Annotated in this window: 38 protein-coding genes (1 of these 38 running past the window's edge); 16 read left to right on the forward strand and 22 right to left on the reverse strand. The window is 54.0% G+C overall.

Features of this window, described 5'->3' with window-relative positions; all coding sequences use genetic code 11:
• A protein-coding gene (locus tag IXC47_RS15725; protein WP_195876245.1) for a dihydrolipoyl dehydrogenase crosses the window boundary here: on the forward strand, window positions 1–177 show its end. It extends 1266 nt beyond the left edge of the window; only the last 177 of its 1443 coding nucleotides appear in the window; the start codon falls outside the window, past its left edge; its stop codon occupies window positions 175–177.
• A gap of 140 nt (window positions 178–317) precedes the next feature.
• Here IXC47_RS15725 and IXC47_RS15730 read toward each other — a convergent pair whose 3' ends face one another.
• Window positions 318–1256, reverse strand: coding sequence for a sensor histidine kinase (locus tag IXC47_RS15730; protein ID WP_195876246.1), 939 nt, complete (start codon window positions 1254–1256; stop codon window positions 318–320).
• Window positions 1257–1431: 175 nt separating this feature from the next.
• On the reverse strand, window positions 1432–1923 hold the full coding sequence (locus IXC47_RS15735; protein WP_195876247.1) for a YkgB family protein: 492 nt from the start codon (window positions 1921–1923) through the stop codon (window positions 1432–1434).
• A gap of 204 nt (window positions 1924–2127) precedes the next feature.
• On the opposite strand from IXC47_RS15735, the gene IXC47_RS15740 reads away from it, so the two are divergent.
• From IXC47_RS15740 to IXC47_RS15755, 4 genes are all read left to right on the forward strand, one after another.
• Window positions 2128–2709, forward strand: coding sequence for a MarR family winged helix-turn-helix transcriptional regulator (locus IXC47_RS15740; protein WP_195876248.1), 582 nt, complete (start codon window positions 2128–2130; stop codon window positions 2707–2709).
• Window positions 2710–2877: 168 nt separating this feature from the next.
• A complete protein-coding gene (locus IXC47_RS15745; protein ID WP_195876249.1) occupies window positions 2878–4041 on the forward strand; it encodes a sensor domain-containing diguanylate cyclase in 1164 nt (387 codons plus the stop codon).
• 115 nt (window positions 4042–4156) lie between these two features.
• On the forward strand, window positions 4157–4414 hold the full coding sequence (locus IXC47_RS15750; RefSeq protein WP_195876250.1) for a hypothetical protein: 258 nt from the start codon (window positions 4157–4159) through the stop codon (window positions 4412–4414).
• Window positions 4415–4416: 2 nt separating this feature from the next.
• The gene (locus IXC47_RS15755; protein WP_195876251.1) at window positions 4417–6210 is read left to right on the forward strand and encodes a sensor domain-containing phosphodiesterase; all 1794 of its coding nucleotides are present in this window, start codon (window positions 4417–4419) and stop codon (window positions 6208–6210) included.
• Window positions 6211–6685: 475 nt separating this feature from the next.
• On the opposite strand, the gene IXC47_RS15760 is transcribed toward IXC47_RS15755, so the two are convergent.
• Window positions 6686–7516 carry a hypothetical protein gene (locus IXC47_RS15760; RefSeq protein WP_195876252.1) on the reverse strand — a complete coding sequence of 277 codons (831 nt, stop codon included), beginning with the start codon at window positions 7514–7516 and terminating at the stop codon, window positions 6686–6688.
• 549 nt (window positions 7517–8065) lie between these two features.
• Window positions 8066–8557, reverse strand: a complete 492-nt coding sequence (locus tag IXC47_RS15765) for a hypothetical protein (RefSeq protein WP_195876253.1) — start codon at window positions 8555–8557, stop codon at window positions 8066–8068.
• Between the two features lie 92 nt (window positions 8558–8649).
• On the opposite strand from IXC47_RS15765, the gene IXC47_RS15770 reads away from it, so the two are divergent.
• A complete protein-coding gene (locus tag IXC47_RS15770) occupies window positions 8650–8967 on the forward strand; it encodes an SOS response-associated peptidase family protein (protein ID WP_195876254.1) in 318 nt (105 codons plus the stop codon).
• Window positions 8968–9242: 275 nt separating this feature from the next.
• Here IXC47_RS15770 and IXC47_RS15775 read toward each other — a convergent pair whose 3' ends face one another.
• Complete coding sequence (locus IXC47_RS15775) at window positions 9243–9479, reverse strand: hypothetical protein (RefSeq protein WP_195876255.1); 237 nt, start codon at window positions 9477–9479, stop codon at window positions 9243–9245.
• A gap of 259 nt (window positions 9480–9738) precedes the next feature.
• Between IXC47_RS15775 and istA the strand changes: the two genes are divergently transcribed.
• From istA to IXC47_RS15790, 3 genes are read left to right on the forward strand one after another with little or no spacing between them, the layout of a single operon-like run.
• A complete protein-coding gene (istA, locus tag IXC47_RS15780; protein ID WP_195876256.1) occupies window positions 9739–11247 on the forward strand; it encodes an IS21 family transposase in 1509 nt (502 codons plus the stop codon).
• A complete protein-coding gene (istB, locus tag IXC47_RS15785; protein ID WP_195876257.1) occupies window positions 11228–12007 on the forward strand; it encodes an IS21-like element helper ATPase IstB in 780 nt (259 codons plus the stop codon). Before istA ends, istB begins: the two co-directional genes overlap by 20 nt.
• Window positions 12004–12219, forward strand: coding sequence for a hypothetical protein (locus IXC47_RS15790; RefSeq protein WP_195876258.1), 216 nt, complete (start codon window positions 12004–12006; stop codon window positions 12217–12219). Before istB ends, IXC47_RS15790 begins: the two co-directional genes overlap by 4 nt.
• 96 nt (window positions 12220–12315) lie before the next feature.
• Here the strand turns inward: IXC47_RS15790 and IXC47_RS15795 are convergent, their stop codons facing one another.
• Window positions 12316–12438 (reverse strand): metal-sensing transcriptional repressor, encoded by a 123-nt coding sequence (locus IXC47_RS15795; RefSeq protein ID WP_326838418.1) that lies wholly within the window; start codon window positions 12436–12438, stop codon window positions 12316–12318.
• Between the two features lie 182 nt (window positions 12439–12620).
• On the opposite strand from IXC47_RS15795, the gene IXC47_RS15800 reads away from it, so the two are divergent.
• The gene (locus tag IXC47_RS15800) at window positions 12621–15725 is read left to right on the forward strand and encodes a Tn3 family transposase (protein ID WP_195876259.1); all 3105 of its coding nucleotides are present in this window, start codon (window positions 12621–12623) and stop codon (window positions 15723–15725) included.
• A gap of 60 nt (window positions 15726–15785) precedes the next feature.
• Complete coding sequence (locus IXC47_RS15805; RefSeq protein WP_195876260.1) at window positions 15786–16886, forward strand: multidrug effflux MFS transporter; 1101 nt, start codon at window positions 15786–15788, stop codon at window positions 16884–16886.
• 166 nt (window positions 16887–17052) lie between these two features.
• Here the strand turns inward: IXC47_RS15805 and IXC47_RS15810 are convergent, their stop codons facing one another.
• The gene (locus tag IXC47_RS15810) at window positions 17053–17373 is read right to left on the reverse strand and encodes a type 2 periplasmic-binding domain-containing protein (protein WP_230089604.1); all 321 of its coding nucleotides are present in this window, start codon (window positions 17371–17373) and stop codon (window positions 17053–17055) included.
• 440 nt (window positions 17374–17813) lie between these two features.
• Here IXC47_RS15810 and IXC47_RS15815 point away from each other — a divergent pair, with 440 nt between their 5' ends.
• Both IXC47_RS15815 and tnpC read left to right on the forward strand, forming a co-directional pair.
• A complete protein-coding gene (locus IXC47_RS15815) occupies window positions 17814–20840 on the forward strand; it encodes a Tn3 family transposase (protein WP_195876262.1) in 3027 nt (1008 codons plus the stop codon).
• On the forward strand, window positions 20837–21187 hold the full coding sequence (gene tnpC / locus IXC47_RS15820) for a Tn3 family transposase post-transcriptional regulator TnpC (protein ID WP_195876263.1): 351 nt from the start codon (window positions 20837–20839) through the stop codon (window positions 21185–21187). Before IXC47_RS15815 ends, tnpC begins: the two co-directional genes overlap by 4 nt.
• 246 nt (window positions 21188–21433) lie before the next feature.
• Here tnpC and IXC47_RS15825 read toward each other — a convergent pair whose 3' ends face one another.
• From IXC47_RS15825 to IXC47_RS15875, 11 genes are all read right to left on the reverse strand, one after another.
• The gene (locus IXC47_RS15825) at window positions 21434–22486 is read right to left on the reverse strand and encodes a DMT family transporter (protein WP_195876264.1); all 1053 of its coding nucleotides are present in this window, start codon (window positions 22484–22486) and stop codon (window positions 21434–21436) included.
• A 145-nt stretch (window positions 22487–22631) separates the two neighbouring features.
• Window positions 22632–25862: a CusA/CzcA family heavy metal efflux RND transporter gene (locus IXC47_RS15830; RefSeq protein ID WP_195876265.1), complete on the reverse strand. Its 3231-nt coding sequence runs from the start codon at window positions 25860–25862 to the stop codon at window positions 22632–22634.
• On the reverse strand, window positions 25862–27052 hold the full coding sequence (locus IXC47_RS15835; protein ID WP_195876266.1) for an efflux RND transporter periplasmic adaptor subunit: 1191 nt from the start codon (window positions 27050–27052) through the stop codon (window positions 25862–25864). Before IXC47_RS15835 ends, IXC47_RS15830 begins: the two co-directional genes overlap by 1 nt.
• On the reverse strand, window positions 27049–28338 hold the full coding sequence (locus IXC47_RS15840; protein ID WP_230089605.1) for a TolC family protein: 1290 nt from the start codon (window positions 28336–28338) through the stop codon (window positions 27049–27051). The genes IXC47_RS15835 and IXC47_RS15840 overlap by 4 nt, the downstream gene beginning before the upstream one ends.
• A 91-nt stretch (window positions 28339–28429) precedes the next feature.
• Window positions 28430–28822, reverse strand: a complete 393-nt coding sequence (locus IXC47_RS15845) for a hypothetical protein (RefSeq protein WP_195876267.1) — start codon at window positions 28820–28822, stop codon at window positions 28430–28432.
• Window positions 28823–28824: 2 nt separating this feature from the next.
• Complete coding sequence (locus IXC47_RS15850) at window positions 28825–29862, reverse strand: glycosyltransferase family 2 protein (RefSeq protein ID WP_195876268.1); 1038 nt, start codon at window positions 29860–29862, stop codon at window positions 28825–28827.
• A gap of 192 nt (window positions 29863–30054) precedes the next feature.
• A complete protein-coding gene (locus IXC47_RS15855) occupies window positions 30055–30411 on the reverse strand; it encodes a hypothetical protein (protein WP_230089606.1) in 357 nt (118 codons plus the stop codon).
• Window positions 30412–30476: 65 nt separating this feature from the next.
• Entirely contained in the window at window positions 30477–31397 is a 921-nt protein-coding gene (gene copD, locus IXC47_RS15860; RefSeq protein WP_195876270.1) for a copper homeostasis membrane protein CopD, read from the reverse strand.
• A 7-nt stretch (window positions 31398–31404) separates the two neighbouring features.
• Window positions 31405–31782 (reverse strand): copper homeostasis periplasmic binding protein CopC, encoded by a 378-nt coding sequence (gene copC, locus IXC47_RS15865; protein WP_195876271.1) that lies wholly within the window; start codon window positions 31780–31782, stop codon window positions 31405–31407.
• Window positions 31783–31820: 38 nt separating this feature from the next.
• On the reverse strand, window positions 31821–32801 hold the full coding sequence (locus IXC47_RS15870; RefSeq protein ID WP_195876287.1) for a copper resistance protein B: 981 nt from the start codon (window positions 32799–32801) through the stop codon (window positions 31821–31823).
• 29 nt (window positions 32802–32830) lie between these two features.
• Complete coding sequence (locus IXC47_RS15875) at window positions 32831–34711, reverse strand: copper resistance system multicopper oxidase (RefSeq protein WP_195876272.1); 1881 nt, start codon at window positions 34709–34711, stop codon at window positions 32831–32833.
• A 188-nt stretch (window positions 34712–34899) separates the two neighbouring features.
• On the opposite strand from IXC47_RS15875, the gene IXC47_RS15880 reads away from it, so the two are divergent.
• From IXC47_RS15880 to IXC47_RS15890, 3 genes are all read left to right on the forward strand, one after another.
• Complete coding sequence (locus IXC47_RS15880) at window positions 34900–35592, forward strand: heavy metal response regulator transcription factor (RefSeq protein ID WP_195876273.1); 693 nt, start codon at window positions 34900–34902, stop codon at window positions 35590–35592.
• Window positions 35592–36968, forward strand: coding sequence for a heavy metal sensor histidine kinase (locus tag IXC47_RS15885; protein WP_195876274.1), 1377 nt, complete (start codon window positions 35592–35594; stop codon window positions 36966–36968). Before IXC47_RS15880 ends, IXC47_RS15885 begins: the two co-directional genes overlap by 1 nt.
• A gap of 167 nt (window positions 36969–37135) precedes the next feature.
• Window positions 37136–37612, forward strand: coding sequence for a 3'-5' exonuclease family protein (locus IXC47_RS15890; RefSeq protein WP_195876275.1), 477 nt, complete (start codon window positions 37136–37138; stop codon window positions 37610–37612).
• Between the two features lie 94 nt (window positions 37613–37706).
• Here the strand turns inward: IXC47_RS15890 and IXC47_RS15895 are convergent, their stop codons facing one another.
• Genes IXC47_RS15895 through IXC47_RS15910 form a run of 4 tightly spaced genes read right to left on the reverse strand, consistent with a single transcriptional unit; the run spans window position 37707 to window position 44057 of the window.
• A complete protein-coding gene (locus IXC47_RS15895; RefSeq protein WP_195876276.1) occupies window positions 37707–38093 on the reverse strand; it encodes a copper-binding protein in 387 nt (128 codons plus the stop codon).
• Window positions 38094–38110: 17 nt separating this feature from the next.
• A complete protein-coding gene (locus IXC47_RS15900; protein WP_195876277.1) occupies window positions 38111–41263 on the reverse strand; it encodes an efflux RND transporter permease subunit in 3153 nt (1050 codons plus the stop codon).
• On the reverse strand, window positions 41260–42753 hold the full coding sequence (locus IXC47_RS15905) for an efflux RND transporter periplasmic adaptor subunit (protein ID WP_195876278.1): 1494 nt from the start codon (window positions 42751–42753) through the stop codon (window positions 41260–41262). The genes IXC47_RS15900 and IXC47_RS15905 overlap by 4 nt, the downstream gene beginning before the upstream one ends.
• On the reverse strand, window positions 42750–44057 hold the full coding sequence (locus IXC47_RS15910; protein ID WP_195876279.1) for a TolC family protein: 1308 nt from the start codon (window positions 44055–44057) through the stop codon (window positions 42750–42752). The genes IXC47_RS15905 and IXC47_RS15910 overlap by 4 nt, the downstream gene beginning before the upstream one ends.
• Window positions 44058–44374: the final 317 nt, after the last annotated feature.

Raw genomic sequence — 44374 nt, forward strand, 5'->3', positions numbered from 1 at the left:
CATTTGCTGGCTTGGGCGGTACAGGCCCGTATGACGGTGGATGCCATGCTCGACATGCCCTTCTATCATCCGGTGGTTGAAGAAGGCGTGCGCACCGCATTGCGCGACTTGGCGCACCGCCTCGCCAACGAGTCGATACACGATGATCCTTGCGTAGATTGCACACCAGCGCCCTGATCTGCGTTGTGAAGTCAAAGATGGAAAAGTCGTCCCGTTATGACCGGAGGGCAGTTACTCGCCAGGGCAGCACCGTACAGCAAGTGGGTGCTGCATTTGCTTCCTGAGGCCCGCAAGTCTATCGGCATGCGGGACCCGTATCAGACAGGCGCCAGTGGTCCGGTGCCGCCTATGTCCGAGGGCATAACCATGGTAAACCGGGTACCTACCGCAGGAACACTGCTAACGCGGATCCTCCCTTGCAAGGCGACAGAAACGAGGTTGTACGCAGCATGCAAGCCGAGTCCGCTGCTGCCCTGGCCAAGCGTCGTGGTAAAGAAGGGGTCGAAGATTTGCTCCAGATGCTCGGGGCGAATCCCACAGCCATCGTCTTCGACGGTGAGTTCGATGACATGGGGCTTCGTTCTGGCGGCGATGATGATCGTGCCCTCTTGGCGATCTCGAAAACCATGGCGCAGCGCGTTATCAATCAACTCGGATACCACGTCGTTTAAAGCGCCAGCATGTCCGTTGAGTGTCATTGACTGGGGCACCCGGTTCTGGAACCGGTAGTTGAATTTTCTTGTCCTCTTGGAGGATATGGCGGCTTCAATGACGTCGCGCAAATCGAACCTGCACGCGCGAAAGCTGGAACGATCAGCGCTGATTTGCTTGAAATCAGTTACCAACTTGGCCGCCGCACCTAGATTTCGCATCAAGATTTCCGCGCCGGTGCGTAGCGCTTCAATAAAGCTTGTCATCTCACTTCGGGAAATTCCCCGCAGCGACCTATCCCGCAGTTCATCGAGCTGATGCAGTACGGTACTGGCCGCCAGCAGGCAATTGCCGACCGGTGTGTTGAGCTCGTGCGATACACCCGCTACCAGGCAACCCAGCGCTATGTTTTTCTTCATGATCACTAGCTCGGATTGCATCTGCCGAAGAGCCGCCAGGGATTGATTCAGTTGAGCGTTACTGCGGCGAAGTTGCACCGCATCGGCGAGGTAGCGCTCGTTGTCCGTGCGAAGCCGCATGTAGCTTTGCTCAAGACGCGTGTTTTCTTCGACTAGCTCTGACCGGCTCAACTTATTTGTTTGCATGGCATACCTCGACTAGATGACGTTTTCCGCAAGTCCACGCCGTGGCGGCACAACGCCGCCATTGAGCGCACTGCGCTGCCGATGTCCATCGGCACAAGGCGGGGGGGCCCCGTTCGGCAAACACCCCCTGACCGAGCCGGACGGCAACAGCAGTCGCCCGGCAACGGCCCCGGGATCAGTGCCGTGCGGCTTTCCAGCTTGTCAGTGCGGTTCGCAACAGCACGCTGGAGGCGGCAAGCAACACGAGATCCTTCAGCAGGAATTGACCTATCGGCGCGGAAATCGCCGGGAATCCGCCCGCAGTCGGCTCCGCCACTCCGGGAGTGCTAATGAAGAACGTCAGCGTCAGAGCGTAGGTAGCACACGACATTGCAGCTCCCAGCACCAGGGCCACGCGGTTGAAGGCGCCGGTGGCCAACGCGGCAGCAGTGGCCAGTTCAATCGCGCCGATGACGCCGCTGGCCCCGCGCACACCAAACAGACTGTGCAGCCAAGCCATGATTGGACTATTGGCGATAAATGGCGCGATGCCTTCCGCTTCGTAGTTGGTGAACTTCATCGAACCGAACCATAAAAAGACAACAAACAGGGACCACTGCAGCAAGGCAGTGTTGCTAAGGGCAAACTCTTTGTGCGGCGTCATGGCAAGCGTATCGTTGGTTTTCATGGGTAGCTCCTGAGGTAAGAAGTGGTAGGCCCGCCTTCGGCGAAGGCGGCGATATCGAAAATCCAAAACGCTTCTGCCGTTTCGGGGCCGTTCTTGTCCAAATGCTCGGGTTTGATAAAATGTAACGCGTTTAACATAAAAATCCCAAATATATTTATGCGGCATGCATATAATAGAGCTTTTCCGATCTAGGAGCAAGAACAAATGAATGACAATCACACGCGCCTGGCCAACCTGCTGGGCGCCCTGGCTACCGGCATCTCGGACCGCATTCGGGTGGCCGCGGCTGAACAGACCAACTTGGGTGGTGAGGCGGCAGCCGCCTTGGTCGTCATCGGCCACAAGGCCGGCCTGTCGATCGATCAACTAGGGCGGGTACTGAAACTCAGCCACCCCGGCACGGTACGGGTTGTGGACCGGCTGGTCTCTGCGGGCCTCGCAGAACGCAAGTCTGCCTTGATCGATCGCCGGGCGTTGGCTCTGCACCTGACGCCGGCGGGCGAAACCGAGCGTGCAGCGGTGCTCGAGGGCCGCCGTGCCGCCATTTGCGCCGTGCTTGGCCACATAGCCCCTTCGGACTATCCGGTCCTGGAACAGCTCGTTGAGAAAATGCTCGCCAGCCTGCCCTGCGACGCCACGTCAGCATTGAGCGTCTGCCGCTTCTGCGATCAGCACGCGTGTTCCGCTTGTCCGATGGATCAATTTGACGCGAGTGGTCCGCAAGCCAAATCAGGTAGCCTGGCTCGACCCGCAAGCGCTATTTCTAAGGAGCAAAATCCGACCTGAATTCTGTTACATTATGAGCCAACGGTACGCTTTTGCACTTCCACGAGGTTCGGGCATCCCTGCCCCGGGCTTTCTTGATGAAAGTTACAGCCTTGTGTGCCATCATTGGCGACGCGTTTTTCCTGCGGGACGGCAATAGTCGCCCATAAAAAGTTAAGGAGCAGTGCTTTGTCCAGTGACACCCACGCAATTCGCGACTCAGCAGATCTGCGCAACGCCTCGTGTGAAAATATTAACGGAAATACAAATTTACATTCAACCGAATGCGACGATTTACTTGAGGGGCACAGCCGGGGAGAAATCCCGGAAGCTTGCACTTCCATTCCCCGACCCCACAACGAATCTGCTCGGTTAGCTGCTCTTCGCAGGTATTTAATACTGGATTCGCCGGAAGATGACGCTTTCAAATTTCTCGCAGAGGTGGCGGCAGACGTGTGCGATGCGCCGTTTGCATTGGTCACTTTGGTGGACGAGGACAGGGTATGGGTTAAATCCGCCGTAGGAATAATACCTTGCGAGAGCCCTCGCAACCAGAACTGCTGTTCATGGGTGATTCTCAAGGAGGGTCTGGTTGATATCCCAGATACAACGCAAGATGGGCGAACCGCCTCGCTGGAAATTGTGACCGGAGAGTTGGGCATTCAAATGTACGTGGGGGCAAACCTGGTAACCCATGACGGCTATTCAATCGGCACCCTTTGTGTTCTGGATCGGCGTCCCCGGCAGCTTACAGATCGTCAAAAATACCTGCTGCTTGGCTTGGCGAAGCAGGCAATGGCGTTGATCGAGCTTCGGTCCCACGAGCGATTGCTTACCGACTCGATGGAACGGCTCGAACATATCGCCTCGACGGACGTACTCACCGGACTGCTTAACCGGCGGGCGCTGTTTGAAAGACTTGATATCGAAATCGAGCGTTCCCGGCGGTACGCGAGTCCCTTGTCACTGGTGCTTATTGATCTCGACCACTTCAAAGCGGTTAACGACAATCACGGACACCAAGCTGGCGATGCTGTCTTGCGCGCAATCGGGAACCTTATCGGCACTACCAAGCGCGCGCTCGATATAGCCGCCCGCTATGGCGGCGAGGAGCTGTGCATTCTTTTGCCGCAGACTTCGATCGAGGGCGCGTTCTCGTTTGCTGAGACGCTGCGCCGAAACATACATGATCTTAGAATCGAGCACTCGGGACAAACGCTGGCCGTCACTGCTAGCCTGGGTGTTGCAAGTACTGGCATCGCGACTCCGGACGGCAAGCAATTGCTTGCATTGGCCGACAAGGCCATGTATGCGGCAAAACGGGATGGTCGCAACAAGGTCGTCGTTGCATGACTCCACGCAGGAGAGTTGGTTCTTGACGACAATCTGCGTTCTTTTCTCGTGGTTGTAAAGTTTGGTATAATCGGCAATCATATAGTTTCCATTTGGAAACTGCATTGAATGAATCTTGAACCCGTTTATAGATCAGCAAAGAATCCTCACCAGCCAAACACGTGGCGATCACCGCTTACGCGACCTAAAGGGCCACCGCATGGAAACCAGCAAAAACGACGTCAGCATCGCCATTCGTTTGACCATCTGCAGCGTGCGCAACCGCGCCTTGGTGACCCGCACGACCGATAAGTTGGGCGCCTTGGTGCGACGCAGCTCGACGGCGGCGAACCAAGCGGGCGATCGTGTGCTGTCGGCACGTGCGGAAGCCTGATCATGCCGGAAATTCTGCTGAATAATTCGGAGTCGGAACGCGTCGTGGCGGCCCAGCAACTCGGGGTCTTGAACGCCAACGCCAGCGAGTACTTCGATTCCATCGCGCGGCTGGCCGCCGACATGTTCGGCGTGGCCGCTTCTTATGTCTCGCTGATCGACAGCGACCGCCAGTGGTTCAAGGCGGCGGCGGGCTTCTGCCCGCCGGGCAGCATGCCGCGCGACGAGACCTTCTGCACCTACACCATCCAGCAGGCCAGCGTGATGATAATCGAGGACACGCTGCTGGATCCGCGCTTCGCCGACAATCCGATGGTCACCGGACCGGCCGCCATCCGCTTCTATGCCGGCGCGCCGCTGCTGACCCCCGAAGGCTACGCCATCGGCGCGCTGTGCTTGATCGACACCGCGCCAAGCACCTTGAACGCCGCCCAAGAGGCCAAGCTGGTCAAGCTGGCCTCGCTGGTGATGGCGCACATCATGCTGGGGCGCGCCGTCGGCCACGTCGACGCCGTGAGCGGCATGCCGAACCGGTACCAGCTGATCGGGGATCTCACCGAGCTGGCCAAAAACCACGCCGGCGAGGACCGCGTGCTGGCCGACATCGACATGCCGAATGCCACCAAGGCGTTCGAGATCATCCGCGTGCTCGGCACGACGGTCTATGACGGCATGGTGCGTGAAGCGGGCGAGCGGCTGACCCTGCTGTTCGCAGGCAGAGCGCAGGTGTATCACCTGACCGACGCGCGCTTCGCCATCCTCTCCAACGACAGCGACGGCAAGGCCTTCATCCAGTACCTGTACAGCGTAGAGCCGGAGCTGCAAGCGCCGCTGCACAACCTGAATGTGCCGCTGAACCTGTCGACCTTCTGCGGCATCGTCGAGTTCGACTTGTGCCCCGGCTCCGCCAAAGATGCGCCGCGCAAAGCCGCATCCGCCGTCAACCAGGCGCTGATCAGCCAACAGCGCTGGAACGTCTACAGCAATGCCGACGACGAACACCAGAAGCGCGCCTTCCGTTTGCTGAACGATGTGGCGGAGGGCATCGCTGGCGGCCACTTCCATTTGCTGTACCAGCCCAAGCACGATCTGGTCAACGGCGCCTGCCTGTCGGCCGAAGCGCTGCTGCGCTGGAACCACGCGGAGCTGGGCCCGATTTCGCCAGCGGAGTTCATCCCACTTGTCGAAAAGACCGCGCTGATCGGCCCCTTGAGCCATTGGGTGATGCGCACCGCGATCAAGCAGATCGCCGAGTGGCACTCGGCCGGCCACCAAGTGAAGGTCGCCATCAACCTGTCGGCCTTCAATTTCGAGGAGCCGGACATCGTCGAGCGCCTGGACGCCTTGTGCAAGGAGTTCGGCGTCGATCCGCGCTACGTGGAAATCGAATGCACCGAGGGGATCTGGATGGAAGGCCCTGGCATCCTTAAGGCGCTGCACGGCATCCGAGATCTCGGCATGAGCCTCGCGCTGGACGACTTCGGAACCGGTTACAGCAACTTCGCCTACTTACAGAAGGTACCGGCCGCCGTGGTCAAAGTCGACCAGTCGCTGATCCGCAATGTGCACAGCAACCCGCGCGACCAGCGCATCGTGCGCTCGCTGATCGCACTGGCCAAGGAGCTTGACTACCAAGTGGTGGCGGAAGGCGTGGAGACCGAGCATGCGCTGGCGTTGATCCGCGAGTGGGGATGTCACATCGCGCAGGGCTATCACTTCGCCAAACCTTTGGCGGCACCGGACTTCCTGCTCCACGCGCTGCGCTATCGGGACGCGCAGATGAACAACGCAGCGTAGAATAGTAATGGTTTTATTCCGTTCCGCCCGTGTGGAATTTGACTTCAGGCGGCATGCCGCAGAGTAACGCCGAAATCCAGTGGCACGGCGGCGCGCAGCGGATTTGGCCGGCAGTTCTTTTAGTTTGGCCATGCGCGGATAAACGATAGCGACGAAATTAGCGACGGTCCGGAAGCCACGCGCCGCACGCTTGGTCTGCTGGGGCAAGCCATTCATGGCCTCGACATCTGGCTGCCTGGGACCTGCCGTCGATGTAGCCGGCTGACGGCCGCTGCCGGCCCGCGTCCGGCTTGCGGCAACAGCAACGCCGACGCGGCAATCGGATTTCCGTCTACTATGTCGCCCATGTATGCATGCGACTGCAGGAGACGCGGACGCCATTGGGGGAACACCGCTCTGCGAGGTATGCGCTGCGCCATGTCGGCGCCATTAGCCTGTGACGTGAGCGCATAAATGCGACCAAGTCCGGCGCAAATTACCGATTCGTGGAACACGGCAGGTTCAGTTTGAACGTTGACTTAATGCGCGCTAAGTCAACGTCGCCGTTCTTGCAGGTCCAAATATCCCTGATACCGTACCTGCAGTGAATACCGTTTTCCGCTAGCGTTCCGCCATGAGCCGCCCCGCCTTTGCAATGCCCGATCCCGAAGCGCGCCAACTGGCGCAGCTGGCCGACGCGCTGCACGAACGCCACCCGCAGAACCCGCGCGACCACCGTCCCTACGTTCGGGAATTCATGCGCGCGGTGCACGCGGCCACGGGCCACGTCTACAGCCCGGCCATCTACCGCCGCCTGCTGGCGGTGCGTGCGCCGGGCCGATGCCCCTCCGCCGCCACTTGGCCCTGAAGAAGGCGCTGTTGACCGACGAACTGGCGCTGGCGGCACAAGCCATCCGGAAACGGGTGCAACGCCGATCCCCCGCGCGGCAAACGGTGCCGACACCGGATCCGAAACGGTATTCTGGCGCACCCGGTTTCTGGACCATGTGCGGCGCTGCAGGAAGCCCAGACCCTGGCCGCCGAACTGCAAGCGGTGCGGCATGATCGCAACCTGGCACTGCAAGCAGAGCGCGCCACGGTCGCCCCGTTGGCGGAACAAGTCGGCCAGCTGACGCGCGAAGTGGCGGCGCACTGTCCCTACGCCCTCAACGCGATCGACGAAGTCCGCGGCGAGACGCGCACCTGAAAGGAGCACTGCAGCGATCTGGAAGCGGCGCTCAAACAGGACCGGCTGCCGATGGAAACGTTGCGCCAGTTGGCATACCGGCGCGGCGCCGACATTCCCGGCGACCTCCAAGTTGGGCACACCCAATGATCCCTGCAACGCCGGCGCGCATCGCCACCGACGATTCGGCTATACCGTTGCAGCCGTCGCACGCCTTCGGCCATGACACCGTCGACTGGCATGCGGCGGAAATCTGGCTGCGAACCGTCTGAGACAGAACCGCCACGCAGCCGAGCCAGACGGTGAGCCCCTATCGTTTCCACCTGGCCAAGCTGCGCTGGTTTTGCGAACAGGGTGCGCAAGGTGCTATCATCGGCCTGGAGTGGGCAGGACACTCTTACATTTCCGATTTTCTCATGGATTTTCCGGTCGATTCGCTGTGCCGTGTCAAAGGGACGCGCAACGTCAGCCCCGACGAGGCGGGCTATACGCCCTTCCGCCGCCAGCCGTCGCTCGGCAGTCAACTCGAAATCCGGCGTGACGCGCACGCCGTGTTCAATGCCTGGCACAAGGCAGCTTATATCGTCCGAAATCCGAGGATGTTCGAGGGAGTGAATCCGCATCCTCCTCGCATTTTTAGGGGCATTTTTAGGGGCATAACCATTCGAAGTCTATGCTGTCGCCTTGTGGTTATTGGCCTCCTCGACGTTTTTCGATTCCGGCTCGGGTCATGTAGCGCCCGAATTCGCGTTCGAATGCACCATTGATCACCAGACGCCCTGCGGTCCCGCGCGCGAACCTGTCCGCTAGCATGCGACGCTCCAGCGGCACGCCTGCGTGGAACATATACACGGCCTTCAGCCGATTGACGCCCAGCGGAACGGCAAGCCGGCACATCCACGACTGGGCGACGCCCTTCCGTCCCGTCTCGCCGACCAGGTACTCCACACCGCTCAGGACGAACTGCCAGTCCTTGAACCAGACCAGCTTGGGCGCCGTCAGCTCGGCCGTGATCCTGCGTACGCCAACCGGGTAAAGCCTCGCGACCTTGCCTGGCTTGCGCAGCCCCTGATCGGTTACATCGAGCACCAGCAGCTCGCGCGGCTCGGGCGTCCCCCAAAGTGGCACTGCGTCCTCGATCAGCGCGCCCCCGTGCCGGCGCCTTGCGACCCAAACCTTCACTTCTACCTCGCAGATAGCTGTATAAACATACAGTATAACAGCTGCAGCAAAGGCGCTATCATCTGGACTTCGACTTCCTTGCCAAGCCCACCATGTGCGTCAACTTCCAGCCGCCCACTCCTGAACTGCTGAATGCCGTCATGGGGACGCTCATCGACTTGCATGACGTCGAACGATGGAAGCCTGAAACATGGAAGGACTATGCCGCCCCCATCGTTCGCCGCAGCGCAGGCGGCCAACGGGAGGGGCTACTGGCCACCTACGGCATGGTTCCAAGAAAACGCATACCGGTCGGCGTGCGCCCGTTCGACACCATGAACGCACGCTCCGAGACGGTGGGCCAGCTGCGCTCCTTCTCAGGTGCATGTGTGAACGCCGGTCAGAATCCGCTTAAATTTGGCGGCGTTTGATTGACGTAGCAATTTAGCCACGGTTTGGTCTCGGATCGTGCTCGTTGGAATTTGTAGAGGAAAGACGCGGTGCGGTGGGCTCCGGAAGGAGCCCGGAGGGCGAGTGCAGGAGCGCACCGCGCCGCAACGTCGTAGACAGCTGAGTGCTGATCGGCTAAAAAAGGATTCTTGCCGAAGAAACGGACGCGACACCGGTTTCCATTGACCTCGCGAGTCGACCAGTGCCGCGCCCCCAGCCTCGCCCCGGACAAGTGTCCGGCACAATGCATGAAAGCCTAGTATTTCACGGCTGACGCGCGCTGTCGAGAGTCTTCGGTGTCTCGCTGGGAGCGCCGATGGAATCGACGGGCCGATTGTTCCTGTGCGCCTGCTGCAGGAAGCAGGTACTCATTTGCCGCCGCTGTGATCGCGGCCAGTGCTACTGCCGCAATTGCGCCGCGCAGGTGCGCCGCGCCAAAGTGCGCGAGGCCGGACGGCGCTACCAGAGATCCCGCCAGGGACGCTTTGTCCATGCAGCGCGCTCACGCCGCCACCGCTCCCGCAACAAAAAAGTGACGCATCAGGGTTCACTCGACCTTGCCAACGATGTTGTACTGAGGCAGGACTCGACGGATGTCGCGGTCGCCATCGTAGCGGTCAGTGCAGCGGCCGGCACGGACATGGCGCTGTGCCATTGCTGCGCCCGACCGCTGCCGCCGTTCGTGCGCACCGGCCCGTTGCGCCGTCGCGGTCCGCGTCCTGTCTGTCGGTTTGACTGCGGAGGCCCTCTCTATGACGATCAAGAACGAGTTGGAAGCGCACATCGTGCGCCTGTACCACGTTGAAAAATGGCGCTGCGGGACCATCGCCCGGCAACTGCACGTCCATCGCGACACCGTGCGGCGCGTGTTGGCGCAGGCTGGGTTGCCGCGTCTCGGCCCTGCACGCCGATCCATGGTCGATCCCTACCTGCCGTTCATCTTGCAGACCTTGGAGAAGTTCCCCACGCTGACGGCCAGCCGGCTGCACGCGATGGTGCGCGAGCGCGGTTACGCGGGGGCGGCAAGCCAGTTCCGCCATCAGATCGCGCTGCACCGGCCACGCCCGGCCGCCGAGGCATTCCTGCGCTTGCGCACGCTGCCCGGCGAACAGGGCCAGGTGGACTGGGGCCACTTCGGCCATCTGGAGATCGGCCGAGCGCGCCGGCCACTGATGGCCTTCGTGATGGTGCTGTCCTACTCGCGCGCAATCTACCTGCGCTTCTTCCTCGACGCCCGCATGGAGAACTTCCTGCGCGGCCACGTAGGCGCGTTCGAAACTTGGGATGGGCTGCCACGCGTTCTGTTGTACGATAATCTCAAGAGCGCGGTGTTGGAGCGCCAGGGCGACGCCATCCGTTTCCATCCGACTTTGCTGGCCTGTGCGGCGCATTACCGTTTCGAGCCGCGGCCTGTGGCAGTAGCGCGCGGCAACGAGAAGGGCCGCGTGGAGCGGGCCATCCGCTATGTGCGCGATGCCTTCTTTGCCGCCCGCTCCTTCAGCGGCCTGGCCGAGCTCAATGCCCAGGCCGCGCACTGGTGCCGCGAACAGGCGGCGGACCGGCCCTGGCCCGAGGACGGCAGCCTGCGCGTGCGCGACGCCCAGGCAAGCGAGCAGCCGCGCCTGTTGCCTTTGCCGGCGAACCCGTATGTGACCGAGGAAGTGCTCGGGGTGAAGGCTGGCAAGACGCCGTATGTGCGCTTCGACCTGAACGATTACTCCATCCCGCACACCCATGTGCGACGCATGCTGACGGTACGCGCCGACCCTGAACGGGTACGTGTGTTCGATGGTGCCGCCTTGATCGCCAGCCATGCACGCAGCTATGACGGCAAGGTCCAGATCGAACAGCCCGAGCACATCGACGCGCTCGTTGCGCACAAGCGCCAGGCGCGCGCGCACCGCGGCGTCAACAGCCTGACGCGGGCCGTGCCGGCCTGCCAGGAACTGCTGGTGCAGGCGGCCGAGCGCGGCGACAACATCGGTTCGCTGTCGGCCGCCATGCTGCGCCTGCTTGATCGCTACGGCGCCGCCGATCTGGAACTGGCGGTGCGGGAAGCCCTGGGCGCCGGCGTGCCGCACCCGAACGCGGTGCGCCTTGCGCTGGAACGGCGGCGCACCGCGCGCGGCAATCCGCCGCCGGTGGCCCTGGTGCTGCCGGAGCATGTGCGACGCAAGGACACGCCGGTGCAGCCGCACCGGCTCGACAGCTACGACCAACTGGGCAAGGGAGCGGACGACGATGATCCAGAACAATCTTGAGCACATGCGCGCCCGAGCGCTGGCGCTGCGCCTGAACGGGCTGCTGGAGCACTGGGGCGAAGTGGGTGCGGCCGACTGGGTGGCGCCGCTGATTCAATGGGAGGAGGACGAGCGCGCCCGCCGCTCGCTGGCGCGCCGCCTGCGCGACGCCCATCTTGGCAAGTTCAGGGCGCTGGCGGACTTTGACTGGACCTGGCCCAGGCGCATCGAGCGCGCCGCCATCGAGGAACTGATGTCGCTGTCGTTCATGAAGGACGCCAGCAATGTCGTGTTCCTCGGTCCCAACGGCGTGGGCAAATCGACGCTGGCCATGAACGTGGCACATCAGGCCTTGGTGCAGGGGCATACGGTGCTGTTCGCGTCGGCCAGTCAGATGCTGGGCGAACTGGCCGCGCTCGACAGCGATTCAATGCTGCGCCGGCGCCTGCGGCGCTATACCCAGCCTGAGGTCCTGGTAATTGACGAGGTCGGCTATCTGTCCTACTCGAACCGCCACGCCGACCTGCTGTTCGAGTTGGTCAGTCGGCGCTACCAGAACCACAGCACGATTGTGACCACCAACCGCCCCTTTGCGGAATGGTCGGAAGTGTTTCCCAACGCCGCCTGCGTTGTCTCGCTGGTCGACCGGCTGATGCACAGGGCCGAAGTGATCGCCGTCGACGGTGAATCGTACAGGCTCAAGGAGGCGCGCGAACGCAACGAAGCGCGCGCACGGCAACGCGGCGCCAAGAAGGCCGGCCGCGAAGGAGTCGGCGCATGAGCCGCCATCATGGCCCGTCAGAGCGTGATCGCACTCTGCCGTTTGGCATCCCAGCCGACTGGACACCGGAGCAGGCGTTCGCCGTGGTGGAGTTGCTGGACCAATTGCGCGAACTGATCTACACGCATTACCTGCACCAGATCCAGGACCAGATGCGCGCCGACCGCCAGAGCGTCACCCACAGGCCGCGCAACGACGATCCACCATTCTGATCAACCGGCATCTCGTATCAAAACACAAGGGGCCTACCGGCCCCTTCGTCGTTCTACAGCAATACGCCGCCATCTGGAGGCGGATTTACACCGGCGCTAACACTGGGCGATTTCCAGGCAGCTTCGTTCGGTTTCCAGCATCGTAATGATGCCCTTGAGATGGCCTTCGGCCCGCTTGAGGCGCTTGATGATGTCCGGGTGAGAAGTGTGTGTGCTCATTTTCTATATCCTATGCTGGAGGTGAGGATAGCATATTTCGCAATATGCCCTTAAAATTTGATCGAACACCACGGTTCGGGCACAACTTCAGAGGAGCATTGAGGAAGCGAAGGATATGAGTAAATGACTATTAAAAGAAGTCAAACTGCTAGATTCATACTTTTATTAGAAACCAATCCCGCATGGCTACCGATACCCGCCGCCTAACGATACTTTCGTCCGAAGAGATTGCATCTCTTTACGATCTGCCGAAATTCAACGATGACGACCGTCGTCTTTACTTCGACTTCAGCAGCGCCGAACGCGATGTTATCGAGCGCATCCATACGACTTCGGCCGCTTTACACCTAGCGCTTCAGATGGGCTATTTCAAGGCCAAGCGACGTTTTTTCGTATATCACCCAGAAGTGGTCGCCGATGATGTCATTTATGTTAGCACGCGTTATTTTCCTGGAAAAAGCACCGGCCCTCTAAGGGAGCTGTCTAAGCCGACGCGACTGGAACAGCAAAAAATCATTCTGCGTCTTTTCGACTATCGACCAGCAGACCAGTCAGCGAAGGAGGAGCTGGAACAGAAAGCGCAACGCTTCGCGATGCTATCGACACAACCGATTTTCATTCTGCGCGAAGTGCTGCAGTACCTGGAAAGTCAACGCATCGTCGTCCCAGGTTATACGTTTTTGCAGGACATGGTTGGACGTGCAGTCACAACCGAACGCAATCGCATAACAGGCCTGTTGGACGCGGCATTGACATCTACGACTCGAGAACAACTTGACGCGTTACTCGATGCCGACGAGAACATGTACCGAATTAGCAGCTTGAAGCGCGAAGCCAAGGATTTTAGCTATAAAGAACTTCGTCTGGAAGTCGAACGGCGTCGCTTCTTTCAACCACTTTATGAAACGGCTCGTATCTTCCTAGCCACTGCGGGGCTGTCCGCTGAAAGCGGAAAATATTATGCTTCCTTGGTGAAATTCTATACCGTCTACAAGCTACAGCGCATGTCTGAAAAGACGACACGACTGTACTTGCTGTGCTTTGCTTATCATCGCTTCCGCCAGATCAATGACACCCTGATTGAAGCCTTCATTCATTTGGTCGATCAATACGAGAAGCTGGCTAGGCGAGCCGCCGATGAGGCAATGCACAAGGCAATGGAGGATGCTGCAGATAACTTGCAAGCGGCAGGCCAGGTGCTCAATCTGTTCACTGACACTACAATTCCCGAGAACGCTCCTTTTTCTACCGTGAAAGAACAGGCGTTCAGTCTGCTGGAGCCAGAACAGTTTCCGATCGTGGCAAATTATTTGCGCAATATTGCCTTCGACAAGATCGGATTCGAGTGGGCGTACTACACAACGCTGTCGCACCAATTCAAGCGCAACCTGCGCCACTTATTTTGTGAACTCGACTTTGCTGGCCGGCTAGAAGAGGCGCCGCTCCTGGATGCGGTTCTAGTCTTGCAGGACATATTGCGTAGTGGCAAATCGCCGCGTCACGTCAAACCATCGTTATTCCAGACGGAAGTCATTCCCAAGAGCCTGCTCCGCTACCTTTTAGTGGATGCCATTACCAGCGAAGTCCCCCAGGATTGGGACGGCGACAAAGTACTCGACGTCGACCGCTACGAATTCCTGCTGTATCGTCTGCTGCGCAATGCACTTGAGGCGGGCAATCTGTATGTGAAGGACAGCGTAGAATTCCGCCGTTTCGAAGATGACTTGATCAACGAAGAGCGCTGGCAAAAAAAGGAACATATCTTGCGGGATATCGGCGCTCAGATTCTGCTTGATCCGATCGAGGACACTTTGGCGAAAATGAAGGCTGAGTTGGAGACCAAATTTGAAGCCGTCAACCAGCGAATCACGGATGCTGTTAACCAGCACATCAAGGTAATCGGTCGCGGCGAAAAAAAACGATGGCAGTTACTGTATCCAAGTGAGGATGAGCCGGTCAATAGCCCGTTCTTCGGCAAGCTACCAGGAATTGGCATCGCCGACCTGTTATGGTTCGTTCATCAACAAACGGGGTTCCTGAAGAGTTTCAGCCATGTCTTAGACCGCTACGTCAAGCACGATCCGGATCCGCGTGAACTGTTGGCTTGCATCGTGGCCATGGGTACTAACATGGGGATCGGGAAAATGGCCGAGGTATCGGGGATGAATTATGCAGCGCTTCTCAATACTGCACGGAACTTCCTGCGTCAAGAAACACTGCATGCCGCCAACGATGCGATAAGCAATGCGAGTGCGTCGCTGCCGGCGTTCCATCTGTATGAAATCCGCGACGAAGTGCACTCCAGTAGCGATGGTCAGCGGATTGAAACCCAGATCGATACGGTCAATGCTCGCCATTCGCCGAAATATTTTGGACTTCAAAAAGGTGTCAGCGCCTACACATTAGTCGCCAACCACGTACCGATCAATGCCAAGATCATTGGCACGCATGAGCATGAAAGCCACTACGTCTTTGACCTGTTATATAACAACACGTCCGATATCAAGCCGGATCGGCATTCCACGGATACCCACGGCACCAATCAGGTCAATTTCTGGACCTTGCATGTATTCGGTTATCAGTTTGCACCACGGTACCGCGATCTACATAAGAAAATGGAAAAATTGGTTGGCTTCCAAAATCCGAGTGAGTATGGCGAACTGCTAATCAAGCCGTCCAGAAAGATTTTGGAGGACCTAATCATCGCTGAATGGCCTAATGTGCAGCGTATTATGGCATCGCTTGCACAGAAGGACGTTACGCAAGCTACCATCATCCGAAAGCTGAGCAGTTACACGCGCCAAAACCAGACCAAGAAAGCACTTTGGGAGCTAGACAATATCTGCAGAACGCTCTACATCCTGGATTTTATCGACGACGTAAGCCTTCGGCAAAGCGTTCAAAAGGCCCTAAACCGGGGAGAGGCCTATCACCGGTTCCGCAAATCGGTGGCATATATGAACAATGGGAAATTTCGCGTCAAGACGGAAGCCGAGCAAAATATTTGGAATGAATGCTCGCGACTAATCGCCAATGCAATCATTTATTACAACACCGCGTTGCTATCGAAGGTATATGAACAAAAGCGTGCGGCAGGAGATGAAGAGGCTGTGGCGACGCTAGCCGGTGTGTCGCCAGTCGCGTGGCGACATGTGAACTTGATCGGCAAGTTCGAATTTACAGCCGAGGCACCGCAGGTCGACATCGATGCGCTGGCGGCACGCTATGCCGAGCCGGGGTACTGGAACAAAGCATTTGAAGAAGGCGAAGACGGTTCGTTAGCGTGAAATTACAGGCCTTAAAGAACTTTTACCTTTTCGAGGGGATGGGTATAAATAGCCACCTACATGCCGTTTTTTCCGATGCTGATGGTCAGCCTTGGGGCCACGCAAGTTGAACTGCAACAGACGCTCAGCGCTTACCTGGCAGCCTTTGGGGTCATGATGCTACTGCATGGACCGCTGTCTGATGCGTTGGGCCGCCGTCCCGTCATCCTGGGTGGCTTAGTCGTTTATCTGGTGGCGTCCATTGGCGGCGCATTGGCCAACTCGCTAAGCCTGTTGCTGTTATGCCGCACGCTGCAGGGGCTGTCTGTCGGTGCCGGCAGCGTCGTAGGCCGGGTTGTCATCCGCGACCGGCTGGAAGGTCCTGCCGCGCAGAAATTGCTGGCGCAGGTGACCATGATTTTTGGCCTGGCGCCTGCCATTGCGCCGGTTTTCGGCGGATGGCTCCAGAACTGGTTTCCCTGGCAGTCCGTATTCATCTTCATGGCCCTCTTCAGTGGGCTGCAACTGGTGGCCAGTTATTTCTCCCTTCCAGAGACCTTGCTACGACAGCAGCGCACGTCGATGAAACCAGCGGCGCTCGCGCGCAGCTACAGCGCTGTCTTGAAAAGCAAACCGTTCTGGCTGCTGTCGCTGGCGTTAAGCTGCAACTTCATTGGTTTTTTTCTGTATGTCTCTTCGGCGCCCATTTTTGTTATTCAGTACCTTGGGCTGAACAAGGCGGAATTCGGCTGGCTGTTCATTCCGGCTACGGCCGGCATCATCTTTGGCGCATACCTGTCAGGAAAAGTGGCCAATCGATTTGCGCCGGCCACCACCATCGGCTACGGCTACCTGACGATGGGTGTGGCGACTGCATTAAACCTGGCTTACAACGCATTCTTGCCGCCGGTTGTGCCTTGGGTAATTCTACCCATCATGCTCTATACCATCGGAATGTCATTCGCGACGCCTAGCCTTACTCTGCTGACCCTCGACCTGTTCCCTTCAACGCGCGGGATGGCGGCTTCCATGCAGGGCTTTGTCCAAACCATGGTGATGACATTTGTCTCTGGAGTGGTTGCGCCACGGGTGGCAGACTCGGGCTTAAAAATGGGGCTGGCAGTGCTGTCTTTCCTGGCGCTTGGATATTTAGCCTGGGCTGCTTATACACAGCGCGAATGAAATGAGGCGCTGAAACACACCTGAAGGGTAAAAAAGAATCAAACGATGAATCGTTGTTTTCGGGGATCCGGCAATTAATGGACGGCTGCTTTCGAAAAACGTGATGACCGCTCTGGGTTGCCAAAAAATCGGTCGCTGTCTGTGTTACTCCAGCTCGTCCTTCGTTTCATCCTGAGCGGTTTAGCGGAATGTACTTGGCTTCCTTGACCATCTTTTCGCCATTCTTCAAATAAAACTCGACGAATTCTTTGACTTCTGGCTTGACCACCGCCTTAGCGCTCACATAAATGAACAGCGGCCGCGACAGCGGTTTGTAACTAGCATTCAGAACAGACTTGGATGACGGAGATACCGCGGGTGCACCGGCTCTTTCCGATATCGCTACAGCATTTAGCTTTTTGCTGTTCTCCACGTAGTACGCATAACCAAAGTAGCCGATTGCATCGTCATCGCCAGACTCGGTGGCCCCGATCCAGTTGTGCCCCAAACTTCCTCCTAGTCGAGCAGAGCACGTTACGGCCGTTGCAGCATGACCACGACAAGAAAAGCGCCTCACTTGCACACGAACTCAAGCCGATGCATGGCGGCGCAGTGACGGAAGTAAGCGACATCAACTACGAACTGGTGGCCACGCCAGACAGTATCGCGCTGTACATCCTGGATCTTGGCAAAGTGGTGGACATCAAAGGCGCTACCGCGACCGTCACGTAACCGAGCGACAACAAGATCACCATCAGCTTCATTGCCACCAGCGGCAAGTTAAAGGCAAGTCCCACTGCAGCGATGGCGGCAATCACCAACCCAATCTACCGGCGCCCCTTTAGGAGGGTTAACAAATCGGCAGCACTGCAATACACTAACGGCGGCAAGCGAATTGGTCTCGGCGTTTAATTCTCATGCCTCTATTGACCTTTTCGGAGCCACGCTATGGCAAGTGTTGAACGAACCGCATACCCTCGCTTTCCGAGAACGCTGACACTCAAGGATCTGCAAGTCCTGTTTTCGCCACGCCCGGAAGAAGCCGAGTGGGCGCAAAGCTTTTCGCGCAGCCCTGATCGGCGGCTGGCTCTGCTGGTACTGCTCAAATGCTTCCAGTTTCTGCGTCATTTTCCAGCTTTGGAATCCATCCCCTCCGAGGTAGTCGAGCACGTGGCAGCGACGCTGGCCATGCCGCCCAAACAAAAGATCACCTATCCCGCCAGCCATACCGCGCTGTATCGCCACCACAAGGCGATCCGCGCGCTCCTGGGTGTCAAGCCGTACACCGATGCCCAGACCCGCAAGCTGACCATCCGCCTTGCCCATGAAGCAGCCCGCATGGTCGACACACGCACAGATATCATCAACATCACGATCCAGGAATTGGTGCGGCTTGGTTACGAGCTGCCGGTATTTCGCACGCTGGACGAGATCGCGGAACACGCGCATTTTTTAGCTGAAACTGAACTGCACGAACGGATTTCGCACCGGCTTAGCGCCGATCAGCGCAACTGGCTGGACAAGCTTTTGGAGGCCGATCTTCCGGCGCGTAGGACGCTGTATAACCAGATCAAACGCTCGGCGAAAAAAGCGTCGCGCAAACACCTCGATCTCGTACTCGACCAGCTCAACTGGCTCGAATCATTGCCAGATAGCGACACCCTGCTGGCGGACGTGCCGACAACCAAATTGAAGCACATGGCTGACATGGCCAGCGTCTTGGACGCCGGCGAGATGAAAGATCTGACCTCAGCCAAACGCCATACCTTGATTCTGGCGCTGATACGGCAGATGCGGGTCAGCGCGCGCGACGACATCGCGGAAATGTTCATCCGCCGCATTGGAACGGCACACAAGAGTGCGCGCGAAGAACTCCTGGTGCTGCAGGCGCGCCAACGCAAGCTGAGCGAAGAATTGATTGCGACCCTCGAACACGTGCTTGAAATCCTTTCCGAAGGCCTGGATGATGCGGCCACTGGCCAGCGCGTGCGCGAGCTACTCGCGCCGCACGGCAGCCTTGAGAAGTTGAAGGCGGATTGCGAAGCCATTCGTGTATGGAGCACGGGTAACCATCTACCCTTGTTATGGAAGCCGTATAGCAGTTGGCGCGCCCCGATGTTCCGTATGGCAAAGGTGCTCCAGTTTCACGCAGCAACGGAAGATCGCCGTCTGTTACAGGCGCTCGACGTCGTCCTGCAGAATGAACACAAAAAGACGGAATGGGTCGTAGACGAAGTCGATCTTTCCTTTGCCTCCGAACGTTGGCGCAAGCTCGTGCGCCGCTCGCACGGCTTGGGACACCCTACGAACCGTCGCTACCTTGAAGTGTGCGTCTTCAGTCACTTAAGTAGTGATCTCCGTTCGGGAGACGTATGCATCGACGGTTCCGGCACCTTTGCTGACTACCGCAAGCTCTTGATGAGCTGGGAAGAGTGCCAGGCGCTCCTTCCAGATTATTGCGACCGCATTGGAATTGCCGACAATGCAGAGGATTTCGTTGATGCCCTTAGAAAGCAGTTGGACGACACTGCCGGCAAACTCGATGAAGAATTTCCGCAGCATGCGGGCGACGTCACAGTAGGCGCTAACGGGGAGCCTACCTTGCGTAAAACCACGGCACGGGAAGTGCCGGCATCTGCGATCACCTTACATGCCGCTATCGAGAACCGCAGTGTGCCCCGCAACTTGTTGGATATTTTGGCGAACATTGAACATTGGACCGGTTTCACACGCAATTTTGGTCCATTGTCCGGCGATGAACCCAAGCTGCGCAACGCGCGCGAGCGCTACTTACTGACAGTCTTTACCATGGGATGCAACTTGGGCCCGAACCAGGCCGCGCGCCATTTATCGAATGGCGTAACGTCGCATCAACTGTCGTACACCAACCAGCGCCATATGAGTCTTGAGCAGCTAGACAATGCCTGCCGCGATCTGACGGAGTTATACCTACGTCTAGAATTGCCTAAGCTCTGGGGCGATGGAAAGAAAGTTGCGGCCGATGGCACGCAATATGAATTTTATGAGCAAAATATGTTGGTTGGGATGCATTTCCGGTACCGAAAAATGGGGGCCGTGGCATATCGGCATGTCGCCGACAACTACATCGCCAACTTCCGCAACTTTGTGCCACCCGGCACGCACGAAGCCATCTATGTCATCGAAGGCTTGCTGAAAGCCGGGTTAAGCGTGCAAGCGGACACCGTCTATTCCGACACCCACGGTCAGTCGGAAACGGTATATGCGTTCACTTATTTGACCGGCATCCAACTGATGCCGCGCATCCGCAATTGGAAAGACCTTAAATTTTATCGCTCGGAGAAGGGCACGCGCTACCGCCACATCGATCGTTTGTTTACCGATGTGATCAACTGGAAGATCGTCCGCGATCATTGGAAAGATTTGATGCAAGTAGCCATTTCGATCCAAATGGGGCGCATCGCATCACCGATGTTGCTGCGCAAATTGAGTCATGAAGGGCGGCACAACAAGCTTTTTGAGGCTTCCCGTGAACTCGGTCGGGTATTACGGACGATTTATTTGCTGCGCTGGATCTCTTCCAAGGAAATGCGGCAGGAAGTCACCGCCACCACCAACAAGATCGAGTCGTACCATGCGTTCACAAAATGGCTGGATTTCGGGGGCGATGTTATCGCGGAAAATGAGCCGAACGAGCAGCAAAAGCGACTCCGATATATCGATCTGGTAGCGTCGGCCGTCATCCTTCAGAACACGGTGGATATGATGCGCATTATGCAAGAAATGTATGCCGCTGGAGAGCAGGTAACCGCAACGGACGCAGAGTACATGAGCCCGTATGGCACTTATGGCGTCAACCGGTTTGGTAAATTCCACCTGGATCTGAAACGGCCGCCCGAGGCTTGGCTAAAAGAGTCGCTGTTTCGAGACGCGGCAAAACGCGCGAAGGCCGCCGCAGAGATCAAACGTAACGAAGTCTCTGGAGACTCGGTATGAACGAAAGCCGTAATACTGTGATGACCGCCTACGGTAGGCTCGATGAAACTGCGCTGTTGGAAGTGCAGAACAACTACGACACGAGTGTATTGCTACGGATAGTAGAGGACCTCGCAGAGTTACTTTCGACGGACGGAGATCGTGATGGTCTACGTCACATGCTGCTGCGATTGCATGGGATGGCACATTCCGTCATCAACGGTGCGGGACTTACCGTATCGACGGAAGCGGAAACCTTGCCCGAGTTGGCCGGTGAATTCATTGAAGAAGCAGAAGAAATGATTTCAAGATTGCAGGGCTGGATAAAGCAAATCGAGCCGTTGGAGCAACTGGCCGTTCGAAGCTGATCCAAGGTCAGGCTGAACGGCAGGAATCGAAATCGCAGCTTATGCGTTTAAGGCATATAAAACGTCATCTTTATGACTTTCACGCTTATGTGTCATTACTGGCTTTATCCCGGCATGCCCCCCATTACGATAATAATTTTTTTCACTCTGTCTCCCCTTATGTAATTAAGGCATACAAAGCATACAGCGTAACCATGGTATCGCTATCAATATTCCGATGCTGCAATTCAACATAAGCCTGTTAACCTAGTGCTTATGCCTGTGATTGATGTCAGGAAAATGCTCATGACTATGAGTTAACGTTTCGTGTTCATGCGGGTGAACATGGGGCTCTTTTCCGTCCCATGGGAAATCATGTTCATGTTGATGATGCGCATCGTGGCGATGTGCATGTGCGTGAGATAAAGGCAAATGGGTATGTTCATGGCCATGTGTTTCCGTAACGTGTAGCCAAATGCCCGCCCCCATCAATGCTGCGGCAATCCAAAATACGGTATTCGGTGTTTCACCTAAAATTAGTAGCGATACAACAGCCCCAACAAACGGCGCGGCAGAAAAATATGCCCCCGTTCGAGCTGTGCCAAGGTGTCGAAGCGCAAGCACAAACATCACAAGACTTAGACCGTAACCACAAAAACCTATAACGCTAGCACTGAAGATGGTGGGAGTATCAGGTATTGAATAGCCTAACGCCAGTGCAATCGATAAGTTGACCGAACCAGCCACCAAGCCTTTAATCCCAGCGATTTGAACCGCATCACTCGCCGAGACTTTTCTGGTTAAATTATTGTCGATAGCCCAGCACAAACATGCAGCAACAATAGCAAGCGCACCCCAAGGAACTTCCAGTTTTGAGTCGCCCCCCAAAGACAGCAATACGCCTGCCATTACGATCAAAATCATGCCTGCAAAAATACGACGGTCAAAGTTTTCTTTGAAGACAAACCATGCCAGCAAGGCTGTTAGCACACCCTCAATATTAAGCAATAACGATGCAGACGATGCAGGAGTGAGTGTTAGACCAATCATCAAAAGCACTGGACCAGCAATACCACCAGTCAAAATTGCTCCACCCAGCCAAGGTAAATCAGACTTAGTAAGACGATCCCCGGAAGTCTTTTTCCCTCCTGATATCAGGAAGCGCAAGGAGTACCAAGCGAGTAAACCAAGTCCGCTTCCGAGATAAAGCAATCCCGCAAGCATGACTGGCGCCATTTGTCCGACCAGTATTTTGGAAAAAGGAGTGCTAGCACCAAACAATGTGGCTGCCAACAGCGCGTAAACAACCCCTCTGTGCATTTTGTTCTCCACCTTATTACCTATTCCGCAACCTTATTTCATCACGGATGGTTACTGATAGCAATATCAGGCAATTACTTCAAAACTTGAGATAACTGGTGCTAGCGATCAGCTAGCACCAGTTTAATAAACAACACGATAGTGATTAGATTCGTGTTTCTAATTTCGCGCTATCATTGAAGTGACGCCGACGCAGTATCAGCCCTGTAATGGCGGGCAAAACGAACAATGTCAAAATAGTGGAGGTAATCAGACCGCCAATAACCACAGTCGCTAGCGGTTTTTGCACTTCAGCACCGGTGCCAGTGGCAATCGCCATTGGCACGAATCCCAACGAGGCCACCAACGCAGTCATCAGAACAGGACGTAGACGTTCCATTGCGCCGTCAATCACGGCAGTTGCCGCCTCGACGCCATCAGCTAAGCGCTTGTTGATGGCAGAGATTAGAACCAGACCATTCAACACAGCCACGCCCGAGACAGCAATGAAGCCTACTGCTGCAGAGATAGAAAATGGAATGCCGCGCAGCACTAGAGCGAACACACCGCCGGCAAGAGCTAATGGAATCGCTGTCAGCACAGTAGCAGTCAGCATCGCATTCCCGATCGCCATGTAAAGTGCTGCTGATATTAGCACCAGACATACTGGGACAATAATGACCAAGCGCTCGGTAGCTGCACGTAAGTTCTGGAACTGCCCTCCCCACTCCATCCATGAACCTGGTGTCAGTTTGATTTCCTTGTCTAAACTAGCTTGCGCGTCGTCAACGTAACTACCCATGTCGCGTCCGACCACGTTGGCTTCGACATAGATACGGCGTCTACCGTTATCCCGACTAACTTCGTTCAAGCCTTGCGTAGCGCGAAACTGCACCAATTGACGTAACGGTACCGAGGCACGCTGCTGTTCGTCCCTACCCACTGGCAACATCACAGGTAACGCACCAAGTTCGTCCAAGTTATCACGAAGGGTATTGGGAAGACGCACGACAATGTCGAAACGACGATCACCTTCGAAGATCTGCCCAACTGATCGCCCTGCCAGCGCCGTTGACACCGTGTCGGCCACTTCTTTGACCGTCAGTCCATAGCGAGCGATAGCAGCACGGTCAAACACTAAATCGAAGGTCGGGAAGCCCTCTGTTTGTGCTACGCGTACATCAGCAGCGCCTGGAATTTTACGCAAAACATTCGCGACCTGCTTGGCACTCTGGGTCAGTTGTTCCAAGTCTTCACCGTATATTTTGACCGCGACATCACTGCGTACCCCTCCAATCAATTCGTTGAAGCGCATTTCGATTGGCTGGGTAACGTCGTAATTGTTACCGACAATGGATGAGGTCTTTTCGCGGACTCGCTCAATTACCTGATCTTTGGTGGTAACACCTTCAGGCCATTCACTCTTCGGCTTAAGGATAATGTAGTTATCCGAGGCGTTGGGTGGCATCGGGTCTGCCGCCAAACTGGCAGTGCCGCCCTTGGAATAAACCGTTTTAATTTCCGGCAGCTCCAGCAAAGCAAGTTCGATCTGTATATCCAGAGCTAGTGATTGATCAATGCTGGTCGATGGGATACGTACCGAAGACAGATTCAGATTCTGTTCGTCGAGCGTCGGCATAAATTCGCGCCCCACGAAGGTAAACGCGATACCTGCGAGCACCAGCACGCCTAGCCCTGCACTGATAAACGGCAATGGACTAGCAACTGCTCGTCGCAACCAAGGCTCGTAGCGTGACTTGGTTGCGACGATGATTTTGACTTCCTTCTCTGAGACTGGTCCACTCATCAATACCGCGATCAAAGCTGGCACGAACGTAAGCGACAAAACGAAGGCAGAAGCTAAAGCTAACATCAACGTTATGACCATCGGCGAAAACATCTTACCTTCCACACCCTGGAACGTTAGGCATGGCAAGAACACGAGAAATATCACTAACTGACCGTATATGGTGGGACGCAGCATTTCACGCGACGACTCGACCACTTCTTCAAGACGTTCTTTCAGTACTAAGGTACGGCCTTCTCGGTGCTGCCGCTCCGCTAGCCGCCGTAGCGAATTTTCGACGATGATGACAGCACCGTCGATGATCAAACCAAAATCTAACGCTCCCAAACTCATCAGGTTGCCGGAAATATGCAACGAGTTCATACCGATAGCACTCATCAACAACGACAGTGGAATCACAAGCGCCGCAATCAACGCGGCACGCCAATTCCCTAGCAACACGAACAGAACGACGATTACCAATAGCGCACCTTCAGTCAGGTTTTTTGCCACGGTATTTATGGTAGCTCCCACCAGTTGCGAGCGATCCAATGTCGGCACCACGACAATTCCAACCGGAAGAGTTCTTCCCACGTCCTGGAGCTTGTCACCAACTGCAGCGGCCACAGTACGGCTGTTTGCGCCAACCAGCATCAGAGCGCTACCAACCACTGTTTCATAGCCATCACGGCTGGCCACGCCTGTACGCAATTCGCCACCAATGTTGACTTTAGCAATTTGCCCAACCGTGACAGGCACTCCATTGCGAGATGTCACCACCGTTCGAGTCAACTCGTCTTGAGTCCGCACACGCCCATCTGCACGCACCAAATATGATTCGCCGGACCTGCGAATATAATTGGCACCAACCGAAACGTTGGCATCTTCTAGTGCAGCACCTAGCTCGGTAAATGAAATACCATAAGCAGCCATCTTGGCAGGATCGACTTCAACGACGTATTGCTTGACATAGCCGCCCAGTGAGTCCACATCTGCGACTCCTGGCGTAGTGCGTAATTGCGGCCGCACGATCCAGTCCTGTACAGTGCGCAGATAGGCTTGTTTGGCTACGTTATCGCGCAGACGTTCTCCCTGTTCAGTAAGAAAGCTCCCGTCGGACTGCCAGCCAGGCTTACCATCTTTGATCGGTGCTCCTTTTCCTTCTGGATGGGTATACTCAACGCTGTAATGGAACACTTCGCCTAAGCCGGTGGAAACAGGTCCCATTTGTGGCGTGGCACCTTCAGGCAGATCCTGCCGTGCTCTTATCAATCGCTCTGTCACCTGCTGGCGCATAAAGTATAAGTCTGCGCTCCCCTTGAATATCGCGGTGACTTGGCTAAAGCCGTTGCGCGAGATGGAACGCACGTTTTCGACTCCGTCTAGTCCCGCCAGTGCCGTCTCAATAGGGAAAGTCACACGCTTTTCGATTTCGACCGGAGTCAGACTTGGGACTAGTGTGTTGATCTGTACCTGTTTATTCGTAATGTCCGGCGTAACGTCAATCGGCAATAAATTTAGTTGCCAAACGCCAGCCAATGCGACAACCAGAGTGATAAATAGAACCAGCCAACGAGACCGAACCGAACCGGTAATTAGAGATTCCATCATTATTCTTCCTTAGCACTCTTGATCATGTCGGCCTTCACTAGGAAAGCATTGCGAGTGGCGACCATTTCGCCGGCGCTAATGCCAGAAATAATCTGTGCCACACCGCCACTCCGTGTGCCAACAAGAACTCGCTGCACGCGGAAGCCGTCCTTCGTGCGCACGAACAGTACGTCATGTCCGTCAACGCTTTGCACAGCATCCTCCGCCACCACCAAGCCAGAAGCACCGTTCTTTACATGAAGACGCGCTTGCACACCTTCACCAACGATTAGTTCAGGTGTCAACGATGAAGGCGTTAGAACGACAATCGCGGTGCGCGTGCTACTACTGACTGTCGGAGTGACCGAGCGCACTGTAGCGTCAACAGAAGAACCGTTGGCGGCGAGAATTGTGGCCTTGTCACCAGGTGCGACACGAGTGACATCTGCAGCAGGTAGTGAAGCCTCTATCAGTACTTTTCCATTTCCAGAAACGCGGAATAATTCCATCTGGGGCTGGACGAAGCTGCCTAACGTCACTGTCTGCGTGGTGATTTTTCCATGAATGGGACTGACTACCGCCACCGACTTGCCGTCAGCGGCAACTTGAGCCGCTTTAGCCACAGAAGTCGCGCGAAGCGCCTCGCTCTCTGCAACAGTCAGAGCCGATTGTGCGGCCTCCATCTCTTGGCGCGGCGTCACACCTTGTTCGAACAAACTATATTCGCGTGCATAGCTCTTGCGAGCCAGATCGACCTTGGCAACCGCTACGTTACGATCAGCGTTCATGGCCGCCGCTTCGAGAGAGCTGACCTGAGCCAAAGTTTCGCCAGCACGCACGGTGTCGCCTAACTGGCGACTAACCCGCGTCACATTGCCAGAAGCGCGCGCCATGATCACGGCCTCACTATTTGGTGCTGCTACTACAGTGCCAGCAGTAAGAATTTCTGCTTCCAAGCCTCCACTTCCGATCACTTCAACGGCAATCTTGGAAACGGAGAGATATTCGGCAGGTATTTTGACCTCATCGCCACTATCACTGATAGCTGGTGGGGCAACAGGTGCAGACGCGGTCTGCACATTACTTTGCACCACAGTCGGCGCATCGTGCTTGGCCAGCCAATTGGCAGTGGCAAATCCCAGTGCCGCGGTAACGGCTGTCAGACCAACGACAACCGGCCAGCCCAACTGCAAGCGTTGTTGTTGCTTCATGGTGCTTCTCCAAATACGTTACGGCCTTCGGCCAATGAGAGGGTGGCGAGCGCGCGCACACGGGATAAATGAGCGTCGATAGTTGATGCCTGTGCTTCAGACAGGGCTCTACGTATTGCCAATAGTTCAAGCAGGGCTGTCTTGCCGGAGTCGTAGCCGATGCGGCCTAAGCGATAAGCTTCGCTGGCCGCTGCTTCGCCCTGTTCGGCTGCTTCCAAGCGCCGCTCGGATGCTTGGACCTGCACCATAGCCGAGCGACGCACTGCCATTGTTTCCAACCGAACGGCCTCGAGGCGCATTGCAGCGCTGATGGCGCGTTCTTTTGCCGCATCGATACCAGCCTTGTTACGGTCGAATAGCGGGATCGTCAAAGTCAATCCGACAGTTGCCGCTTTTTCGTTGGTCCAGCCAAACTCGCGCATACCAATGCTTACTCCAAGATCGGGGACCCAACGTTTCTCCTCTACCTTGATCTGTGCAGCAATGGCCTCCTGTTCGGCAACGGCGCTTTTCACCGCAGGTGCTTCTGTAAGAGACCTGCCTTCTTGAAAACGTGGTACAGCAATTAAGTTCATAAAAGGATGGCTTATGCGGCCGTAAGGCTCGACCGAGCCGACCAAGGCTGACAATCTCTCCAGGGCCTCTGTAGCATCAGCGGTCACGGACTGCACCGCAGCTTGCGCAGCAGCCATGCTAGCGCGCGCTTGCGCAAGGCGTAGCTCGGCTTCACGTCCAACCTTCACTAATGCTTGAGCTGCCCGCAAATCGGCAGTAGCACGCGTTAGTTCGGCCTCGCTCACCTCTTTGCGCTGTTGCATCGCCTCAGCAGTAGCGTAAACCACCGCTAACTCGCTTGCGAATGCAAGACGGGTCTGACGTTCACGTGCACCACTGGCGACAGATTTAAGCTGCGCCGCCTCAATGCGGGCCGAACGTTTGCCACCGATTTCAAAAACCTGTGTAACGGTGTACGTATCTTGCCGCTGGCTAACGCCACCAGACTGGGGCGCACCGAGATTTTCAGCGGTAGCGTTCAGAGTCGGATTAATCCAGGCAGAGGCCTGACGGACATCGGCATTTGCGGCGCGCACGTTGGCAGCTTGCTCCAGCAACTGTGGCGCTCTCTCCTGAGATTGCTGGAGAAGCGCCGCAAAAGATGGCGTCTCGGCCGCCTGACTAATTGCGGTAACCGAAACGAAAATGAAAGACAAAATAGCTCGACGGACGGTAAAGTCCGATGGACGTCCGAGCGACAACGCGCACGGACGAATAGGTATTATTTGCATGAAAAGCCCCTGCAGGATTGAACTGGATGCAGAACGACGGGCAAAGTTTTATCTACGATTTAAGATCGCATAGGTAAAACAGAGCTCGTTTTTAGAAGATCAATCGAGGGGGGCGGAGAAGTGGAGAAGTTGTTCGGTCGGAAAAAACTTCGGGCCAAAAAGAAGGCGCAATACGTTCAATAGCAGGCAAGCCTAGTTGGTTAAAAGCAGGCAGCAGAGTGTTCATGTTGTAGCCATGCTCATAGTCAGCGAGGTGTTGTACCGATTTTTTGGAATTATCACCGTGTGGAGCACTGTCGTCGACAATCAAACCATCGCTATCGTGATGGTGCATGACGAGGTCGACATGTTTAGTTATATGTTTAAGGATAAATTCCAGTCCAGGTCCACCTCCGCCTAACATGTGCGCAAGATCACGCTCCATTGCAGCAAAAGCTTGCAACGGAAGCACCAAGATCAGCAATATTAGGACGACCTTTTTCATATTTAAATGATTATATCAGGATGTAATTGACAGACATCTTTGGGATTTTCTTCTTCTTTCGAGGGGGACGGCGGCTGATAGTCCTCTAACAAGTACAGTGGGCGTCGCTTACTTTCAATGAAGAGTCTTCCGAGGTATTCGCCGATAATTCCAATCGCCATCAATTGCAGGCCACCAAGAATCATGACGGTGACAATCAGCGTCGGGAACCCTTTAACCGACTCGCCAACAAGTAAAGTTTTTAGCAGGAAATACATGGCATAAAAAAAGGCCATGCCGGCACAAGCCGAACCCAGATAGGTTGCGATTTTCAATGGGGCCACAGAGAAGCCAGTGATTCCCTCAAGGGCGAAGTTCCATAACCTCCAGTAGCGCCATTTAGTCTTTCCCGCCGCTCGAGCGTCGCGGTTATAGTCCAGCGTCACATGCTTGTAGCCTATCCAGGCAAACAGTCCTTTCATAAAGCGGTTTCGTTCTTCTAAAAGATTGAGCGCATTTATGGCCCGTCTGCTCAACAAACGAAAATCGCCAACGTCTGCCGGAACAGGCACATCACTTAAACGGTTAATGACGCGATAGAAAGCATGTGCAGTTACTTTCTTTAACCAAGATTCACCGCTGCGATGACGCCTACGCATATTGACGATATCGGCACCACCCAGCCATGCTTCAATCATCTCGGGGATTAACTCCGGAGGATCTTGAAGATCCGAGTCGATAATGACTGCCGCATCTCCCGTTGCCAAACGTAAGCCTGCGCTCATTGCTTCCTCTTTGCCGAAATTTCTGGAAAAGCGGGCTACGCCGACCTTGAGGCTTTCTGCCCGCAACTGCTGCAAAATAAGATGAGATCTATCGGTGCTGCCATCGTCGACATAAATAACTTCCCATTCGCTCTGAAGGCCTGACAACGCTATTTTTAAACGGTCATGAAATATCGGTAGAACGCTTTCTTCATTGAACAAAGGGACAATTACAGACAATTTGTATGAAGCAGCCTTCACCTCATCAATATCGAAAATTTGAAATAAGTTTTCCATCGCACTTTTTCTATTTCTTATAAAAAATTACAAACGCGCACGGGCAATGAATAATTAATTATTCATTCATATGGAAATACAGCCATCAACGCGTAGACAAGAATGATCAAGATCGGCGATTCGAGCCACGACAAAACGTCAAAGCAAGATGTGCTTCTTGATATTTTTTTAAAAGCTAGCAGTTCGGTATGTTCAAAAACGCGGACGAATTACTAGATTGGGGGGAGAGAGAAATATGGGAGGGCGAAATGGCGCAACAAATGTTGCGAGAGGAATGGTCCAAAAATTGGAATACACCCCTATAAACGTAGCAATAGGGAGAAAAGAAATTTTGAGATTAATACCAAGAAAAAACTGCAGATGATTCGCCGCATGCAGTAATTCATGTTCTACTGTCAGCGAACTAGTAGCGCTTATGTCGTCGGCAACATCGGCATCATGCAGTGAAACATAATTCGTCGCAGGATCGTTGGAAACCACATTTGCATCGTGTTCAAGGTCGTGAGCAAGCCAGTGCGAATAATTGCTCCAGACGCCAACGTTGGTCATAAATACAAATATGACCAACGTTACCAACGCGAAGCACTTCGAAAGCACCATGCCCATGCTCAGAGTTAGAGAGGATTAAGCATGCCCAAGCATGCTATCAACGCCAAGATCAGCAAAGCGCAGCCAGACTCCAAAACCAAACTACTTTTTAAAGCAGCAATAGCTGGGCCGTGATTATCGCTTGCAATCGAAGCTTCGAGCATAGGCGTCAATCGATAACGATTGGCGGCCGCCAACGCGAGCATAGCGAGGAAAAAAACCAACTTTATCGCTAACAGAATGCCGTACGTCGTAGTAAATACACGGCCGAAATTCAATCCTGCAATCATCAAGTAATTTATCGTGCCCGTTACTAGCAGAGTTGCAACCACGACGCTGCCCATTATTGCGAATCCGTTCAACATTCGACCTAGTTGCTGGACTTCGGCACGCCCTCCCTTTGGTGCCCAACGCAGAAGTAACATAAAGGATGCTAATGCTCCGATCCAGGCTCCTGCAGCAATCAGATGGACAATGTCAGCGCCCAAATGCACGAAACCTTTAACGTCCTCGTTCATGACACCATGTCCGCCCCAGGCCAATGTTGCCAGTGCTATCGCCCCGAGAGCGGACATTAAAACGAGCTGAGAAGATGGTCGTTTGGTTAGGATGCTAGTGGCGATAGTTACAAATAAAGCCAATGCAGCCAGGCGGATGAGTAATGCCGTACCGAAACTCATCTCAAACAAGACCATGAAAAATGCATTCGGCGCTATATCAAAATAACTTTCCGCCCCGCTCATCATTCTGGTTGAATTAATGAGTCCAACAATTGATAAAAGAATTGCAATTACTGCCAGCACCTTGCTTTTTGCCACAAATTGTTTAGCTGTAGCAGACCCTCGTTCCAAGGAGTTTAGCGAGTAAAGGGCAAATAGTGGCACTCCGAAAATCAACATCAAATCCAAATACAACGCAAAACGAACGATCACATTTGCCCAATCCATTAGTCCCTCACTTTACGGTGAACGTAATCTTGCCCGTGATCGGATGGGTGTCTGTGGACACAGCGCGCCATTCAACGTTGTATTTTCCCGGTGTTAAAGGTTGATTGGGCGTCAACACCATGACTTTTGGGTCATCCGTGCCGGCGATCTTAGCTGCGATTTTCATCGCCCCCATGCCAGGCATTTCCGCCATGATCAAGTTAGCGCCAGAAAACTGTTTTGTGAGAGTTTCAGAGAAACGCAATTCGATTTTTGCTGGAGCTGGGCCTTCAGAATTATCCTTAGGAGTGGAGTCAACCAAACTAGGATGCGCGAATGCTGCGGTTGCAATCAAGGTGGTGATAGCAGCGACGCCGATCTGACGTAAATTACGGACGTTAAACATGATGTTCCTTTTAAAGTGTGTGGAAAATTGTGAATCGCTTAAAACCAGAATCTTAAGCCTGCGACGACCTGGGTCTGATTTGGGGTACCTCCATCATTGCGCACTAATGTCGCAGTGTTGCCAAAACGCGAGATGCGCTCAATACCTATATATGGTGCAAATTGGCGGCTGAATTCGTAACGTAACCGTACACCCACCGTTGCACTGGAAAGTCCGCGCCCGACCCCTACTTCCGGATCGTCTTTGCCATATACGTTCGCTTCCAGTCGAGGTTGCAAGATCAGTCGCTGAGTCAGCAATAGCTCGTATTCTGCCGACAATCGCAAAGCAGTCCGTCCTTCCGTGCCGAGATAAGCTGTAGCGTCCACTTCAAACCAATAGGGAGCCAACCCCTGCACCCCGAATGCCAACCAATTTCGCGAGGGGCCATTAGCGCTTATATCGTTGCGTATGCCGGCTTGTACATCCCAGTATGGATGGAAGGCCTTAGCCCACAGGAGCTCAGTACGCGCGTCTTCGACGCGTCCTTGAGCAAACTCGCCTTCAGCTTTCACCGTAAGCTTGTTGTAACTGTCTCCGTACCAAGCTTGTACCTCATAAGAATTCGAATTGCCGCCATTACTATGACCGCGCTCGAAACGATCCACCAATAGCGAAGCGAACTTGTGCTCGTCAGCCATCATCAAAGAGCGTTGCTGGCCAACTGCGTATAGCCCGGTTCCTAACTGATACCCGCCAGAGTAGGCATGAGGGTCTCGCGCATCTGCAGGTGCAGAACTGCCTCCCATGTCAGACATTCCAGTCATCCCGTCCATTTGCATATTTCCATGATCGGCGGTATTTGATGCTGGAGTTACAGCACTGTCATCCATTGTCCCAAAGCCAGCATCCGTAGCGCTTTGAATGCCCGTTTGGCCGTGGCCGCTATGACTATCTTGAGCACTTTGCGCCAATGCGGTTGACGAGAGGACGCAAACCACCGAAGCAATGAGAGTCTTTCTAAGTGAGAAGTTATGCATACCAGTGATCCTTGGTTTAGTAATGGTAATCATGCGATGATCACTTCCCGGAACATGCCAGCATCCATGTGCATCATGAGATGGCAGTGCCAAGCCCAGCGTCCCAATGCATCCGCCGTGACCAAAAAGCTGATCCTTTGTGCAGGTTGGACCGGAATGGTATGGCGTCTCGCCAGGAACTCGCCTTCTGGTGTCTCGAGTTCGCTCCACACTCCATGTAAATGCATGGGATGCGTCATCATGGTGTCGTTCTGCAGGATGACTCTCACTCGCTCACCATATTTGAAATGCACGGGGCTTGATTTACCGAACTCCAAGCCGTCAAACGACCAGGTGTATCGCTCCATATTTCCGGTCAAGTGCAGCTCAATCTCGCGACCAGGCCCGCGCGGATCCAAAGGACCGCCGATCGTATGCATATCTGCCAACGTAAGTACGCGACGACCATTGTTACGCAGTCCAACGCCAGGGTCGTTCAAAGTGGTGCGTGGTGAGTCGATACGATTGTCCGTGCTGGCGCCATATTCAGTACTGGCATGACGGGGCTTTTTGCTCGGTGTCTTGAGCGGATCAGCGTTCGCTGCATGTTTGGAATGATCCATGGCCATACCACCGTGCTGCATGCCCATTGCGCTATGATCCATACCAGCCATATTGGGCATCTGGGCCATGCTGTCGCCTTCCATACTCGACATGCCAGACATATCCATATTGTCCATACTCATGCCACCCATATTCATCGCACCGTGGTCCATGCCAGCCATGTTAGACATATCGCCCATCATGTCTTCCATGCTTAACCATTCCAACTTATCGATTGCGGGGACAGGAGCGCGCAAACCTGACTTGACTGCAAGAGTGCCAAGCGCATAACCAGTTCGATCCATTGTTTGGGAAAAGACGGTGTAAACATCGTCCTTGGGCTCGACGATCACGTCACAGGTTTCTCCAGGGCCAAAACGGAACTCATCTACTGAGATCGGTTCAATGTTGATGCCATCAACTTGAACCACTTTTAACTTCAACCCTGGGATGCGGACGTCATAAAAAGTGTTACCGGATCCGTTGATACAGCGTAGGCGAACCTTTTCGCCCTTTTGGAAAAGTCCAGTCCAGTTGCCTGCTGGCGTAATGCCATTAGTCAGGAAGGTCAAGACGGCCGCCGACAAATCTCCCATATCGGTGGGATTCATCCGCATTTCGTTCCACATCTTCCGTTTCGAGAGGGCTGCTTTCCAACCATCTTTCGATACATCACTGAAGAATTCTCCTGCGGTCAACTGTCCGTAGTTGTAGTAGTCACCTTGCTTCTTTAAGCGTCCCAGTACGGTCATGGGATCGTCGTCCATCCAATCCGAGAGCAATAAGACGTGCTCGCGATCAGCCGCAATATCTTTTCCTTGAGCGGGATCGATAATGATTGCGCCGAACATACCCGTCTGCTCCTGAAAACCAGAATGGGAGTGGTACCAGTAAGTGCCGCTTTGCTGAACTTTAAAGCGATAAGTAAACGTTTCCCCTGGGGCAATGCCGTTAAAGCTAATCCCTGGGACGCCATCCATTTGGAAAGGCAGAATAATCCCGTGCCAGTGGATTGACGTCGAGACGGCTAGGCGATTAGTCACCCTAATAGTGACTGTTTCACCTTCTTTCCAGCGAAGCGTGGGGGCCGGCAGCGTGCCGTTGATAGTAGTCGCAATCGCGGGCTTGCCAGTGAAGTTGACGGGCGATTCCGCTACGACCAGATCAAACTGAGTACCCTTGAGCACGGGTGCGGCAGTTCCTGAGGCAATGACGTCTTGCGCTAGCACGTGACGTAGAGGAGCTGAAACTCCCAGCAAAACCCCTCCAGCGGCAAGACCTTTAACAAAACGGCGGCGAGATACAGACATGGTGGAACGGGCTGACATAGATGAGAGTCTCCAAACCAAAGGGTGAAGGTGTTTGATGGAGATAATCATAATTCAATCAAATTATCTTTAGCATTACCGGTTCATTACAAACATGTAATGTTCACGTAATTTAGCGAGAGTTAGCGTATCGTTTGGGCTTACAAGCTAGCCCGCACATGCGAGCATGTACCAGCACGGATTGGAAAATGAAATTATTAATCGTCGAAGATGAAGTAAAGACTGGCGAATACCTACAGCAAGGGCTCATGGAAGCTGGTTTCGCAGTGGATTACGCGAATAATGGACTGGACGGGCACCACCTCGCCGTTACCGGAAGCTATGACCTCATCATTCTGGATGTGATGCTGCCGGATATCGACGGATGGAAAATTTTGCATGCATTGCGCAGTGCCGGAAACAGTGTTCCAACACTCTTTTTAACCGCCCGTGACGGCGTAGCGGATAGAGTAAAAGGTCTTGAGCTAGGTGCTGATGACTACATGGTTAAACCATTCGCGTTCTCAGAATTGCTAGCCAGAGTAAGAACATTGCTACGTAGAGGGAGCCCCAGCCCGTTAGTGGATCGGCTGCAAGTATCGGATTTGGTTCTCGATCTTGCCCGACGAGCGGCTACTCGCGCGGGAAAACGCCTAACCTTAACTAACAAGGAGTTCCTTCTGTTGGAATTCTTGGTGAGACACAAAGGCGAGGTTCTACCCCGCTCTCTTATCGCCTCTCAAATTTGGGATATTAATTTTAATAGCGACACTAATGTTATCGACGTCGCGATTCGCCGTTTACGCGCCAAAATGGATGACGATTACGAACCAAAGTTAATCTCCACGATTCGAGGCGTCGGATATGTTCTGGAAGATCCAGCTGACGCCAGGATCATATAATGTTCGGAATTTCACTGACCGGTCGTCTTACGACCTTGTTTGCAGTCACTTCTGTCGCGGTCTTGGTTGGTTTCGGTACGTTCATTTCATCGGCTATCGAGAAACACTTTTCAGAACAAGACCAGTTATTGCTTCAAAACGAATTGCAGTTGATTCAGAAAGTCATCGAGGAAAAAGGGGTAGATTCGATCAGTCAGACCTTTGGTGAAGCGTTGCATAATCACCCTGATTTCTACGTTGACGTGCGGGACCTCAACGGCAAGGAAATTTATTCCACGTTCGGCCCATTTCGCGATGCAATTCTTGCACGCATTCCTAGCAGTAAAGCCAAGGGCGATTTTGATGTAAAGATCGACGCACATCGAGAGTTTCAAGCCATTCGTGCTGAACTGAAAGCGTCTACAGGCTCACCGGTCATTGTCGTTATCGCCGTCGACAAGGCTATCCACACTCATTTTATGAGCATGTTCCGAACTACGTTGATGCTATACGTCGTGGTGGCAGCGATTGCCACTGTTATGTTGGGCTGGTGGGCTGCAAGGCAAGGCCTCTCTCCTTTGCGAACAATGGCGGCGCGCGCGCAAACTGTTACGTCGCAGAATATGAAGGAACGTATGCCTGTCGATGCAGTTCCGGCAGAAATGACAGATCTGGCTGTCAAACTCAATGCCATGCTTGATCGCCTTCAGAACGATATTGCCCGATTGACGGAATTTTCCGCAGACCTGGCACATGAGCTACGGACTCCCATCAGTAATATGCTTACGCAGACGCACGTTGCCTTAAATCAGAGTCGTAGTGCTGCTGATTACAGAGATTCTCTCAGCTCAAACGCAGAAGAGCTTCAGCGATTGGGGAAAACCATTTCAGACATGCTATTTCTCGCACAAACAGAAAACGGACTTGCACTTCCGTCGGTAGAAAAACTAAACATAGCGCGAGAGTGCCAAGCCTTATTGGAATTCTATGAAGCTTTAGCCGAAGAAAAAGAAGTCGTTTTGCGATGCGAGGGAGACGCTCTCGTGATCGGAGATCGGCTTATGTTTCGCCGTGCTTTAAACAACTTGCTATCGAATGCCCTCCGCTATACACCACCGTACGGGACTATTTCCATCAAGATAATGCCTGTGGAAGCAGGCACCACCGTTACCGTAGAAAACGATGGCGAGGAAATACCTGCCGAAATTCAATCGCATTTGTTTGATCGCTTTTTTCGGGCCGATAAATCTCGCAAAAAATCTGAATCTGACTCGGCTGGCTTGGGCCTTTCCATAACACGCGCCATCATGCAGGCGCATGGAGGCAGCGTCTCCGTCGTCTCTCGGGATGGCAAAACTGCGTTTAGTCTCTATTTTCCGTCGTTGCAACGAAAGTAAGCCGAGATTCTCGAAAATGGCATACCAATAAAGTATGCCTATCTTCTCGAGTTACTGCCCGATCAACAACGTGTACTGCCGTCATTGAGTATTCGCATTAAAGTAACCACTTAGCCGCATTTGAAAATAGCCATCTATTTGCAAAGCACTGAAGGAGCAATAAGCTTATGTCGTTCAAAATTTTTATCGATACCGAGTTTACTGATTTTATCGATATTCACCTCATAAGCATTGGTATGGTCGCGCAGTCAGGTGAAGAATTCTATGCCGAGGTGCCGTACCCGCACGGCAGTTGTAACGCATTCGTGCGCGAAACAGTAATTCCATTACTTGGACGAATCCAAGGTGCACCCTGTGCGGTTGAGCATCTGTACGTCAAAATGACAACTTGGCTCAGGATTGTCAGGCCCCTCGAAGAAGACGTTGAAATTTGCTTTGACTATCAGTCAGACTGGGATCTATTTTCCAGTGCATTGGACTATCGCGTGCCACCATGGTGTCAGGCACGTATGATTAACCGCAACATCAACGAATTGCTGCGCTATAAATTTCATAAGGAAAATAATCTGCCTGAACATCACGCGCTATACGATGCACAGGCGAATCGATATGCTTTTCGAGAGCGTCGGTCCGTTTCAGCTTGAATAGTCTGTCGTGGTTACTTTGAAATTCGAATGACCGGCTACTTTCGTGCGCGGATGCCTGGTTACTTTAATGCGAATACTCACGTCATCACCTTTATTTTTGTATAGACAAAATCGTCACTGTCGCGGTGCCATCAATATTCTCAACCGTAAATTTCACCTTATCCCCTACTTTCACATTTGAAAGCAAAGCTTTCTCTTTTACGGGAAACGACATAGTCATAGGCCCCATCTCTACCGTCGCACTCTTGATGCGACCGTGCTTCAAAGTAATGTTGCTATTTTCCTTATCAACGGCTTTCACCACGCCGTCAGATAGAGACATTGCACTCATTGAATCGGCTGGCATCTTATCCATTTTCATACCGTCCATCTTCATTCCTGCCATGTCCATTCCCATGGTTCTTTGGTCAGCGTAAACATTCACTGCCATTAGGGAAAATCCACAGACTGCCACTAGATTCAAAAACGATTTTTTCATTTGATACTCCTTAGTAGTTAAATTGATTTGTTTTGTATTGCTAAACGTAATTTGCGTTCTTGAAGCAAACGCCATGCTGCTGGAATCACAAAAAGTGACAACAATGGGGCGGTAATCATGCCACCCACCATCGGTGCCGCAATTCGCTGCATTACTTCAGAGCCAGCGCCGCTACCGAACATAATCGGGATAAGGCCGGCCAAGATAACTGCTACTGTCATGGCTTTGGGACGCACACGCAGTACAGCTCCTTCTCGTATCGCTTCCGCAATGAGCTCCTTGGTCAACGGTAGACCGGACTGCAAGCGCTGATTCAATGAATTACGTAGATACACCAGCATCACAACGCCAAATTCAGCAGCCAATCCAGCCAAGGCAATAAAACCGACCGCAGTGGCAACCGAAATAGCATGGCCCAACAACCATACAAACCAGAAGCCTCCGATGAGTGCAAAAGGCACTGTCAGCATGAGTAGCAATGCTTCTGATACTGAGCGAAACGCCAAATACAGGAGGATAAGAATGACGGCCAGCGTTAGCGGAATGACCGTTTGCAACTTGGCGACGGCACGTTCCAGGTATTCAAATTGCCCCGACCAGCCTATCGAATACCCAGGCGGGAGTTTTACTTCCTTAGCCACTGCTGCCTGCATTGCCTTCACCGCTGTGTGCAAGTCCGTTCCGCGTACATCAACATAGACCCAACCAGAAAGCCGTGCATTCTCGCTGCGTATCATTGGTGGTCCATCGGTCACCTTGATGTTCGTAATATCTCCCAGCCTTACCTGGGCACCTCTGTCTGTGACTATAGGAAAGTCACGTAGTGTCTGCACGGAGTTACGATAATCCTGCGGGTAGCGGACATTGATAGGAAAACGCTGGCGTCCATCCACAACCTCTCCAATGTTTTCTCCACCGATGGCAGATGAAATGACCGACTGCACATCCGTCACCGCAAGGCCATATCGCGCGGCTTTTGCTCGGTCAATATCAACGTCGATATACCGTCCGCCACTTACGCGTTCTGCCAATGCAGAAGTCACCCCTGGCACTTTTTTGACGACGGCTTCGATTTGCGTGGCGATTTTGTCGATTTGCCCGAGGTCGGCACCGGATACCTTCACACCGACGGGCGTCTTGATGCCAGTCGAAAGCATATCGATACGATTTCGGATAGGTGGTACCCACACATTCGATAACCCTGGAACCTTGACTATTCGGTCGAGTTCTTCAATGAGTTTTGCAGAGGTCATACCAGGACGCCATTGGTCTTTCGGTTTGAACTGAATAGTCGTTTCAAACATCTCCAACGGAGCAGGGTCGGTTGCTGATTCCGCACGGCCAGCTTTACCAAATACCGTCAAAACCTCAGGAACGGTTTTGATTAGTCTGTCTGTCTGCTGTAGCAATTCGCTGGCTTTGGATGCTGACAGTCCGGGCAAGGCAGAAGGCATGTACAGCAAATCACCTTCGTCCAGAGGTGGCAGAAATTCGCCTCCTAGCTTGGACAGAGGAATCACTGTCAGGGCAAGAGCGATAAACGCAATGGCAATCGTCCATTTAGGATGCGCCAGACTTGCATTCAACCAAGGCCGATACATTCGTATCAATACGCGATTAATCGGATTCGATGCTTCGCTTGGAATACGTCCACGTATCATGTACCCCATCAATACCGGTATCAACGTAATCGCCAAACCGGCTGCGGCTGCCAGCGTGTAGGTTTTGGTATATGCCAGCGGCGCAAACAGCTTGCCCTCCTGCGCTTCCAAGGCGAAGACAGGAATGAAGGATAAAGTGACGATGAGTAATGAGAAAAACAGCGCCGGCCCAACTTCAATCGCCGATTCTGCAATCAAGTTCCATCGCTCTTTCCCACTAATTTCCTGATTCGGATGTGAATGTGAATAGGCTTCCAGATGCTTGTGCGCGTTCTCAATCATGACAATCGCCGCATCGACCATCGCACCGACGGCAATGGCGATACCACCCAGGGACATCAGATTGGCGTTGACGCCTTGATAGCGCATCACAATGAAGGCTGCAAGCACGCCTAAAGGAAGCGAGATGATGGCGACCAAGGCACTGCGCAAATGAAACAAAAAGATGGCGCAGACCAAGGCGACCACAACAAACTCTTCAATCAGCTTGTCTCTAAGATTGGTTACTGCGGCCGTAATCAGTTTGGAGCGGTCGTAGGTGGTGACCACCTCCACACCTTTGGGAAGCGAGCTTTGCAAGGTAGCTAGTTTTGCCTTGACCGCTTTGATGGTTTCCAGCGCATTCTTACCGGAACGCATGACAACCACGCCACCGGCGACTTCACCTTCACCATTCAATTCTGCTATCCCACGACGCATTTCGGGGCCAATGCGAACTGTCGCTACATCCCTGAGTAATACGGGCGTACCAGCATCATTTGCGTTGAGAAGAACATTACGAAAATCTTCCAGTGAGCGCAGGTAACCGTGCGAGCGAACCATATATTCGGTCTCGGCCATTTCGACGACCGAACCACCCGATTCCTGGTTTGCCTTCGCCAATGCATCGAGTACCTTTGCATGCGAGATACCGAAAGCACGCAGCTTGTCCGGGTCCAGGATGACTTGGTACTGCTTCACCATGCCGCCGATGCTGGCGACCTCGGCTACATCTGGAACGGTTTTAAGCTCGAACTTCAAAAACCAGTCGTTCAATGTCCGCAACTGACTGAGGTCGTTGTGTCCAGTACGGTCAACCAGCGCATATTCAAATACCCAGCCGACTCCCGTTCCATCCGGCCCAAGTTCGGCACGCACACCTTGCGGTAAACGGCTTTGCACTTGACTGATGTATTCCAGGACTCTGGAGCGAGCCCAGTATTGGTCCGTCGCATCGTCGAAAAGAACATAAACGAACGAGTCGCCAAAAAAGGAATACCCACGAACGGTTTTGGCACCTGGAACAGCCAACAACGCCGTGGTCAGTGGGTAAGTAACCTGGTCCTCAACTATCTGAGGTGCCTTACCGGGATATTGGGCGCGAATGATGACCTGCGTATCCGATAGGTCTGGTAGCGCATCTAATGGTGTTTTGTTCAATGACCATAGGCCCCATCCTGCGATGACGACCGCAGCAAGCAGCACCCAGAATCGGTTAGCAATGGACCAGCGAATAATTCGCGCAATCATTGCTTGCCTCCGACTGGTTTAACGCTTTCAAGTAGGTAGCCGTCGTCATTTTCCTTGAATGAAAATTCAACTTCCTGCCCTGCTTTTATCTCGCTGAATAGCTCGGGACGCGACTTGTTAAAGTCCATCGTCATCGCACCCCACTCAAGCTCAGGAATCGGCTTGTGCGAAAGAGTCAATGCTTTTGGCGTTACTTTTTCTACAGTGCCAACGCCCCGATGAACAAGAGACGCTGCAGACTGCATTGTTTGCTTATTGCCGGAAAACTTGGGCAATACCGACTTCAGGCTTGCTTCTGAATCAATGAGGAATTGCCCCGAGGCGATTACCTTCTGCCCTTCGCTCAAGCCACTCAAAATCTCGGTATCGTTTCCACTATCACGGCCAGTCGTCACAACCACGGGGTGCATGCTGTTGTTTTCGCCAACTACCAGAACGATGGATTGCTTGCCGCTTGCAATCACGGCTTCACTCGGGACCAGAAGTCGCGAAACTGGCTTTTCGGTATCCAGACGAACACGCATGAGCATGCCTGGTGTAAGGCTGCCATCACGGTTATCCAGCTCCAGCCGAGCCTGCAAGGTGCGTGTTGCAGTACTGATTCCCGGCAAAATTTCTCTAACCTTGCCACTGTATTTTCTATTCGCATCACCGGAGAACGTAGCTTCTACCGCCATCCCTGAACGGACTGCATTGCTCAATGCTTCGGGTACTTCTGCTACTAACCAGACCTTGCTCAGCCCAGCGACTTTTGCAATGGTCATACCGGGCGATACCATCGCGCCATCGCGCACGGATAGCTCGGTGATGACGCCGGCTACTGGAGATGTCAGCGTAAAGTGCTTTTGCGATTGTCCGGTACGGTCTGCTTGGTTTATCAATCCGTCCGGAATAGACATCGCCCGCATTCTTTGTCGTGCAGCCAATGCCAGTTCAGTATTGCCACCACGTTTGAGTGCCAGGTATTCCTCTTGCGGTGCAATCCAGTCTGGAACGAAAATCGAAGCGATTGCTTCGCCACGCTTGATGCGTTGCTGAGGTGAGCGAGCATATAGTTTGTCGATATATCCCGTCACACGGCTTTGTGCAACTTCTGATGCGCTCTCATCAAACTGCGTTGTGCCGACCATTTCAAATGCATCCCGTACTTCTTCCCGCCTTACAGTTGCGAATCTGATACCTAGATTCTGTTGAAGTGTCGGACTGATTTTTACACCACCATCTTCCGAACCTTCATCCGCATAAACTGGAACCAACTGCATATCCATGAAAGGACTTTTACCAGGCTTGTCGAACTTGTTTCCTGGAACCATGGGGTCGTGCCAGTACAGGACTTTGCGGCCCGTCTTCGGGTCAACTTTTTTGGTCGCCGCGCCAAATGTCGCAGCGTTATCCATACTTCTTTGCGTACCGACCCAATAGCCGCCAAACACGAGGCCAGCACCTGCTAATACCAGCACTATCGTTTTCAATGCGAACTTTGATTTCATTTCATTTCTCCTGCAGATACCATGTCATGTGGAACCACGTGATACTCAAGCGCCGCCCAGGTCAGCGCCGCTTCTCTCTCAAGCTCGGCTATTTGCAGGCGTCGTTCCAACAACATTTTTTTCGCATTGAAGACAGCACTCAGACTGCCGCTACCGGAACGGTAGGCAACAGTTGCCAGCTCCACCTGCTGCGATGCTGCCGGCAGTAACTGCGCATTGAGTTGTGTGACACGGGATTTAAGACTTTCCAGAGTGGACGACTGATTCTCGATTTCAGTCTGCAATTCACGCAATGCTTCTTCGTACTGCATCCTGGCCTTGGTGCCTAAGGCAGATTTTTCAGCGATGTCGCGATTCTGTTTTTGTGCACGATTAACGGCTAGTGGAATGCTGATGCCAAAGGAAACCATGTTTGAGTACTGGCTGCCGCGCTGGCTGTAAGAGGCTTCAACCGACCAGTCGGGGTTACTTTCGCGGGTTGCCACAGTGCTGTCGGCATCAGCCAGATTGATTGCGCGACGAGCCGTCAATAACATCGGGTGATATTTTTCGAGTTCTTCTATGGGCAATCCAGGCACATGTGAATTCAGCTTTGGAGTCTCATCAGCGACAGTGGCGGCTGGCATACCGGTCCAGCGACTTAACGCTAGACGTGCATTCTTCAAATCCTGTGTGTTCTTGCGCGTTGCATCTTGCGCCTGCGAGAGTGTCAATTGCGCTTGCATTACATCTGAGGCGTTTGCCTTGGCACCTCGATGTGCTGCATTCATTGCGTTCAGGTCTTCGGCAGCTTCTTTTTCCATCGCACTGACCAATGCCAATGTGCGCTGTCCATAAAGCACATTGACCCATGCCTTGGCTGCTTCTTCCCGCACCTTGGCAATGGTTTCTAAATAGGTACTTTCTTCCATTTCGACGGCGCGCTGTGCACGCTCGGACCGTGCGATACGCTTGTCGGAAGATACCCATTGCTGTTCGATACCAACCCGACGCATGGTCATGAAGTCGCTCGTGGTGCTGTAACGGTCGCTACCCGTCACTGGTAAATTGTCGATACCAACTTTCAGCATCGGGTCAGGCAATTGGTCGGCTTTCGCTGCCGATTCGCGGCTGGCCAAGACAGATGCATTAGCGGCTTTGGTCAACGACGACCGCTGCAATGAAAGCTGTAATGCTTCGTTTAATGTGAGCCCATTGGATTGGGCGTGAACAAAAGATGTGCCAAAAGTCAGCGCCAGTAAGACGCTGATTCGGCATAGAGTGCGCGACTGATAATTCAGTAGCGCGTGGATACGCAAAAACATATAACCCCCGGTAATGAAGACGAACGCCAACCACGGCACAATGCCGGTCAGCGAAACAACTGGGGGTTAAATCAAATACGGAGTCGTTGCGTTCGGAGATAAGGCGGGTCTACGCCTAATTCCAGGGGAGCGTCTGTCCAGGCTGAAGCCAGAACGGCAGGAACAACCGGCAGAGGTGCCGGCATGATGAATGAACCGCCCCGGGTTTCGTGGAGGCTGGTTGGTTTAAGTTAAGTCTGCACGGTAGGATGTTCGCTTGTTTGCCGGTAGTAGTTTCTTTCCGCTTCGGCAGGAGGAATATACCCGATTGGCGCGAG

It is taken from the genome of Herminiimonas contaminans, assembly GCF_015645465.1.
Taxonomy (GTDB): Bacteria; Pseudomonadota; Gammaproteobacteria; order Burkholderiales; family Burkholderiaceae_D; genus Oxalicibacterium; species Oxalicibacterium contaminans.

Excerpts from the sequence above, each read along its gene's own strand:
- IXC47_RS15875 (WP_195876272.1), bottom strand. The coding sequence starts at position 34,711 with ATGTCAGCCCGTTCCACCATGTCTGTATCTCGCCGCCGTTTTGTTAAA.
- tnpC (WP_195876263.1), top strand. The coding sequence starts at position 20,837 with ATGAACGAAAGCCGTAATACTGTGATGACCGCCTACGGTAGGCTCGAT.
- IXC47_RS15735 (WP_195876247.1), bottom strand. The coding sequence starts at position 1,923 with ATGAAAACCAACGATACGCTTGCCATGACGCCGCACAAAGAGTTTGCC.
- IXC47_RS15775 (WP_195876255.1), bottom strand. The coding sequence starts at position 9,479 with ATGGACAAAGCGTCCCTGGCGGGATCTCTGGTAGCGCCGTCCGGCCTC.
- IXC47_RS15835 (WP_195876266.1), bottom strand. The coding sequence starts at position 27,052 with ATGAAGCAACAACAACGCTTGCAGTTGGGCTGGCCGGTTGTCGTTGGT.
- IXC47_RS15845 (WP_195876267.1), bottom strand. The coding sequence starts at position 28,822 with ATGAAAAAGGTCGTCCTAATATTGCTGATCTTGGTGCTTCCGTTGCAA.
- IXC47_RS15870 (WP_195876287.1), bottom strand. The coding sequence starts at position 32,801 with ATGCATAACTTCTCACTTAGAAAGACTCTCATTGCTTCGGTGGTTTGC.
- IXC47_RS15885 (WP_195876274.1), top strand. The coding sequence starts at position 35,592 with ATGTTCGGAATTTCACTGACCGGTCGTCTTACGACCTTGTTTGCAGTC.
- IXC47_RS15825 (WP_195876264.1), bottom strand. The coding sequence starts at position 22,486 with ATGCACAGAGGGGTTGTTTACGCGCTGTTGGCAGCCACATTGTTTGGT.
- copC (WP_195876271.1), bottom strand. The coding sequence starts at position 31,782 with ATGTTTAACGTCCGTAATTTACGTCAGATCGGCGTCGCTGCTATCACC.
- IXC47_RS15905 (WP_195876278.1), bottom strand. The coding sequence starts at position 42,753 with ATGAAATCAAAGTTCGCATTGAAAACGATAGTGCTGGTATTAGCAGGT.
- IXC47_RS15855 (WP_230089606.1), bottom strand. The coding sequence starts at position 30,411 with ATGACCAACGTTGGCGTCTGGAGCAATTATTCGCACTGGCTTGCTCAC.
- IXC47_RS15890 (WP_195876275.1), top strand. The coding sequence starts at position 37,136 with ATGTCGTTCAAAATTTTTATCGATACCGAGTTTACTGATTTTATCGAT.
- IXC47_RS15795 (WP_326838418.1), bottom strand. The coding sequence starts at position 12,438 with ATGAGCACACACACTTCTCACCCGGACATCATCAAGCGCCTCAAGCGG.
- IXC47_RS15790 (WP_195876258.1), top strand. The coding sequence starts at position 12,004 with ATGAGCCGCCATCATGGCCCGTCAGAGCGTGATCGCACTCTGCCGTTT.
- IXC47_RS15900 (WP_195876277.1), bottom strand. The coding sequence starts at position 41,263 with ATGATTGCGCGAATTATTCGCTGGTCCATTGCTAACCGATTCTGGGTG.
- IXC47_RS15770 (WP_195876254.1), top strand. The coding sequence starts at position 8,650 with ATGTGCGTCAACTTCCAGCCGCCCACTCCTGAACTGCTGAATGCCGTC.
- IXC47_RS15805 (WP_195876260.1), top strand. The coding sequence starts at position 15,786 with ATGCCGTTTTTTCCGATGCTGATGGTCAGCCTTGGGGCCACGCAAGTT.
- istB (WP_195876257.1), top strand. The coding sequence starts at position 11,228 with ATGATCCAGAACAATCTTGAGCACATGCGCGCCCGAGCGCTGGCGCTG.
- copD (WP_195876270.1), bottom strand. The coding sequence starts at position 31,397 with ATGGATTGGGCAAATGTGATCGTTCGTTTTGCGTTGTATTTGGATTTG.
- istA (WP_195876256.1), top strand. The coding sequence starts at position 9,739 with ATGACGATCAAGAACGAGTTGGAAGCGCACATCGTGCGCCTGTACCAC.
- IXC47_RS15850 (WP_195876268.1), bottom strand. The coding sequence starts at position 29,862 with ATGGAAAACTTATTTCAAATTTTCGATATTGATGAGGTGAAGGCTGCT.
- IXC47_RS15800 (WP_195876259.1), top strand. The coding sequence starts at position 12,621 with ATGGCTACCGATACCCGCCGCCTAACGATACTTTCGTCCGAAGAGATT.
- IXC47_RS15880 (WP_195876273.1), top strand. The coding sequence starts at position 34,900 with ATGAAATTATTAATCGTCGAAGATGAAGTAAAGACTGGCGAATACCTA.
- IXC47_RS15910 (WP_195876279.1), bottom strand. The coding sequence starts at position 44,057 with ATGTTTTTGCGTATCCACGCGCTACTGAATTATCAGTCGCGCACTCTA.
- IXC47_RS15740 (WP_195876248.1), top strand. The coding sequence starts at position 2,128 with ATGAATGACAATCACACGCGCCTGGCCAACCTGCTGGGCGCCCTGGCT.
- IXC47_RS15755 (WP_195876251.1), top strand. The coding sequence starts at position 4,417 with ATGCCGGAAATTCTGCTGAATAATTCGGAGTCGGAACGCGTCGTGGCG.
- IXC47_RS15730 (WP_195876246.1), bottom strand. The coding sequence starts at position 1,256 with ATGCAAACAAATAAGTTGAGCCGGTCAGAGCTAGTCGAAGAAAACACG.
- IXC47_RS15895 (WP_195876276.1), bottom strand. The coding sequence starts at position 38,093 with ATGAAAAAATCGTTTTTGAATCTAGTGGCAGTCTGTGGATTTTCCCTA.
- IXC47_RS15830 (WP_195876265.1), bottom strand. The coding sequence starts at position 25,862 with ATGATGGAATCTCTAATTACCGGTTCGGTTCGGTCTCGTTGGCTGGTT.
- IXC47_RS15840 (WP_230089605.1), bottom strand. The coding sequence starts at position 28,338 with ATGCAAATAATACCTATTCGTCCGTGCGCGTTGTCGCTCGGACGTCCA.
- IXC47_RS15815 (WP_195876262.1), top strand. The coding sequence starts at position 17,814 with ATGGCAAGTGTTGAACGAACCGCATACCCTCGCTTTCCGAGAACGCTG.